Raw genomic sequence first — 57,671 nt, 5'->3', positions numbered from 1 at the left:
ACCCGCCAGGAGTGCAGGTAGTCCTCCTGCTCCGGTGTGAGATCGTCGATGCCGATCCCGGCCGCGGCCAGCTTCAGCTTGGCGACCTCGTGGTCGATCTCCTCCGGGACGTCGTAGACGCCGGGGTCGAGGCGGGAGCGCTCGCCGGCCAGCCAGGACACGGCCAGTGCCTGCGCGGAGAACGACATGTCCATGACGGCCGCGGGATGGCCTTCGGCGGCGGTGAGGTTGACCAGCCGCCCCTCGGCGAGCAGCAGCAGCCGCCGGTTGTCGGGCATCACGTACTCGTCGGTGTTCGGCCGCACCCCGCGGTGCACCTCGGTGGCCAGCTCGTCCAGCGCCCGCACGTCGATCTCCACGTCGAAGTGCCCGGCGTTGGCCAGGATCGCGCCGTCCTTCATGACCGACAGGTGCTCGGCCCTGATCACGTCGCGGTTGCCGGTCACGGTGACGAAGAGCTCGCCGAGCATCGCCGCCTGGGCCATGGGCCGGACCTCATACCCCTGGAGGGTCGCGTCGAGCGCCTTCACGGCGTCGATCTCGGTCACGATCACCCGCGCGCCGAACCCCTTGGCCCGCTCGGCCACGCCCCGCCCGCAGAACCCGAACCCGGCCACGACCACCGTCCGCCCGGCCAGCATGGTGTTGGTGGCGCGCATGATGCCGTCGAGCGTGGACTGCCCCGTGCCGTAGCGGTTGTCGAACATGCGCTTGGTCCGCGTGTCGTTCACGGCCACGACGGGGAACCTCAACGCGCCCTCGGCCGCCATCTGCCGCAGCCGGATGATCCCGGTGGTGGTCTCCTCGCACCCGCCCGTGACGTGTTCGAGCAGGTCGGTACGTTCGGTGTGGAGAATGTTCACCAGGTCGCACCCGTCGTCGAGCACGAGGTCGGGTTCGAGATCGAGCGCCTGGTGGATGTGCCGGTAGTAGGTGGCCCGGTCGACGCCGGCCCGCGCGTGCACGGCGATCCCGTAGGAACGCAGCGCCTCGGCCACGTCGTCCTGTGTGGACAGGGGGTTGGACGCGGCGAGCGCGATCTCGGCCCCGCCCGCCTTCAGCGCCCCCATCAGGACGGCCGTCTCGGCGGTGACGTGCAGGCAGGCGGCGATCTTCAGCCCGTCCAGCGGCCGTTCGAGGCCGAACCGCTCGCCGATCGCGGTCAGCACCGGCATCGAACGTGCAGCCCAGGAGATCTGCCGCTCGCCACTTTCCCAGAGATCCATGCCAGCCCTTTGCGCGAAGAAGACGGCCAAGAATACGCGTCGTCACGGCGAGCGGCCCGTGAGCCTTCACGACCGGCCATGACGGACGGCCACTGGCGTCGGCGCGTGCGGCCCACCGTGCGCAGCCGTAAAAGATGAAGGTCTTGACGGGCGCGCGGCCCACCGTGCGCAGCCGTAAAAGATGGTTGGGGTCGGTAGCAGAAAGCTCCGGGAGGCGGGGAACCCCCTCCCGGAGCTCATGAGAATTTAGTAGCGGTAGTGGTCGGACTTGTAAGGCCCCTCGACGTGCACGCCGATGTAGGAGGCCTGCTCCTTGGTGAGCTCGGTGAGCTTGACGCCCAGCGCGTCGAGGTGCAGGCGGGCGACCTTCTCGTCCAGGTGCTTGGGCAGCGTGTAGACGCCGATCGGGTATTCGGCCGTCTTCGCGAACAGCTCGATCTGCGCGATCACCTGGTTGGTGAACGAGTTGGACATGACGAAGCTCGGGTGGCCGGTGGCGCAGCCGAGGTTCATCAGGCGGCCCTCGGCCAGGACGATGATCGAGTGGCCGTCGGCGAAGACCCACTCGTCGACCTGCGGCTTGATGTTGTTCTTCGTGATGCCGGGCTGCTTGGCGAGGCCGGCCATGTCGATCTCGTTGTCGAAGTGGCCGATGTTGGAGACGATCGCCTGGTGCTTCATCTTCGCCATGTGGTCGGCGGTGATGATGTTGAAGTTGCCGGTGGAGGTCACGAAGATGTCGGCGATGCCGACGACCTCGTCCAGCGTGGTCACCTGGAAGCCGTCCATGGCCGCCTGGAGCGCGCAGATCGGGTCGATCTCGGTGACGATGACGCGGGCGCCCTGGCCGCGCAGCGCGTCGGCGCAGCCCTTGCCGACGTCGCCGTAGCCGCACACCACGGCGACCTTGCCGCCGATGAGCACGTCGGTGGCGCGGTTGAGGCCGTCGATGACGGAGTGGCGGCAGCCGTACTTGTTGTCGAACTTGGACTTGGTGACCGAGTCGTTGACGTTGATGGCCGGGAAGAGGAGCTGGCCGTTCTTGTGCATCTCGTAGAGGCGGTGCACGCCGGTCGTGGTCTCCTCGGTGACACCCTTGATGCTCTCGGCGATCGCGGTCCACCTCTTGTCGTCGCCGACCGTACGGGTGAGCAGGTCGATGATGACGTGCCACTCCTCCGGGTCCTCGGCGGTGGCGGCCGGCACGGCGCCCGCCTTCTCGTACTCGGCGCCCTTGTGCACCAGCAGCGTGGCGTCACCGCCGTCGTCGAGGATCATGTTGGGGGCGTCGCCGCCGGGCCAGGTGAGGGCCTGCTCGGTGCACCACCAGTATTCCTCCAGCGTCTCGCCCTTCCAGGCGAACACCGGCACGCCCTGCGGGTCGTCCGTGGTGCCCTCGGGGCCGACGACCACCGCGGCGGCGGCGTGGTCCTGCGTGGAGAAGATGTTGCAGCTGACCCAGCGGACCTCGGCGCCGAGCGCGACGAGCGTCTCGATGAGGACGGCCGTCTGGATCGTCATGTGCAGAGAGCCCATGATCTTCGCGCCGCGAAGGGGCTGGGAGGCCGCGTACTCCTTGCGAATCGCCATGAGGCCGGGCATCTCGTGCTCGGCGAGCCGGATCTCCTTGCGGCCGAAGTCGGCAAGTGAAAGGTCTGCGACCTTGAAGTCCATCGGGTTTCCCCTCGCGTCACTGATGGTTGTCCCGACGAGTTTAGGTGGCGTTTCGGCGGGCCCGCATCACGGGGCGGCCAAAACTGACGTAAGAATGTAAGAATGCGCATCACGGAGGCCGCGAAGCGGCTCGGCATGTCCCCTCGAATGCTCCGATACCGGGAGGCGCTCGGCCTGCTGCCACCCGTGCGGGAGCAGGGTGCGCACCGGCGGTTCGGGCCCGACGAGCTGGCGGCGGTGGCTCAGGGGGTGGAGCTGGAGAAGCAGTTCGACGTCTCGCCCGCGGAGCTGGCGTTCGCGCTGCGGGTGCTCAGCGAGCCCACGGTGGCGGCGGCCGTCCGCGACCTCGGCGTACGGATCGGGCGGATCCAGGTGCCGCGCCGGGCCCTCGACTTCGAGAAGGAGAAGGCGCTGCGCCTCCTGCGCCCCTCGGGCCGCTGACTCAGGCGGCGGGCGTGACGAGTTGCTGGGCCAGCCATGGGAGGGCCTGCGGGAGCTCGCGGTTCCAGGTGTTGAAGTTGTGCCCGCCGCTGGGCAGGATCAGCGAGGACGCCCGCATCGGCGGCTTCACCGCGCCCAGGAAGCTCATGGTCGCGGGATAGTCGCTCTCCCCCTTCCTGCTGCTGGTGACGAGCACGTTCACGGGGGGCGCGGGCAGGTTGGCCAGCCGCCACATGAGGTCGTTGCGCTGTTCGAGCGACTTGTCCTTGTGGAACAGGTCGCCGGTGGTGTTGTCGACGATCGTCTTGAAGTAGCCCGACAGCGAGACCGCCGCGGAGAACTGGTCGGGATGGCTCATGACGATCTTGAGCGCGCAGTAGCCGCCGGTCGAGCCGCCCAGGATGCCCCACGAGTCCCGGCCCTCCGCCACCCGGTAGTGGGTGGTCATGTCGTGCTTGACGTCGTTCGTGAAGTACGCCTGGATCTGCGGCCCGTTCGGCACGTCCACGCACTCGGTGTCGCGCGGCAGCACCACGCTGGGCCGCATCATGACCAGGATCGTGGGATTGACCTGGTGCTGGGCGATGGCCTTGGCCATCCGGCCGGGCAGGTCCATCCGGGTCATGAGGTTGCGCGGGTCACCCGGGTAGCCGGTGAGCGCGATGATCGCCGGGAAGCGCTCCGTCGTGTGCTTCAGGTACGCCGTGGGCAGGAACACGTACGCCTCCTCGCTCAGGTGCGTGGACGGCCCCGGCATGATCACCTGTTCGATCCGCCCGCCCGGCACCGAGCGGCTGCTCAGCACCTGCAGCCCCGAGGCGGCGACCGTGATCGGCGCCGTCGCCGTGTCGGTGCCCAGTAGATCGCTCCAAGAGCTGTAGAAGGCGAAGTACTGGTTGACCGCCAGACCCAGCGCGGCCAGCGTGAACGCCTGGCAGACGCCCAGCGCGCCCACCCGGCCCAGCACGGCGCCCCAGTGCGCCACGCCCAACTGCGGCCACCACCACACCGTCGCCGCCGACGCGGCCACTGCCAGCACCGAAGCGGTCACCAGCAGCCCGATTGAGTTGAGTCCCATGAGGAATGGGATACAGGGAGGGCCGTAAGCAGGGAGTTAACATGGAGATTACCCGGTCGGGTCTTCAATCTCGGAGTGTGAACCGCTCCTGGATTCCCGCTGTCGCCGCGTACGCGTCGCTGGTGATCGGCCTGCTGGACATCAGCAAGGTGGTGTTCCCCCACTTCGAGCACAGCCGGATGGGCGAGTGGGCGGGCATCCTGCCCGGCATCGTCACGACCGTCGCCAGAGCGTCCTCCCTGGTCGTCGGCATCATGCTGGTCATGCTCGCGCACGCGCTGCGCCGCGGGAAGGTGCGGGCCTGGCGCGCGGTCGTGGTGCTGCTCCCGGTGAGCGCCACCATGAGCTTCATCCATCTGCACCCGGCCTCGGCCGTGATCAGCCTGGCCCTGCTGGCCCTGCTCGTGTGGGGCAGGCGCGAGTTCTCCGCGCTGTCCGACCCGCGCTCGCGCTGGCGCGCGCTGGGCAACCTGCTCGTGCTCAGCGCCATCGACGTGGGCCTCGGCTACCTGATCGTCAGCGCCCGTCCCCATGTGCTCGTGGGCCACCCGAGCGTGTTCGACCGCCTCGAACACGTGGTCCTCGGCCTGGCCGGGATCGAGGGCCCGGTCACGTTCACCGTCGATCGGGTCTCCGACCTGGTCTACTTCTCCCTGCTCGCGCTCGGCACGCTCACCGCCGTCTCGACGCTCTACCTGGCGCTGCGCCCCGAGCGGCCGGCCGCCGAGCTCACCCAGGACGACGAGCGGCGCCTGCGCGCCCTGCTCGCCCAGCACGGCGAACGCGACTCGCTCGGCTACTTCGCGCTGCGGCGGGACAAGAGCGTGCTGTTCTCCCCCTCGGGGAAGGCGGCCATCGCCTACCGCGTCGTGTCCGGAGTCATGCTGGCCAGCGGCGACCCGATCGGCGACCGCGAGGCGTGGCCGGCGGCGATCAAGGTGTTCATGAACGAGGCCAGGCGCCACGCCTGGGTGCCCGCCGTCATCGGCTGCGGCGAGACCGGCGGCGAGGTCTGGACGCGCGAGGCCAAGATGTCCGCGCTGGAGATCGGCGACGAGGCCATCGTCGACGTCGCCGACTTCACGCTGGAGGGCCGCGCCATGCGCAACGTCCGCCAGATGGTCAACAGGACCGAGCGGAACGGCTACACGTGCCACGTGCGCCGCGCCGCGAGCCTGACCGTCCAGGATCGCGAACGCATCCAGCAGGCGGCCGACTCCTGGCGCGGCACCGAGACCGAGCGCGGCTACTCGATGGCGCTCGGCCGCTTCGGCGACCCGGCGGACTCCGAGTGCCTGGTGGCCACCGCCCACAAGGACGGCGAGCTCAAGGCCGTGCTGCACTTCGTGCCGTGGGGGCCGCGCGGGGCCTCGCTCGACCTGATGCGGCGCGACCGCGACGCCGATCCGGGGCTCAACGAGTTCCTGATCGTCAAGACCCTCCAGGCCGCGCCCTCCCTGGGCATCACGCAGGTCTCACTGAACTTCGCCATGTTCCGAGCGGCCCTCGCCCGCGGGGAGCGCCTCGGGGCCGGCCCGGTGCTGCGGGCGTGGCGGGCGTTGCTGATCTTCCTGTCGCACTGGTTCCAGATCGAGTCGCTGTATCGGTTCAACGCCAAGTTCCGGCCGATCTGGGAGCCGCGCTTCGTGGTCTATCCGAACGCCCGCGACCTGCCCCGCATCGGGGTCTCGGCGTTGCAGGCCGAGGCGTTCATCACCCTGGGCCGTCCCCGCCGGCCCCGCCTGCGCCTGCCCCGCCTGCGCGCAGCCCAGCTCACGTCGTGAGCCGGGCCCGGCACGCGTCGGGAATCAGGCCCGGCTCATGTCAGGAGCCAGGCCCGGCTCGCCGTCAGGAGTCAGGCCCGCCTCGCGTCGGGGGTCAGCTCGACGAGGGGGAGGCGCTGCGGAGGCGGTCGAGGTCGGGCTCCAGGTAGATCACGCGGGCGATCGGCACGGCCTCGCGGATGCGGCGCTCGGCGTCGTCGATGCCCTGTGCGACCTCTGCCGCCGTGTCGTTGTACGCCACCGCGATCTTGGCCGCGACCAGCAGCTCCTCGGGGCCCAGGTGCAGCGTGCGCATGTGGATGACCCTGGCGACCTCGGGCGAGCCCTCCAGCGCGGACCGGATCTGGGCCTCCATCTCGGGGGTGGCGCCCTCACCGACCAGCAGCGACTTGGTCTCCATGGCCAGCACCACCGCGATCACGGCCAGCAGCACGCCGATCATCAGGGTGCCGATGCCGTCCCAGACGCCGTCGCCGGTGACGACCGCCATCGTCACGCCGAACAGCGCGAAGATCAGGCCGAGCAGCGCGCCCAGGTCCTCCAGCAGGATGACCGGCAGCTCGGGCGACTTGGACCGGCGGATGAACGCGACCCACGACTGCCTGCCGCGTACGGCGTTCGACTCCTTGATGGCCGTGCGGAACGAGAAGCCCTCGGCGATGATCGCGAAGATCAGCACCGCGAACGCCCAGATCGGCGCCTCCACCGGCTCCGGAGCGGAGAGCTTGTGGATGCCCTCGTAAATCGAGAACGCCGCGCCGATCGTGAACAGCACGACCGCCACCACGAAGGCGTAGAAGTAGCGTTCGCGGCCGTAGCCGAACGGATGCTCCTTCGTGCTGGCCCTGGCCGCCCGTTTGCCGCCCACCAGCAGCAACACCTGGTTGCCCGAGTCGGCGACCGAGTGAATGCCCTCCGCCAGCATCGAGGACGACCCGGTGAAGAACGCGGCCACGAATTTGGCCACGGCGATCGCCAGGTTCGCGGTCAAGGCCGCAATGATCGCTTTAGTACCGCCGCTCGCGCTCACCGGTCTTCTCCACTCATAAAGATCACGTACAAAGGCCTGAAAAGGGATCCTATTGCGAAATTCTGGCCTTCAGCTCAGTGATCGCTGACACAGGGGTCGGATCGATGGCATATCCGAGCGCCAGATACGTGCTCGCGTAGTCGCCGAGCGCGATCAGCGTGGCCATCCGCTCCAGCGGATGTTCCCCCTCCGCCGACAGCTCCGTCACCGGCACGTCGCGCTCTCGCGCCAGCCGTACGGACGTCTCGCGCCGGCGCGCCACCTGCGGATGCTCCTCGAGGTCGCGCAGCACGACGAGCCGGAGCGTGCGCCCGGCGGTGTCGGCGAAGATGTCGCGCTCGGCCAGCGGCCCGTCGAAGACCTCGACCTGGTTGTGGCCCACCTCGGGCAGCTCGCCGTGGACGGCGGGGTATTTCGCGTTGGTGTTGAGCTGGCAGGCCAGCCGGTACGCCGCCACCGACGCGACCGGCGACGACCCCCAGATCATCGGCACGCTCTCGGCCAGATCCATGGCGAGCGACTTGCCGGGGTTGATGAACGACTCGCTGGACGGCCGGCACCGGTGCGCCATGTCCTCCAGCGTCTTGGCCACCCGTTCGAACAGGTCGGCGTCGGCCTGGACGAGCCGCAGCGCGGCGGCGGCCACGATGACCGGGGCGGCCAGCAGCCACAGGCTCGCCCTGGACTGGCCGTTGACCGGCACCGGCACGTAGATCGCCGAGGCCTGGGTGGCGATGGCCGCCAGCGGGGAGCCGGGGGCGCCCACGCCGAGCAGCGTGCTGCCGCGCCGCACGGCCTGGGTGGCGACGGACAGCGTCTCCTCGGCGTCGCCGGAGCCGGACACGACCACGACCAGGTCGGTGGCGCCCACCCAGCCGGGGAGCTGGTAGGAGCGCAGCGACACGATCGGCAGCGGCGCGCCGTTGCCGACGACCGCCGCCAGGATGTCGCCGACGATGCCCGAGCCGCCCATGCCCGCGACCACGATGGCGCGCGGGCGCCCGTGGTCGGCCAGGCGGTCGACGCGGGTCTCGACCGCGGTGCGGTAGCCGGTGCGTACGTGCGCCGCCGAGGAGGCGACCGCCGGCAGCATCCCGCCCGGGTCGGCCTCTCTGAGGTGACGCTGGTCGTCGAGCCGCTCCGGCTCCCAGGTCACGGCTTCCTGGCCTCGTCGACGAGCAGGACGGGGATGTCATCCCGTACCGGGTAGATCAGGCCGCAGCCCGTGCAGACCAGCTCCTCGGCCTCGTTCTCGGCGCGCAGGGGAGCCTTGCACGCCGGGCAGGCCAGGATCTCCAGCAGCCAGTCGTCGATCTTCACTCTGACACCCTTCCCACGATGGCGAGGACCTCGTCCTTGATCGCCTTCATTGTGCTCTCGTCGGCCGCCTCGGCGTTCAGCCTGAGCAGCGGCTCGGTGTTGGACGCCCGTAGGTTGAACCACCAGCCCGGCCCGGTCACGGTCAGCCCGTCGAGCTCGTCGAACTCCCCCCGCGCCGCGAACGCCTCCCGCACCCGCCGCAAGGCGTCGCCCTGGTCGGCCACGGCGCTGTTGACCTCGCCGGAGGCGTGGTAACGCGAGTAGGCCTCCACCACCTCCGACAGCGGACGCCCCTGCTCGCCCAGCGCGGCCAGCACGTGCATCGCCGCCAGCATCCCGGAGTCGGCGAACCAGAAGTCGCGGAAATAGTAGTGGGCCGAGTGCTCGCCGCCGAAGACGGCTCCCGTACGGGCCATCTCGGCCTTGATGAAGGAGTGCCCGACCCGCGTGCGCACGGGCACGCCGCCCTGCTCGCGCACGATCTCGGGAACGGCCAGGGACGTGATCAGGTTGTGGATGATCGTCGACCCGGGGTGCTTGGCCAGCTCGCGCGTCGCGACCAGCGCCGTGACGGCCGACGGTGAGACCGAGCGCCCCTGCTCGTCGATCACCCAGCACCGGTCGGCGTCGCCGTCGAACGCCAGCCCGATGTCCGCCCCGCACTCGACCACGGCCCGCTGGAGGTCGACGAGGTTCTGCGGCTCGATCGGATTGGCCTCGTGGTTGGGGAAATCGCCGTCCAGCTCGAAGTAGAGCGGGGTCAGCTCGATCGGCAGCCCCTCGAACACGGCGGGAACGGTGTGCCCGCCCATGCCGTTGCCGGCGTCCACGACGACCTTGAGCGGCCTGATGCGCGACAGGTCGACGAGTGTGCGCAGGTGGTCGGCATACCCCTGCAGCAGGTCCTTCTCGATCACCGATCCGCCGGGCGCCGCGGTGAAGCCCATCAGCTCCGCGGCCCTGTCGCGGATGTCGACGAGCCCCGTGTCGCCGCCGATCGGGACCGCGCCGGCCCGGCACATCTTCATGCCGTTGTAGCGGGCGGGGTTGTGGCTGGCGGTGAACATCACCCCGGGCAGCCCCAGGCTGCCGCTGGCGTAGTAGAGCAGATCGGTGGAGCCCAGCCCCGCGTGCACCACGTCGGCACCACGCGAACGGGCGCCCCTGACGAACGCGTCGGCCAGCGGAACGGAAGACTCGCGCATGTCGTGCGCGACCACGATCGACTCGGCCCCTGTCACCTCGACGAAGGCCGCTCCCACAGCCTCGGCGGCCGGCTCGTCGAGCTCGTCGGGCACCACTCCGCGAACGTCGTACGCTTTGAAGATCTTGGCGAGGTCGCCCACTCTCCAGCTCCGCCCTTGGGTCGCTTCTCCGGCGTAATCGAGCCTACCGGTCGCGGTGCTGCTGAGCCGACCTCAGAACGCGCAGGTGCCCCCTGCGACCGACCTCCACGCCCTGCCCCACCGGCTCACCGCTGCCGGACGGCGCGGGCCGGGCGGCCTCCCTGACCGCGTTGGCCAGCGCTTCGAGGTCGTCGGAACTCGGGGAGGCGCCGTCCGTCGGCAGCCGTACCACCTCCCAGCCTCGGGGGGCGGTAAGCCGCTCGGCGTGTTCGGCGCACAGGTCGTAACAGTGTGGCTCCGCGTACGTTGCCAGGGGGCCCAGAACAGCGGTCGAGTCGGCGTAGACGTACGTGAGCGTGAAGACGGCAGGCTGACTGCAGGCGGTGCGGGAACAGCGGCGGACGGGGCTCACGGAGGGACCGTATCTGGTAAGTGTGCGAGGCGCCACTATCTGAGCGCTCTTAACGAGCGTGTCGCCACAATTCGGACACCTGTCGCAGCCTTTCCACCCACATGCCCCGAAGGCACCGGCCCTGCGGACCTTGGGGGATCACGCAGAGGTGGTGAGCGGTGACGCCGACACAGAGCCTAAAGGGATCAACGCGCGGTGGGGAGCGGCAACGCCGCACCCGAACCGCCCCGTGCCCCCGCCGCCCCTCGGGCCATCACCCAGAGGCGCGGAGAGGTGACACCATTCCTCAGAATCGGCAGGCCCTCCCCGTACACTTGCTGACGTGACACAGAAGCGCGGTCCCAGACGGCGCGATCGCCATGGTCGCGGCCTGCGCGGCCCGCTCGCCCCCTCCCACGTCCCCATGGCCAAGTCCCGGAGCGAGCGTTTCGACGACCTCGTGCTGGACGCGGTCGACCGCCTCCGCCCCCGCTGGGAACGCCAGCTGTCGGCGGTGGAGTTCGCGGTGGAGGAGGTCCCGCCGCTGAGCGACCTGGGCGACGGGCCGAGCCTGGGCACCGACCCGATCCCCTTCGGCCGCGCCGACGCCGCGACCGGCCAGAGCCCGGCGTCGATCGTGGTCTACCGCCGCCCGCTGGAGGCACGGGCCAGAGACCGCGACACCCTGGGCGCCATGGTCCACGACACGGTGGTGGAGCAGGTCGCCACCCTCCTGGGCCTCTCCCCCGAAACCGTCGACCCCGGCTACGACGACCGCCGCTGACGGCATGGGCCTCCGCTGAACGGGGCGCTTCGCGCGAATCGGCCCCGGGCAGCGCCTCCCAAGGGGCCCGCCCCCTTTCGATCCCCCGACGGCGAGGTCCTCGCACAGGGGCGCGCTTCGCGCGATGGAGCGCTCGGACAGCGCCCTGTGGGGGCAAGCCCCACACCCCCAGGCGAGAGGCCTCCCGGCCCCTCGCGCTCCCCGGCCCCGGTCCATCGCCGCCACGGACCCTTCGCAAGCAGATCGCAAGAAGGTGCAGGAAAGGCGGTCACCGAATCCACAGCCCGTTACTTGAGCCGTTCCAGCAGGCGGATGGTTACGCTGTCCCCGGGCCCCTTCCCGATCAGCTCCCGGACGTCGTTCTTCACCGGCAGCTTGTGCGTGCCGTCCCCCAGCGCCATGAACGAGCTCCGGAACGGGTGACCGTTGATGGTCCCCCGGATCTTCACCAGTCCCCGAGTCCCGAAGAACTCGGCGGACCCCGGCATCACGACATACGTCCACCCGCCCTTGTTCGGGCTCTTCCGCAGTGTCGCGGTGAACTCCTTGTCGAGCTCCTGGATCACGACCTCCGCGCGCGGTGCGGCATTCATGGCAGATTCCCCTCTCCGCTATTCGACGATCTCGAGGCCGTTACCGTCCGGGTCGCGGAGGGCGAACATCGGCGGGACTCCCTCCCACTGCAGCAGCTCATCCACGTCGGCCCCGCGCGCCACCAGCTCCTTGTGCAGGGCCGCCGCGTCCGCCGTGCCGAGCCGGATGCCCGTCTCGACTCCGGCCGCCGTCCCGGGAGCCGCCGGGATGAGCGCGATCGTGGTGGTCGCTCCCGACGGCGCCACCTCGATCCACCGTCCGCCGAGCTGTTCGACGGGCGCGTCCAGCCGCTTCTCCAACCCCAGCGTGCCCACGTAGAACTCGATGGCACGGTCCTGGTCGGCGACGGGGACGCCGACGGTCCTGACGCCGGTGATCCCGGTGCTCACTTGCTCGCCCACTTCGGGCCTCCTGTCGTTCGGTTCACCTGGTTGGACTCGTGAACCGCCCAAGACTCATCGCGGGGCTCGACGGGCTGCATCGACGCCCTCCACCGCACCGGCTCAGCACCATCCAGGGCCCGTCACGCCGCACCGGCTCGGCACCGTCCAGGATCCATCGCGGCGCGCCGCCGTATCGTCCCGATCAAGGAGCTGGCGCGGAGGGGCTCGACCCGCCGTCGCCCGGTCATGCTCGCCGCGCGGTCGACCGGGCCGAGGCGGGCAGCTCGCAGCCCGCCGGGCTCCGATCTCCGGACTCCGGCGAGGGCCGCACCGGGCGGGCGCGGGTGCGATGTTCCAGTGCGTTACTCCGTGATGGTCGGGTGCGCGCCCAGGAACGGGCGCACCTCGAGCCACTCGTGGATCGGCTTCCCACCCGCGCCCGGAGCCGCGGACAACTCGCCGGCCAGTTCGAGCGCCCGCTCGTAGGTCTCGACGTCGATCACCATCCAGCCGGCGATCAGGTCCTTGGTCTCCGCGAACGGGCCGTCGGTGACCGGCGGCCGCCCCTCGCCGTCGTAACGGACGAACGTGCCTTCCGGGGACAGCGCCTGGCCCTCGACGAACTCGCCGGTGCCCTCAAGCCGAGTGGCGAAGTCCTGCATGTACTGCACATGGGCCGTGACCTCCTCCGGCGTCCACTGGTCCATCGGCACGTCGTTGACCGCCGCAGGCGCGCCCCGGTAGTGCTTGAGCAGCAGGTATTTGGCCATCCTTGTTCTCCTTGATGCGGTGCGGCCCGTGGTGGCCGCGTTCACTCCGGGGACGAAGCCACGCGCGGGTTCTCGACATCCCACCGCGACATTTTCTGGCGGATCTTCAGAGAATTTCGCGCACACCGAGGCGCGATCCATCCAACGTAACGCGCGGCGCTCACCTGCGCTGACGCTCGGCCCGCTGCTGGAGCAGCTCCTCGACCGCGCTCGGCAGGGTCGTCTCGAAGTCGATCAGCTTCGCCCACGTCGGGGTCACGACGATCCGGACCATGCCGTCGTGGTAGAGCGAACGTACCTCCGCCTCCCACTCGACCCGCTGCTCGGGCGTCATCTCGTAGGTGCTGGTCTGCTGGAGATACTCGTCCGGGATGCCGTCGACGTAGTCCAGCTCGGCCTGGCCGCGGATGAGCAGGATCTTGGGCGGGTGCACCTCGGTGTCGATCGTCAGGGCGACCGCCGGGTTCTTGCGCAGGCCCGGGAGCTTCGGCGAGTTCTTCGGAGTGCACATGACGATCTCCGCGCCGTTCCAGGCGAAGATGATCGGGACGTTGCGGGGTGTGCCGTCCTTGGCGACATAGGCCAGGCGGGTCACGTCACGGGCCAGCAGTTCCTGGCTGATCGGTCGGTTCAGAATCTCGATGACTTCGTTCGATTCCATGGTTTCGCTCCTGTTGTCGTTCTCCATGCCGAGGTCGTCGACGGCGATGCCGGCGTTGTCCATCCGTTCGGTCATGGTGGGTCTCCTGCTTCGCCGCGCGGCCCGTCGTGGTCGCTGGTATCCCTGGGACGGAGCCGGAGCGACATTCTCGACACCCGGAGGGCGGCCATTTCATGCCGCCTGTGCCGGTGTCATCTCCGGGCGGGCCGGAGGCGGACGGGCCAGGGCCCGGGGAGCGCAGGGGGCTGGGAGCCCGAGCTAGGGCGTCACCACGTCAGGTGTGTCGGTCAAGGGTGGGAGCAGGGTCCACAGGCGGGACGGGGCCAGGGGTTGTGTCGTGATCAGGAGGCCGGTTTTCAGGTGGTCCTCGATCACCCTCGCCCCGTACACCTCCCCCGACACCGGCGTGACCGCCAGGGCGTAGTCCCCCTTCGGCTTCAGGTTGACGTTCTTGGTGCGGCCCGCCGGGATCGACACCTCGAACGGCTCGTCCGGCCGGCCCTTCTCGGGCACCACCTCGACCCGTACCCTGCCGGGGCCGCCGACGGCGGTGAGCACCAGTTTCGAGCCCGGCCCGTTGCGGGCCACCGTGCTGCCCAGGTCCAGGGCGGGCGTGCCGGCGGTGAAGGCCACGTCCGAGCGCCCGCCCGTGCCCGTGATGACGAGGCCGGCCACGATCGGGGTCGGCGAGGTGAGGATCAGGGCCGCGGACGAGCCGCCGACGCCGGTGGTGACGTCCAGGGAGGTCACGCTGCCGGCGGGCACGTCCAGTGACTCCCGGCCCTTCATGGCGTACTCGGCGTCCTCGCTCACCGCCTTGATCCGCACCTGGGCGTCGTTCTCGCCGGGGGCGGCGACGAGAAGTTCGCGGCGGCCGCCGCCACCGGGGAGGCCGGGCACGACGACGCGGGTGGCGGGCGGGGCGGCGGAGGGGAGCCAGTCGACGCCGCCGGTTTCGAGGGTGGTCCTGGCGGCGACGGCGAGGCGGCCGAAGGTGGTGGTGACGCTCACGGCCATGATGTCCGCCGACGGGGCGATGGTCTTGAGGTCGATCTCGCGGTGTTCGCCGGGCGCGATCTCCAGGCCGGTGCCCTTGTCGCCCGAGACGGGGCCTTCGGCCGCGTACACCTGGACGTCCGCCAGGGCCGGCGCCTTGTCGGCGTTCGTGAGGTGCAGGCGGACGTCGGCGTCGGCGGGGCCTGGGCCCACCAGCCAGGTCGTGGGGGCGGGTTCGGTGCAGCGGACGCCCGCGAGGCCGCGGCCGGCGCCCTTGGTGGCGCGGGTGAGGTAGCCGGCCTCCAGCCCGCCGGGGCCCTTCGTCACGTACGGCTCGGCGTCGCGCATCGGCTCGAACGTCAGCGTGCCAGGCAGGTTGACGCTCACCCGCTCGCCCTTGGAGCCGGGGCACGCCGCGGTGACCGACTCGACGGCGACCTTTCGGGGTTGCGGCGTGGCCGCCGCCGGAGGGGCCGGCCTGGTGACGTACGCGACGCCGTACAGGGCCGCGAGTGCTACGACGACCAGCACCGGCAGCCCGAACCGGTTCTCCACGAACGGCTTCATCGCCCACCGGCCACGTTCACGGCCATCCTGGCGGCCACCGCGGGCGGCGCCTCCGCGGCCTCGGGGGCGCCCTGGCGCCGCCCCGGCGCCGCCAGCACCGCCACCACCAGCACCAGCGCCGCCTGGGCCCACAGCCAGGGCGTGTGCAGGGCGCTGACCGGCTGGGCGGGCACGCGGGCGACCGGCTCGGCCAGCCGCCACAGCCCGCCCGCCTCCGACAGGCTCATGCGCGCCAGCGACGGCTGCGAGTCGAGCGTCCTGGCGAGTCCGGCGGAGACGGGCGGCGCCACGGCCACCATGCCCACGCCGAGCCCGGCCAGCGTGGCCGCGTCGCCGCCGCGCCCGCCGACCAGGCCCTGAACCGCCGTTCCCAGGCGGGTGCGGGCCTCCGACGCGACCGGGAGCTCCGATTCGCCGATCAGCGGGGTACGACCGTGCAGCACGGTGAACGAGGAGCCCTTGATCACCAGCGTGCGCTCCCCACGCATGGTGCGTACGGCGGCCAGCACGGGCAGCACGTCAGGCGCGTCGCCCACGAGCGGCCCCCGCACCCCGGCGGCCACCCAGTACCCGGCCGCCAGCAGCGGCGTGCTGAACGCCACCGCGGCCACCGCCATCGCCCCCAGCCGCCGCAGCCCGCCCCCTGCGCGCAGTTCGGCGAGCCGGTGGGCGGTCAGGCCCACGAGGACCACGAGCCCGGTCCCCGCGAACGCCAGCGGGACCCCGGGCCAGGCCCGCGCGCCTTCGACGGTGACGCGGCTGACCAGGATCGCCGCCAGCACCCCGTACAGGGTGATGCCCCAGCCGATGGCGACGACCATCCGCCGACGGCGCATGAGGAGGGCGGCCAGCGCCGCGGCCACCAGGCCCCCGGTCACCCAGAACGGCGGCAGCCCCGGCCCTCCCGGGCTCAGCGCCAGCAGCGACTCGGGGGCCAGCGCGGGGTCGACCAGGGCGGGATCGTGCAGCCCCGCTTCGAGCAGGAGCTTCCCAGGGGAGGTCACCAGCCCCGCCAGCCAGGGGAAGAGCAGCGCCAACGGCACCACCAGCGCGACGGCCATCGAGGTCACCGCGCCGCGGAACGCGACGGCCGCCAGCACCCCCAGCACGGCGAAGAGCGGGTAGACCAGCGGCGCGAATGCCGTCCCCACGGCCAGCAGCAGCCCGAGCGCCCACGCGGCCCGGCGGGCGCGGCGGCGTTCGCCGGACAGCACCACCGTCCCGAGCGAGGCGTAGAGCGGCACCAGCACGAACACCACCGCCGTGCCCAGCCGTCCGGCCGCGATCGCCCCCGTCGCGACGGGCAGCAGCGCGTACGTCCCCGCCGCCCACGCCCGCGCGGGCACCGCCGGGATGACGTGCCGGGTGGCCAGGTACGCCGTCGCGCCCGCCAGCGGCACCGAGCCGAGCAGCAGCACGGACACGGCCAGCCACGTCTTGCCGAACGCGAGCGTGGACAGGGCCGCCAGCACGGCGACGTACGGGGGCGTCCAGGCGTCGGAGCCGAGCCCGATGTCGTGGAAGCCCTCGGTGTAGAAGGCCCACAGGTCGCCCGCGCCGCCCGTGACCGGGACGAGGGCGCCGCCGCCGAGCCGTTCGCCGCCGAGGAGGGAGCGCTCGGCGACCAGCGCGACCGCGGTCAGCGCGAGCATGAGGAGGACGCCCGGGCGGCTGAGGACGCGTTTGACGGCCCCGGTGTCCGCCGGCACGACCTCGTACTCGTCCTCGGGGGAGGCGGAGGCGTGGTGGTGGCGGCCCGCCGAGTCCACGGGCGCCTCGCCGGCGAGGAAGCTCCGCACCATGTCGGTGAGCCGCCGCCAGGCCGCACCCCGAGCGGTCATCAACCGCTTTATGCGGATATATCCCTTCTTGCGGCCGTGACGGCGGGCCCTGCGCGCCCGGAGCAGCCGGAACGGGTGCAGGAGGATCGACGCCATGGCCGCCAGCTCGTCCAGCGCGTTCGCGGGCTGCTTGCTCACCACGAACAGCGCCGTGCGGAAGGCCGAGCCGAGCACGTTCCGCAGCAGCGCCCAAAGCATCGCGCCGAACGGCAGGTTCGCCATCACCACGAAGATCGCGTTACGCCGGTCCAGCCTGCGGGGATGGTCGCCGCTGACCGTGATCCTGCGCCGCCTGCGCGCCGCCGCCTCGGCGTGCCAGGCCACGGCGGAGGTCACGTTCAGGACCTTGTGCCCGGCGTTGCGCACCCGCCAGCACAGGTCGAGGTCGTCGCGGAACAGCGGGAAGAACGGGTCCAGCCCGCCGACCCGCTCCCACACGTCGCGCCGGACGAGCATCCCGGCCGTGGACACCGACAGGACGTCCCGCGTCCCGTCGTGCTGCCCCTGGTCGAACTCGCGCGGTTCGAGCCCCGTCTCCCTGCGCCCGGTGCGGCCCACGGTCACGCCCAGTTCGAGCAGGCGCCGGCGGTCGAGCCAGTCGAGCAGCTTCGGGCCCAGCACGGCCGCCTTCGGATCCTGCGCCGCCGCGGTGAGCAGCGCCTCCAGCGCGCGCCTGTCGGGGGCGCAGTCGTCGTGCAGCAGCCAGATCCACTCGTCGTCCCCGGCGGGCGGCAGCTTGGCGAGGACCTCGGCGACGGACTCGCCGAAGCCGGTGGAGCGCGGCAGGGAGAGCAGGTTTCCGCGGCCGAACGCCTGGGCGAGCAGGTCGGCCGAGCCGTCCCTGCTGCCGTTGTCGACGCCGGCCACGCGGTCCGGCCTGCGGCTCTGGTTCACCAGGGCGCGCAGCGTCTCCCCCAGCCAGCGCGCGCCGTCGTGAGCGACGACGATCGCGGTGACGTAGGGACGTGACATGGGCGGATGCTCCTGAGGGGGGTTGAGCAGGCGCGCCCACCATACCTGTGAAAGGAGGGACGGGAGATGCGAAAAGGGTCACGCGATCGACCGCGTGACCCTTCCGCCCATATACCTAAACGGCCTGGCGCTTGATCCGTCTGCGCTCCCGCTCGGACAGCCCACCCCAGATGCCGAACCGTTCATCGTGTTCGAGTGCGTACTCAAGACACTCGGCACGGACCTCGCACGATCGGCAGACCTTCTTGGCCTCTCTGGTGGAGCCGCCCTTCTCCGGGAAGAACGCCTCCGGATCCGTCTGCGCGCACAACGCGCGCTCCTGCCAGCCGAGTTCTTCAGCGTCAAGCTGATCCTGTGCGATGACCGGATCGGTCACTGCACACCTCCCTGCCGCCCGCCCGCAATGGAGCCCCCCATGGACGCCTTCCTTATTACCCACCCATCGGAAGGCGTAACAACATGGTTGTAATTACACGCGTGTGCTGTAGCTGACGTCAAGCGGCATGCAGCTATCCGGGGAAAGACCAGAGCTCGCCCCGGTGTGCTTGGCATGTGATGTTCACGCCCGGCCGACACCCTTTTGCACGCGGCGTCAGAAGGCTCGTTCAACCTGTCAGCGGTCCGAACCGTACCAGGGCGGGATAGACACCCGCCCAGGGCCCACCTTCTCTCTAGTCGTTCATTACCGGTCCGTTACCTGCGGGGCTCGTTGGGGGTGTATATGGCCGTCGGGTCGATGGGGTCGTCTCCCGGGCGGGCGCCGTGGCCTCCGCCGAAGGGAGCCGAGTCGAGCCGCATCGTCGCGTCGCCGACGACCTCCGCCTGCTGGTGGGGCCAGGGCTGCTGCTGTTGCTGTGGCGCCTGGTGGGTGGGCCGGTACTGGCCTTGCTGGGGCTCGTATCCGCCCGGCTGGGGCGGCTGGGGCGGCAGGGGCTGCTGCGGGTGGCCGAACGGGTCGTCGTACGACCGGGACGGCTGGGACGGCTGGCCGGAGTAGTCGGGCACGCGCAGCTCGGGCTGGGCGCCGGCGCCGGCGCCGGCGCCGGAGTGCTGAGGCATGGAGTGCTGCGGCGTGGAGTACTGAGGCGTGGGGTGCTGGGCCGTGGAGTACGTCTCCGCCTGCTGGTAGGCGTCCATGAGCTGCTGGGACCGCGGGTCCACGGGCGGGTCGGGCTCCTGGTACGCGGCCGGGGTGGCGTACTCGCGGCCCGAGTAACCCGTGAACGGCTGGCCGCCCTGCTGCTGGTCGAAGGCGCTCTGGCCGAAGTACGACTGCTGCTGCTGTTCGGGGGCCGGCGGATAGGGGACGCTCGGGGCGGTCTCGCCCGCCGGCGTCGGGAACGCCTGGTCGGCGAACGCGTTGGGCGCGGCCTCCTGGGGCGCGTACGGGTTCGGGCGGTCCGCGGGCGGGGCGTACGAATTGTGCTGCTGGTCCGCGGGCGGGGCGTACGGGCTGGGCTGGTCGGTGCCGGGGGGCGCGTACGGGCTGGGCTGGTCAATCCCGGGCGGCGCGTACGGGTTGGGGCTGGGCTGGCCGTAGAGGCTCGGCTGGCTGTCGGCGGGGACGTACGGGGCCGGCTGGTACTCGACGGCCGGCGGGGTGGAGTACTCCTGGCCCGAGGGGGCCGTGTCGGCGGGGGCATAGGCCGACGGGGCGAAGCCCTGCGGGGAGTAGGGCTGGTCCGGCTGGCTCTGCTCCGGCGAGCCGAAGCCCGGCGGGGTGTAGGGCTGGTCCCGGTCTCCCGGCCCGAAGTTCTGGGGAGCGTAGGCCTGGTCGGGCTGGCCCTGGTCCGGCAGACCGAAACTCTGCGGGGCGTAGGGCTGGTCCTGCTCCCCCGGCCCGAAGCTCTGCGGGGCATAGGGCTGGTCCTGCTCCCCCGGCCCGAAATTCTGGGGAGCATAAGCCTGATCGGGCTGGCCCTGGTCCCCCAGTCCAAAGCTCTGGGGGGCGTAAGCCTGGTCAGGTTGACCCTGCTCCGGCGAGCCGAAGCCCGGCGGGGAGTAGGGCTGCTCGGGCTGGCTCCGGTCCGAGGGGGCGGCGGGCAGGGCGCCTCTGATCACGGGCTGCTGCGCGGCGGCCTGGTAGTCCGGTTGCGCGGCCTGGGGCTCGGACTGGCCGCCGAAGCTCGGTGGCTGCTGGCCGTACTGGCCCGACGGGGGTTGCTGGCCGTACTGGCCGTAGCCGGGCTGCTGGCCGGACGGCGGCTGCTGGGCGTAGCCCGGCTGCGTGCCGGGCTGCGGGCCGTACGCGCCCGAGGGCGGCTGCTGGCCGTAAGGGGCCTGGCCGAAGCCGGGACCCTGCTCCTGCTGGCCGAAGCCGGAGCCCGGCTGCGACTGCTCGGGCTGGCCGAAGTGCTGGGGCTGGTCAGGCTGGCCGAACTGCTGCGGCTGCTGCTCGGGTTGCCCGAACTGCTGAGGCTGGTCGGGCTGGCCGAACTGCTGCGGCTGTTGCCAGGGCGCCTGCTGGCCGAACTGGGGCTGGTAGACCTGCGCGACGGGCCGCTCCGGCAGGATCTGCGGGAGCAGGTACACCAGCGCCACGGCGGTCAACGCGATGGCGGGCACGCCGAGGAGCACCAGCCGTACCGTCGGCCAGCCCCCGAGCCCGGAGAGCAGGCCGAGGAGCAGCGACAGCATGCCGAACACCGTGGCCAGCACCAGCCCGACCGCCGAGCCGTACATGATCGGCTTGGCCTTGGGCGACGGTTCGCCAACCTTGGTGACCAGCAGCACGGCTCCGAGCAGCAGCGCCGTCACGACGGGGTTCGTCAGGTCCAGGACGTTCGCCGCCGCGCGCCTGGTCAGGGACAGCGCGGGCGAGCCGACCAGGACGTCGCCGATCGTCAGCAGCACGGTCAGCAAGCCGAGGACGAGCATGATCCATGCGCCCGGCTCCTTCAGCCGGGCGACGTCAAATTTGCTCACAAGTACCCCCATCGGACCCTTTGGCCCGAAGGGAGTTTGCCACATGACTGACACGGGTGGCGGGAGTCCCAGGAACCTCCTACGTCCCGATTCGGCCACTACCTGGCACTTCTCTCATAACAAGTGAGGTAAAACCACTCCCGAGACGGGGTTGTCAGGGCCCGGTGGAAGACTGGCGGCATGCACATCGTGTCACTCGCGGGCGGCATCGGCGGCGCCCGTTTCCTGCGCGGACTGCGCGCGACCGCGCCAGACGCCACCATCACCGTCATCGGCAACACGGGTGACGACATCACCCTGTTCGGCCTGCGGGTCTGCCCCGACCTCGACACCGTGATGTACACCCTGGGCAACGGCATCGACGAGGAGCAGGGCTGGGGGCGCGCCAAGGAGTCCCACGTCGTCAAGGAGGAGCTGGCCGCGTACGGCGTGGAGCCGCAGTGGTTCGGGCTCGGCGACCGCGACTTCGCCACCCACATCGTGCGCTCGCAGATGCTGGAGGCCGGCTACCCGCTGTCCCAGATCACCCAGGCGCTGTGCGCGCGGTGGCAGCCCGGCGTGCGGCTGCTGCCGATGACCGACGACCGCTGCGAGACCCACGTGGTGATCGAGGATGAGAGCGGCAAGCGCGCCGTCCACTTCCAGGAGTGGTGGGTGCGCCTGCGCGCCTCGGTCCCGGCACAGTCGTTCGCGCTGGTGGGGGCCGACACGGCCAAGCCCGCGCCGGGCGTGCTCGACGCGATCGAGCAGGCCGACGTGGTGATCCTGCCGCCGTCCAACCCGGTCGTGAGCATCGGCACGATCCTGCAGATCCCCGGCATCCGCGACGCCCTGCTGCCCAAGACGGTGGTCGGGGTCTCGCCCATCATCGGCGGTGCGCCCGTCAGGGGCATGGCCGACGCGTGCCTGACCGCCATCGGGGTGGAGACGACCGCGCAGGCCGTGCTGGACCTGTACGGCCCTGAGCTGATCGACGGGTGGCTGGTGGCGGAGGAGGACGAAGGGGTCGCGCTCGACGGCGTACGCGTGATCGCCCGGCCGATTCTCATGCACGACGCCGACGCCGCCGCCGACATCGCCCGCACCGCGCTCGACCTGGCCCAGGAGCTCGCCCGATGACCGCCGCTCCGCCGCGCTTCGAGGTGATCGCCGTCGAGGGCATCGGCGAGGTACGGCCCGGGGACGACGTCGCGGCGCTGCTCAAGGACGCGGACCTGCGCGACGGCGACATCGTGGTCGTCACGTCCAAGATCGTGAGCAAGGCCGAGGGCCGCGTCCGCCGGGCGCCCGACCGCACCCAGGCCATCCAGGACGAGACCGAGCGCGTGGTGGCCAGGCGGGGCGACACCGTGATCTCCCAGACCCGCCACGGCTTCGTCATGGCCGCCGCCGGGGTCGACGCCTCCAACACCGAGCCGGGCACCGTGCTCCTGCTCCCCGAAGACTCCGACGCCTCGGCCAGGCGCATCAGGAAAGGCCTGGCCGTGCGCGCGGGCGTGATCGTCTCCGACACGTTCGGCCGCCCGTGGCGCAACGGGCTCACCGACGTGGCCATCGGGGTGGCGGGCGTGCGTCCGCTCGACGACTTCCGCGGCACCTCCGACGGCTACGGCAACGAGCTCGGCGTCACCGTCACCGCGCTGGCCGACGAGATCGCGGGCGCGGCCGAGCTGGTCAAGGGCAAGCTCGGCGGAGTCCCGGTGGCTATCGTGCGGGGGCTGTCCCACCTGGTGACCGAGGACGACGGGCCCGGGGTCAGGCCGCTGGTGCGGGGGGCCGACGACGACCTGTTCCGCTACGGGTCGCGGGACGTCGTGTTCGCCCGCCGTACCATCAGGGAGTTCTCGGACCGGCCGGTCGACCCGGAGAAGGTCCGCAGGGCGGTGGCGGCGGGCATCGCCGCGCCCGCGCCGCACCACACGACTCCGTGGCGGTTCGTGCTGGTCGAGTCGGCGGGGACGCGCACCAAGCTGCTCGACGCCATGCGTGACGCGTGGATCGAGGACCTGCGCGGCGACGGGTTCACCGAGCAGTCGGTCGCCAAGCGGATCAAGCGGGGCGATGTGCTGCGCAACGCGCCCTATCTGATCGTGCCGTGCCTGGTGATGGAGGGCTCCCACACCTACCGGGACGATCGGCGCAACGCGTCGGAGCGGGAGATGTTCGTCGTGGCGACCGGCGCCGGGGTGGAGAACCTCCTCATCCAGCTCGCCGTCGAGGGGCTGGGCTCGGCGTGGGTGTCGTCCACGATGTTCTGCCGCCCGGTCGTCCGCGAGGTGCTCGACCTGCCCGGTTCCTGGGACCCGATGGGCTGTGTGGCCGTCGGGCACGCGGCCGCCCCGCCGCGCGACCGTGCGCCCCGTGACCCGGACGACTTCATCGTCACCCGCTGACCACCTGACCGCGACCGGAACCGCTGGTCAGGCAGGCGTTTACCGTTAGGAAAGTTTCCTTTACATTTGGAGCATCCCCCCATGTAAAGGAGCCCACTTCATGAGAAGGATGCTCACGTTAGTCGCCGTGGTGGTGATCGCGGTCGCCACCACGGTGTTCAACACGGCGCCGGCGTTCGCGCACGGCTACGTCAACTCCCCGCCCAGCCGCCAGGCCAACTGCGCCCAGGGCAAGGTGCCCAACTGCGGCAACATCATCTACGAGCCGCAGAGCGTCGAAGGTCCGAAGGGCCTGCGCAACTGCCACGCCAACCTGTCGCAGTTCGCGCAGCTCAGCGACGAGAGCAAGCCGTGGCCGGTCGCCCAGGTGGGCACCACGGTGACCTTCAACTGGACGTTCACCGCCAGGCACGCCACGCTCAACTACGAGTACTACATCGGCAACACGCGGGTGGCCGTCTTCAACGGCAACGGCCAGCAGCCGCCCGCGACGGTCTCGCACACGGTCAACCTGTCCGGTTACTCGGGCCGGCAGAAGGTCCTGGCGATCTGGAACATCTCCGACACCGTCAACGCCTTCTACTCCTGCATCGACCTGCAGATCGGCGGTGGCGGCGGCAACCCGACGCCCACGCCCACCCCGACCGTGACGCCGACCCCCACCCCGACGCCGACGCCGACCCCCACGACGCCTTCGGGCACGTGGAAGGCCGGCACCGCGTACGCGGTCGGCAACACCGTCACGTACAACGGCGTGACGTACCGCTGCATCCAGGCCCACACGGCGCTGGCCGGCTGGGAGCCGCCCAACGTCCCGGCGCTCTGGCAGCGCGTCTAACCAGAAAGGGGGCGCCCGAAGCGCCCCCTTTCTCATGGGTTCGGCTTGCAGGTGGGGTGGCAGAGGCGGCGGGCCAGGGCGGCGAGGAAGACGTCGATGATCTCCCCCGGCTCCTGGGCCTCGTGCAGCGAGCCGTTGGTGGCGGACGTGATCTGCGACAGGCTGTCGTGATCGACGCCCTTGCCGAAGGCGATGATGACTATCTGTACGGGCTTGTCGGGATTCCACTCGTGTCGCAGCTTGTCGAGGAGCTCCGGCAGCTTCGTGCCCTTGCCGTCGTCCCGGCCGGCCGTGATCACCAGGAGTGAGTTGTTCATCTCCTCGCGGTACTCGCTGGTGAGCTTGCGGAAGCCGCCGAGTATCGCGTCGTAGAGCGAGCTGTCCAGGCGGGGATGGGCGGTGATCGTGCCGGTCAGCTCGGCGAGGCGGCTCTTGCGGACCACCTGCCCGGTCTCGGGCTCGTTGATCGGACCGAGCCCGACCCGCTCCTTGTACGGCTTGACGCCGCCCAGCTTCTCGGCGAACTCCCACAGGCCCATGTGCGTCGACTCGGGGAAGAGCTGCAGCCCGATCTTGGCCGCGTCCAGCGCGATCCTGATCCTGGTGCTGCCGTTCAGCGGCTCGGCCATGTGCTTGGAGGTGTCGGCCAGGACGAGGATGTTCGTCGGCGGGGCCAGCCGGCTCCAGGCCCGCAGCGCCTCGTCGATGTCCTGCGGCGACACCGACGACCTGGTCTTCGGGGCCGACGAGGGGATCTGCGGCCCCGGCGAGATCGGGCCCTGGGTGCCGTCGCCCGACCTGAACCCCGCCCGCCGGACGATCTCCTGCGCCTGCGGGCCCTTCAGCCAGTCGGCGAAGACCGTGGACGCCTCGGCCACCGTGGGGTCGCCGGCGGTGACGACGTACGGGTAGTCGAGGTTGATCGTGCCCTCGCGCGGGTGCAGCGCGACGACCGGGTCGGAGGATGGCCGCAGGTTGTGGTTCCAGACCGACTGCTCGGGGACGATGACGACCGGACGCCGCCAGAACGTGTGGTCGTCGACCGCCGCCAGCATGCTGCGGTAGTCGGGGGCGGAGCCGGCCTGCGCCCACCGTACGAACGCGGTCAGCGCCTTGTCCGCCGCCGGTCCCGTGCCGACGACGTCCCTGGCGGCGGCCACCGTCGCGATGCCCGCCCCGGCCAGCGACGGGTCGGGTACGCGTACGACGTCCGGTTCGTTCGCGTTGGGCGTCAGCCGCCCGCGCACGGTCGCGGGGAAGACCATCCGCCAGTTCATCTCGGTCTTGCCCACGGAGAAGCGCTGGGCCAGCGACGAGCGGGTCGCGAACACCAGCGGCGACGTCGCCACCACGCTCTCACCGGCGGGCAGCGCGTTCGCGCCCTGCTGGCGGGCCAGCCTGATCCAGGCCGACGAGTCCGCGATCCACCCGTCGGGCCGCTCGCGCAGGACGCCCGCGCGGTCGCCGATCAGCGTGCGCAGGACGGTGGCCGGCGGCTGCTCGGTCACCTGGACCAGCACGCACCGGCCGCCCACGGACGTCTTCGTCTCGTTGAAGCGCCCGGCGGCCTCCATGACCGCCGGCGCCACATCGACCGCGGCCGCGACGCTGACCAGAACAGGCTCTCGTGTGCTGCACAGCACGCCGCCGCTGCCGAACACCACGACGAGGCCGGCGGCCACGATGGCCACGGCGGTGAGGCCCGCCAGCATGCCGCGCTGGAAAGCCTTCCTGCGTCGCTGCTCGGCAGGCAGCGCAGCGCGGTGTCGACCCAACCGCACGGTGAACCTCTCTCCCAGGGGAGTGACGATTCTCCCAGCGCCTCCCATAGCGGGCGCAAGCCTTGTTAGAACATGTTATAACTACGCCATCGGCAGGACCCGCCTGACGCTCTTGCACACGCCGTCGCTGGCCGCGGACGCCGCGAGCCGCTCGTCCGTGGGGACGCCGTACTCGGTGGTGCGCTGCCTGACCGGCCTGCCGCTCACCTCGACCATCTCGCGCAGCTCGCTGATCGTCTTGTACGAGCCGTTCTCCGAGCCCGCCATGCGGCTGATGGTCTCCTCCATGAGGGTGCCGCCGAGGTCGTTCACGCCGCCCTGGAGCACCTGGCGGCACAGGTCGTCGCGGAGCTTGACCCAGGAGCACTGGATGTTCTTGATCGCGCCGTGCAGGAGGATCCTGGCGAGCGCGTGCACGGCCCTGTTCTCCTGCGCCGTGGGGCCAGGACGGGCGATCCCCGCCAGGTAGATGGGGGCGCTGGTGTGCACGAACGGCAGCAGCACGAACTCGGAGAACCCGCCGGTCCGCTCCTGGAGGTCGCGGATCAGCTTGATGTGCCTGACCCAGTGCAGGTGGTTGTCGACGTGCCCGTACATCATGGTGGAGGTCGTCGGGATGCCCACCTCGTGAGCCGTCGTGATGACCTCGACCCACTCGCGCGCGGGCAGCTTCCCCTTCGTCAGCACCCACCTGACGTCGTCGTCCAGGATCTCGGCCGCCGTCCCGGGCAGCGAGTCGACCCCGGCCTCCTTGGCCGCCTCCAGCCACGCCCTGATGGACAGGTCGGTGCGGCTCGCCCCGTTGATGACCTCCATGGGGGAGAACGCGTGCACGTGCATCCCTGGCGTCCGCTCCTTGACCGCCCTGGCCAGGTCGAAGTACGCGGTGCCTGGGAGGTCGGGGTGGATGCCGCCCTGCATGCACACCTCGGTCGCGCCCGCGTCCCACGCCTCCTGCGCCCGGTCGGCCACCTGGTCGAGGCTCAGGGTGTACGCGTCGGCGTCCGTCCTGCGCTGGGCGAAGGCGCAGAAGCGGCAGCCGGTGTAACAGACGTTGGTGAAGTTGATGTTCCTGTTGACGACGTAGGTGACCTCGTCGCCCACGGCCTGGCGCCGGAGGTCGTCGGCGATGGCGGCCAGTTCGTCGAGCGCCTCCCCTTCGGCTGCCAGCAACGCCACGGCCTCGGCGTCGCTCAGACCCGCCGGATCGGCCGCCGCCCGCCGCAGGGCCTGACGCACCTCACTCGACGTCCCCACCCCGGACACCACAGCACTCACCGCCCCAGCCCCAGACGACACCGCACTGGCCGTCGCACCGTCCGCTGGCGCGGCGTCCGAAGCACCCCCGCCCTCCGCAACGCCCGCTCCAGGCGGTGCGGCGGGCAGGGGGGTGCCGTCGGGGGTGGTGGGGGTGAGGCGGTCGCGGAGGGCGGTCCAGTCGCCGTAGACGTTGTCGAAGTCGTCCCGCCGATCGTGCGTACGCCCCGACGTGTCCACCTCCACGTGCAGGTCCACCCGCCCAGACGACGCGAACCCGCCGTCCGGCTCCTGCCACGGCGACCCGCGCAGGACCGCGTCCGGCCGGGCGAGCCCCGTGGCGGGGTCCGCCAGGGCGGCCACGTGCGCGAACAGCCGGGGGTCCAGCCACGGCTCCCCGGCCACCACGTACTCGGGATAGATCGTCAGCCGCTCCCGGAGCTCGAACCCGGACTCGGCGGTGCGGGCCTCCAGGAGGGAGATCTGCGGCCAGGGGCGCTCGGGGTTCACGTGGTCGGGGGTGAGCGGCGAGACCCCGCCCCAGTCGTCGATGCCCGCCCGGATCATCAGCGCGTACTCGGAGTCCACCAGGTTGGGCGGCGCCTGGATGCGTACCCGGGGCCCCAGCACGAGGCGCGCGACCGCGATCGTGGCCGCCAGCTCCTCCAGGGAGGCGTCAGGCAGCCCGCGCATCGCCGTGTCGGGCTTGGCGCGGAAGTTCTGGACGATGACCTCCTGGATCCCGCCGTACTCGCGCGCCACCCGCCGGATGGCGAAGATCGACTCGGCCCGGTCCTCGACGGTCTCGCCGATGCCGATCAGGATGCCGGTGGTGAAGGGCACGTTCGTCCGCCCGGCGTCCTCCAGGACGCGCAGGCGTACGGCCGGGTCCTTGTCCGGCGAGCCGTAATGGGCCTGCCCCTTCTCCTCGAAGAGCCGCCGCGACGTCGTCTCCAGCATCATCCCCATGGACGGCGCGACAGGCTTGAGTCGCTGCAGGTCACGCCAGGTCAGCACCCCCGGGTTGAGGTGCGGCAGCAGCCCGGTCTCCTCCAGCACCCTGATCGCCATGGCCCGCACATAAGACAAGGTGTCGTCGTAGCCGTGCGCGTCGAGCCAGGAGCGCGCCTGGTGCCAGCGGTCCTCCGGCCGGTCCCCCAGCGTGAACAGCGCCTCCTTGCACCCCATGGCCGCCCCCTGCCGGGCGATCTCCAGCACCTCGTCAGGGCTCAGGAACGGCGCGGGCAGCTTGTTCGGCGCGGTCGCAAAGGTGCAGTAACCACAGCGGTCCCGGCAGAGCCGGGTCAACGGGATGAACACTTTCCTGCTGTAGGTGATGATCCCCTCACGGCCGACCGCCCGCAGCCCGGCGTCACGTACGCGGGAGGCGTGTTCGAGCAGGGTGTCGAGGTGCTCGCCCCGGGCGTGCAGGAGGACGGTCACCTCCGTGACGTCGAGGGCCTTGCCGTCCCGGGCACGCGCGAGTGCCCGGCGGAGCGCGGAATCACTGACGAGACTCATACGGGCACAGTACCGACGGCTGAGTTCACCGCCCGCACCCAGGGGGCGGCCCGCAGGTCAGAAGGCCCGGTAGTCGCGTACGGACATCCGGGGCCCGCGGGCGGGCGGGCGCAGGCCGGTGAGCCAGACCAGCACCGTGGCGCGGTGCCGATGCCCCTGGTACGGCTCCAGCAGCCGCAACATCCCAGGATCGTCGGTCTTCTCCCCGGTCAGGGCGTATCCGACGAGCTTGGCCAGATGGAAGTCGCCGACGCTCACGGCGTCCGGGTCGCCCAGCGCGCGCTGGCGCACCTCGGCCGACGTCCACACCCCGATCCCGGGCAACGCCCGCAGCAGCCGGTCGAGCTCCTCGGTGGTCGCGGCGGCCTCCAGCTTGTCGGCGTGCCAGGCGGCGTTCGCGATCGTCCGGGCGCGTACGGCCTCCGCGCCCGCGCGGTGCCAGTGCCAGCTGGGGATCTGCCGCCACACCGCGGTCTCGGGCACGACCCGCATCCCCTCGGGCGCGGGCCCGGGCGCGGGCTCGCCGTACCGGTTGAGCAGCCACCGCCAGGCCCGCCACGCCTCCTGCCCGACCACCTTCTGCTCCAGCACGGCCGGTACGAGGGCCTCCATGACCCGCCCGGTACGCCCGATCCGCAAGCCCGGATTTTTCCGGACGACCTCCGCCAAAACCTCATGCTTGGCGACAAAGTCGGAGGTGTCGTCGAAGGCCCCCAACAGCCCCGGCAGCGCCTCCAGGGCCCAGTCCGCCCCCGGCCCCCACGCCTGCCCGTGCACGCAGCCGGCCTTGACGCCCACCCGCAGCGTGCACGGCCCGTCGGGGGTCCTGGTCGTGCGCCACACGGCCCCGTCACCGCCCTGACGCCAGGTGGGATCCCCGCCGCCGCGCTTGTGCGGCTGCAACGCCAGCCCCACGTCCAGCGGCCCCTCGGGCACCCACCTGCGCTCCCTCACCCGTCCAGTCTGCCCCCACCGCCCGGCTGCCCGGGACGACGAGGGCAGAGGCTCAGACGTCGCTGGAATAGCGCACCGCGCGCTCGGGCAGCTCCACCCCCGGCCAGATGCGCACGCCGTTCTGCAGCTCGTTGCCCGGCCCCACGATGGCTCCGTCGCCGATCACCGCGTCGCCCACCACCGTGCCCGCGCAGACGCGCGCGCCCCGGCCCACCACGGAGTCCGTCACGACGGCGCCCGCCTCGATGACGCAGTCGTCCGTCAGCACCGAGCCGACCACCGTCGCCCCGGCCTCGACCACGACCCGCGCGCCGACCGCCGTGCCGCCCTGCACCTTGGCCTCGGACGAGACCTGGGCGCCCTCCAGCGCGAGGAACTCCCCGGTCGGGCCGGGCAGCGCGGGCGACGACAGCCGCCCCAGCACCAGGTCGCGCGACCCTCGCACGTAAGCCGTGGGCGTGCCGACGTCGAGCCAGTAGGTGCGGTCGGCATAGCCCAGCACCAGCTCGCCGGCCTCGATCAGCCCGGGGAACGTCTCTCGCTCCACGGACACGACCTCGTCGCGGGGGATCGAGTCGATCACCGATCGGGTGAACACGTAGCAGCCGGCGTTGATCCGGTTGGTGACCGGGTTGGGCGTCTTCTCCAGGAAGGCCGTCACCCGCCCGGTCTCGTCGGTCGGCACGCACCCGAAGCGGGAGGGATCGTCGACTTCTGTCAAATGGAGCGTTACAGCGGCATGTCGTGCCAGGTGAGCGCGTACCTGATCGCCGATGTCGTGGCCGGAGAGGATGTCCCCGTTGAGGATGAGCACCGGGTCGGAGGGGCCTACCGTGAGCGCTTCGGCGGCGTTGCGGATCGCGCCGCCGGTGCCCAGCGGCGTCTCCTCGGTGATGTATTCGAGTGAGAGCCCGAACGCCGCCCCGTCACCGAAGGCGGGCTCGAACATCGAGGCCTTGTAGGAGGTGGCGAACACGATCCGGCGGACGCCGAATGATCGCGCACGGGCGAGTTGGTGGGCCAGGAACGGCACTCCAGCGGTCGGCAGCAGCGGTTTCGGCGTGCCCAGTGTCAGCGGACGCAGGCGCGTGCCCTGCCCCCCGACCAGGAGGATCGCCTCGAGGTCTGGCAAAGAGCTCTCCATCACTCCGTGAGGTTACCGAACTATTCGATCGCGCGTTGATAAGAGCTGAGATGCGCCTCGGCCGAGGCGTCCCAGGTGAACTCGCGTGCTCTCGCCAGCCCCGCCTCCTGCAACTGCCGCCTCCTGGCGGAGGAGCCCAGGAGGTGCCCGAGCGCCGCGGCGATGCTGTCGGCGTCGGGCTCAGTGTAGGCCACGGCGTCGCCGCCGACCTCTGGCAGAGACGTGCGATGCGTCGTCAGGACCGGCGCGCCGCAGGCCATGGCCTCCAGCACCGGCAGCCCGAACCCCTCGCCGCGCGACGGGAAGGCCACCACCAGCGCGCCGCCCAGGAATCCGGGCAGGTCGGGCACGCGAAGGTAGCCGGGCCGGATGACCCTGACCGTGGCCTCGACCTCCCGGCAGGCGGCGTCGACGTCGTCCTCGTGGACGCCGCCGCCGATCACCAGCGCGGGCGGGTCCTCCAGGCTCTTGGTGGCGGCGGCGAAGCCGCGGATGAGGTTGGGAACGTTCTTACGGGGGTCGAGGGCGCCCAGGAACGCCACATAGGGCTGGCCGTGCAGCCCGCACCGCAGGGCGGCCCGGCGGATCTCGTCCTCGGTCGGCGGGTGGAACTGCCCCAGGTCGACCCCGTGGTAGGCGACGTCGATGCGGGTGGGGTCGGCGGCGAGCACGCGGACGAGCTCGTCCCTGGTCGCCTTGGAGGGCACGATCACCCGTTTGGCGTGGCGCACCGCCGTACGGGTGGCGGAGCGGAAGAACGAGGCCCGCGAACCGTGCTGGTCGGGCTCGGTGAACCAGGTGGCGTCGTGGACCGTCACCACGGTCGGCAGGCCCGAGCCGAGCGGGATGGAGTAGTAGGGGGCGTGGATGACGTCCGCCCCCGCCTGACGGGCGAGCAGCGGGAGGCCGGTCTGCTCCCAGGCGAGCCGGGCGGCCCTGTTGGAGATCGCAACGGGCCCCGGGAGGACCAGTGCCGAGGGCGCGAGGCGCCGGTATCGCTCGGCTTCGGAGCGCTGGCAGACCACCGCGAGGTCCGCGCCGGCCCGGTCGAGCGCGGCCACGAGCCCGTCCACATATCTGATCAACGCACCGCGGTCCGCGGGGACCGCCGCCGCGTCGACGAGCACTCGAGGCATTACGTGATCTTCTCCCCTCAAGATCAACGTGGGACCTGTCGTCCCCCTCTGAAGTTCAGCTTATGACCAGCCTCCCCTAAATCGTGGGCCAAATCACTCCGAGTCGCGACGCGCTGCGATTCCCGCCAAACCCGCGCAGATCAGATCCCCCAGAATGATGACAATGCGGGACGAAAGCGCCACCGCGATCGCCGCGCCGCCGTCCACGTGAGGCGCCAGCACCGCGACCATCGCGACCTCCCGCACGCCCGCGCCCGCCGGGACGACGAAGGTCAGGATGCCCAGGCACCACGACAGCGCGAAGGCCCCGACGGCGAAGAGCAGGCCGCCCTCGGGGGCGATGAAGTAGAGGTGCACGCCGTAGCAGAGCCAGCCGGCCAGCGCCCAGCCGAGGGCGGTGAGCATGCCGCGCCGGGTGAGCGGGCGATCGAGCGGCTCCCGCTTGAGCTTGCGCAGGGCGTACCCGATCACGGCATTGATGACCTTGGGCTCCAGCAGGACCAGCAGCAGCGGGACGAACAGCAGCAGCCACCCGTAGCGGTCCCAGCCGAGCGTGACCAGCGTGACGAGCAGGCCGGTGGCCAGTTGGACGGGCATCATCAGGAAGAACGCCGCCGCGCTGCGCGAGCGCGGCACGCCGAGGTCGCGGCCCATCTCCATCTGGGCCAGCACCGGCCAGACCGCGCCCGGGATGTACTTGCCGAGCTGGCCCACGAAGAAGACCTTGGCCGCGGGCCGCAGCGGCAGCGGGGAGCCGAGGTCGGCCAGGAGGGTGCGCCAGGTGAGCATGGCGCCGAGCAGCGCGGCGACCACGGCGACCAGCGACCCGGCCAGCGCGGCCCACGACAGCCTGGCGAACCCGGCCACCACGGTGTCCCACTGCTTCGCCACGGCGTAGGCGCCGAACCCCAGCGCGACGGCCAGGAAGCCGTACCGGACGAGCCTGCGGACCGCTGACCGCCGCGGCGCGGCCTCCGAGCTCTCACGCTGCTCCACGGTGGTGCCCCGGCTCACAGCGGGCGGACCCGCTCGGGCGGCTGCGGCAGCGCCGCGCCCGCGGGCCGCCGCGGCGTCTTGGTGGCCACCCACAGGTAGGTGGGCACCAGGGGCAGCAGCAGCCTGAGCACCTCGCGGGGAGTGCGGGCCAGCACGCCCTGCGCGATCCGCCCCAGAGCACCCGGGAACAGCTCGCCCCCCGCGAACCGGCCCGGCGTGGCCAGCACGGGGAAGGTGTAGTCCCACACGTGGAAGGCCCGCAACATCCTGCGCAGCCCGCGCCGCGTCCTGAACCGCTCGTAGTAGTGGTCGGCCCGCCCGGACGCCCGCACGTAGCGGTCGGCCAGCGCGGGCGGCAGGTAGGACAGGAACGGCAGCTTGTAGTGGGGCTCCATGACGCCGAGCCGGTTGCCCAGCCCCAGGTAGAGGACGCCGTCGTCGGACAGGACCCGGTGCATCTCGGCCACCACGGCGTCGGGGTCGACCACGTGCTCGTAGATGTGGTTGAAGACCAGCACGTCGATCGACCCGTCGGGGAACGGCAGCGCGGTGCCGTCGCCGCACACGAACGCCACCCGCTCGCCGAACCTGTCGGCGGCCTTGCGCAACCCCGGCACGTCGATGTCGATGCCCAGCGTGTGCTCCGCCCCGGCCCGCGCGAGCTCGTCGGCGATGAACCCCGCGGAGCAGCCCACGTCACCCACCGTCAGCCCGCCGAGCGGCCCGCGGAAGTGCTCGAGCACCGCGATGATCTTCGCAGCCTTCCGCCGCCGTTTGCCCTCGTCGAGCATGGCGGACTGGAACTCCGAGTATTCGAGCTGCGCGACTCGTTGCTTACCCACGAGGACCCACAGTACCCAAATGGGCTTTGGTACGTAGCCGACCTGGCAGGACCCACCCGGACGGGGACCAAGCGGCGCTATTCGGCAAGATCCGCGGCGAGTTCGCCGTCTGGCCTTACCTGGCGGACCCCGCGTAGCCTGAGCGAATGCTCCGTCGCCTGCTGCGCGTGCTCCTCGCCCTGCTCGCCATCGGCTTCCTGGGATACGGGCTGGCCACGAACTGGGACGAGACCACCGGCGCGGTGGCGGCGATGTCGCCGTGGGCGGTGCTCGGGGCGTTCGCGGCGGTGCTGCTCGGCCAGTTCTTCATGCTGGTGGCCTGGCGGGAGATCCTGGCGGGGCTCGGCACGCGGGTGCCGCTGCGGATCGCCGGGCGGATCATGTTCGTGGGCCAGCTGGGCAAGTACATCCCGGGCGCCGTGTGGGCGTACGCGGCGATGATGGACCTCGGGCGCGACCACGGCAGCCCGCCGCGGCGCACGTTCGCGACGATCTCGCTGGGACTGGTCATCAACCTCGGGGTCGGCATCTCGATCGCCGCCGCGACGCTGGGCTCGCTGGACGCGGTGCGCAAGGCGTGGTACCTCGTGCTGCTCGTGCCGGTGATCATCGTGTGCCTGCACCCCAAGGTGCTCACCTGGGGTCTCAACCTGGCGCTGCGGATCGCGCGCAAGGAGCCGCTGGAGAGCGTGCTGCCCGGCCGCACCGTGGTCGTGGCGGTGGCGTGGACCGCGCTCGGCTGGTTCGTGTACGGCCTGCACACGTGGCTGCTCTCCGGCCGCGCCGACCTCTACCTCATCGCCACCGGGGCGTACGCGTTCGCGTGGGCCACCGGGATCCTCACCGTCGTCGTGCCCGCGGGGGTCGGCGTCAGGGAGGGCGCGCTGGTGCTGGTGCTCGGGCCGATCATCGGCACCCCGGCGGCGCTCGCGGTGGCGATCGTGTCGCGGCTGGCGTTCACGCTGGCGGACGCGGCGGCCGCGGGCATCTCGTTCGTGCTCGGCCGTCAGGCGGCGAGCAGGGCCCCCGCGTACGCCGACCAGAACGGCTCGGGATCGACGGCCTTGACGCCGGACCGCAACCTCTCGGGCTCGCCCGAGGCGTAGAAGCGCTCGATCGCCGCGCGCAGCGCCCCGGCGTCGCCCGGCTCGACCAGCAGCCCGTCCACGCCGTCGGTGACGTGGTCGGCGAGCGCGCCCACGCGGGTGGCGATCACCGGCACGCCGTGCTCGTGGCCCAGCCAGACGTTCTGGCTGGCGGTCGCGCTCCGGTACGGCAGCACGAGCGCGTCGGCCCGCGCGAACAGCCCCGGCACGTCCTCGGCGGCCACGTAGCCGGGGCGCAGCTCGACCCGGTCGCCGAGCCCCAGCTCGTCGATCAGCGCCCGCGTCTCCTCGATCCCGCCCCAGAACTCCCCCGCGACCGTCAGCGAGATCCCGCCGGGCAGCGCCCTGAGCAGCAGATCCAGCCCCTTGTACGGCCGCACGATGCCGAAGAACAGCAGCCGGCGATGGACCTCGGTGGACTTCTCGGCGGTCGTGGAGGGCAGGTGCGGCGGCAGCGCCGCCACGCTGACCGGACTGCCCGTCAGTCCCCTGGCCAGCCCGGCCTGCTGCTCGGAGTGGGTCAGCACGCCGTCGACCCGCTTGAGCAGCGCCTTCATGAGCGGCTCGTCGTACGGCTTGCGCTCGTGGGGCAGCACGTTGTGGCAGAGGGCAATAGTCCTGACTTTTCGCCTTATCCCGTACAAAATCCCCAAATATGCAGGAACCTGCACCGGGCTCAGCACGGCCAGCACCACCAGGTCAGCCGACCTCAACCGCCTCCCGGCGGAGACCCACCCGTCGGGCCGCCGCCAGTCGAGCTCGCGCAGGGTCTTCGGGAAAGGCGTGCCCTCGGGCGCGGAGATCGTCTGCTGCCCCGGATAGAGGAACGACGGATACTGCGCCCGCCATGACTCGATCACCACGTCGTGGCCCTGGGCCGCGAGGCGATGCGCCAGCTCGGTGGTGTGCTGGGCCCCGCCCCCCTTGTACGGGTAGGTCGGGCCGACGATCGCGATCCGCACCGGCTATTCCCCCCGCGACCGCACGATCAGGTCGGCGAGCAGCGCCACCGACCCGATCAGCAGTCCGGAAAGGAAGATCATCACGGTGTTGGCCGGGAAGTAGAACGGGTGCATGACCATGTCCCACAGACCCTTCACGAACCCGATGCCCACCAGCCACAGCGCGGGCGGCATGAGCACCTTGAGCGGGTTGAAGTACATGATCATCCGCAGCACCTGCAGGATGTAGCGGTAGGCGTCGGACACGAAGCTGAACTTCGACTTCCCGGCCCGCTTGGCGTAGTCGATCGGCAGGTAGTAGATGTCGTGCTGGTTGGACAGGAACGACAGCGTGATCGTCGTCACACACGAGAACCCGGGCGGGAGCAGCCGCAGGTAGGGCTTGGCCACCGTCCTGCGGAAGGCCCGCAGCCCCGAGTTGAGGTCGGGGATCTTCTGCCCGGCCAGCTGCTCCGCCACCTTGCGGATCACCCACTTGGCGGGGACCCGCAGCAGCTTGTGCGAGCCCTCCTCGCTGGTGCGCGCGCCGACCACCTGGTCGATCATCGGATCCTTCTCCAGGATCTGCACCAGCTCGGGGATGCGGTCGTTGGGGTAGGTCATGTCGGCGTCGGTCCAGACGACGATCTCGCCCCTGGCCTCCTGCGTCCCGATGCGCCGCACCGTGCCCGCGCCGCCGTTGCGGTGGAAGGCGCGGACGCGCAGGTGGGGATATTCGGGAGCGGCCTGCTTCAGCTTGGCCAGCGTGCCGTCGGTCGAGCAGTCGTCCACGGCCACGAGCTCGTAGGTGTAGCCGCTTGAGTCCATGGCCCTCGTGATGCGCTCGATTTCATCGATGACGTGATTCTGCTCGTTGTAGCAGGGCAGGACGATGGTGACGTACGGCGCTTCTTCCACGGCAGGTCCACTCTTCGGGGTCTCTAGCGTGCTCACGGGCCTTGAGGGTACTCTGCCCAACTCAAAGCCGAGTCCACGCGCACCCAGTGGGAGCCTCCACTTCCAAGATCACTTATCCTCTTGGGGAAGGGTCATCCAGGCGCTGATCCGCAGGGACCAGGTGCCGTTCGGGGCGTCCACGAGTGAGCGTTCGTCCTGGCGGGAGACCAGGGCCAGGGCCTGAGACGGACGTCCGTACGGCGCGACCTGCGCGGCGTCGGCGGCCAGCACGACGGGGACACGGCCCGCGGCCCGCACCCGCGCGATCAGGCGGCGCACCTGCGCCTCGGGGGCGGTGTCCCCCTGCTCCTCGCGATCCACCACCGCCGCCGGACGGTCGCACATGCCGCGCACGAGCTGGGTGAGGCGATCGGCGGTGACCCGCTCCACGATCAGCACCGACGCGTCGGGCGGGAACTTCGCGCACATCGCCGCCACCGCCGCCGCCTCGCCCCGCTCGACCGGCGTGAACGCCGTCCCGATCGAGGTGACGGCCGGCGGGACGAGGACGATCAGGACGGCGAGCGCCGTCCCCCACCGCCCCGCCCGGGGCCCTCGCGGCCAGGACGGCGGGTGGGCCCGGATCAGGTCGCGCAGCCGGGCCAGGCCGTACATGGCGAGCAGGATCAGGCCCGGGATCACGATGGGGACCAGGCGGCGGGCGGCCCACGGGTGGTCGGGGGTGATCTCGGGCCGCAGGAGCGTGGTGACCGTGGTCCAGCCGACGACCGCCAGGGGCAGCAGCCACTCGAACGGCCGGCCGTCCCGCAGCAGCCGCCGCACCAGGACCGCCGCCGCGACCGTGGCCAGCACCACCACGGGGAGCCCGACGTACCAGATCACCCAGTGCAGGGAGTTCTCGAAGTAGAGCCGGGTGTCGTCCACGGGCAGGCCGTTGGCCTGCTGGGTCTGCGCGATCATCAGGGCCGTGCGCCGGTCGTCCTCCGTCACGGGCGTCCGGGTCACGGTCTGGAACCACGGGCGCGCGTACAGGCCGGCCATGAGCAGCACGACCAGCCCGGCCCCGGCCGCGGGGACCCACTTGGGCGGCCGGATCCTGGCCAGCAGCGGGGCGGCGGCCGTGCCCAGCGCGGTGAGCACGAGGACGGCGGCGCAGATGAGCAGCAGCGGCTTGACCGAGCCCGACAGATACGACAGGTAGGGCCGCGACAGCAGGTACGCCGCGAGCATCCCGGCCCCGGCCCCCGCCACCAGCCCGGCCAGCAGCGGCACGCCCAGCGCACCCTGCGGCCTGGCGAAGCGGCGCATCGCGATCAGCAGCCCCGCGAACGCCAGCACCGGCAGCACGTCGCGCAGCCCGTCCACCCTGACCAGCACGGCCAGCCCGAACGCCAGCCCGGCCAGCAGCCCACGCGGCCATCCCGGCCGGGCGAGCGCGTCGTGCGCCAGCGCCAGCCCGCCGAACAGCAGGATCAGCGACGGGATCTCGCTGAACGTGCTGCGCGAGGTGTAGAGGATCGGCAGGCTCACCGCGAACACCGCGGCCCCCAGCACCGCCCACCGCGCCCCGGCCAGCCGCGCCACCACCCCGGCCACCGTGAGCACGGCCAGCCCGCCCAGCACAGCCGGGATCGCGAAGGGAATCCCCAGCCAGTCGCCGACCGCGAAGAGGATCGGCGGCCCCGGCATGAACTGCGGCACCACCGCCCCGTTCACCTCGTAGAACCCGACGCTCTTGAAGATCAGCGACGGGTCCGGGCCGCCGAACGCCGCGGCCTGCGTGGCGACGGGCAGCGAGCCGTGGCCCGCGATCCAGGCCGCGTACTGCGCGTACGTGGCCGGGTCGCGCCTGACGACGATCTGCTCGGTGTGCATGACCACGTTGAACCCGGTGGACGCCACGGCCACCGCCACGACGCCCGCGACCTGCCGGGACGTGGCCTCGACCACCTTGCCCAGCCGCCGCGTGCCGGCCCGGCAGAGCAGGGCGGCGGCGGGCAGCCCGAGCAGCGCCGCGGGCAGCGGCGCGAAGTGGCCGAGCAGCAGCAGCGGCAGCCCCGCCAGCAGCCAGCCCGCCACGGCGAGCGCGGGCGCCACCGAGAGCACGGCGAGCATCCGCCCGGGTCGGTCGAGTCCCATCGGTTTGCGAGCGTATCCAACCCGGCGGTCCCGGTGGGCGCCGCCACACGGCGAGCGATCTTGACGTGCGTTTCACTCAACCGTGGAGACCCGGCGTGCGTACCCTCTATCGGCCGTTGCACGGGCTTCACTGAATGGCGGGTAGCGTACGTGGGCACTACGGGACATGCCGGGAAGACAGCGGGAGGACGTGCGGGTGATGGCGGAGACTCGCGCCGACGAGCCCGCGAAGGCCGCGCGCGGCCGCCTGGCGTGGGTCGCGGATCCGTCCCGGTGGAGACGGCACGGGTGGTTCCTGGCGGTCCTCGCCCTCGGCACGGCCCTGCGCGCCCTGGCGATGCTGGGCTACCGGCCGGCCCTGTGGTTCCCCGACTCCTACACCTACATCGTCACCGTCTTCAAACCCCGGCCCGACCTGGTCCGCCCGGCGGGCTACTCGATGTTCCTGAAGCTGCTGGAGCCGTTCCACGGCTTCTGGGCGGTCACGGCCGCGCAGCACCTGCTCGGCCTGGCCACCGGCGTGCTGATCTACCGGGTCGCGAGAAGGGCGCCGCGGTGGGTGGCGACGCTGGCCGCGGTGCCGGTGCTGCTCGACGCGTACCAGATCGAGCTGGAGCACCTGCTCGTCTCGGACACGCTCTTCACGTTCCTGGTCGTGGCGGCGGTGGCGCTGTGCGCGTCGGAGCGGCGGGCGCCGGCGGCGGGCGCGGTCGCCGCCATCGGCCTGCTGCTGGCCGCCGCCACCCTCACCAGGACCGTCGGCCAGCCCCTCATCGTGCTGCTGGCCGGCTGGTACGTGCTGCGCGGACGGGTGCGGCTCGCCGGGCTGCTGCTGGCCACCGCCCTCGTGCCGATCCTCGCGTACGGCGCCTGGTTCTACGCCACGTACCAGCGGGTCGGGCTCGTGGGCGCGAACGGCGTCTTCCTGTACGCCCGGACGATGTCGTTCGCCGACTGCGCCCGCATGGACCCGCCGGCGGACCTGCGCGTCCTGTGCGACCCGCGTCCGCCGGAGCGGCGCCCGCCGTCGCAGGAGTACATCTGGGCGCGCGACTCCCCCCTCGTGCGGCTGCCCGGGATCACGTTCACCAAGGAAACGGACGATCTGGCGGGCAGGTTCGCGATGCTGGCGATCACCAGGCAGCCGCTCGACTACGCCGCCTCGGTGCTGACCGAACTGGGCCGCACGTTCACCTGGGGCCGCCCGGTATATCCGGATCCGGAGATCTATGCCTACTACCAGTTCCCGGTGACCGCGCCGGGCCCACCTGGCCGCTATCCCGCGCAGGTCGGTGCCGATTATGCCAAGCTCTACGAGCGAGGTCCGATCGGCACGGAGATCGCCGAGCCCTACGCCGGCTGGCTGAGGGCCTACCAGAGCATGGTGCGGCTGCCCGGCCCGGTGCTCCTGGGGGTGCTGCTGGTGCCCCCGGCAGTGGCCCTCACGCGCCGGCGCGGGCGTCCCGCGGCCTGGCTGGTGCCCTGGTCGGCGGCCGTGGTGCTGCTGGTCACACCGGCCGCGGCGGCGGAGTTCGACTACCGATACGTGTTGCCGGCCGTCCCCCTGGCCTGTCTGGCTGCGGCTCTGAGCATCAGGCCTGACGTGCGAAGACGGGGTGGAGGCAAGAAAGAGTTTGGCAATGATATTCCACGTAATGTCCAGCTCTGAGTATGCTTTGCCGCGGAAACATCACGCCCGGGTCACGGTCGTTCCCCACGGTCATGGCACCTGGCACGCCGTACGTGACCTCGTCTCGTGGCGCGAGGCGACGAAGCCAGCGCGTCAGGCGCGAGAAGTGAGGCTAGGGGACGTATGACTGACTACAGGAGCGTGCCCGTAGTCACCTCCGGGCAGGACTACCGGGCTGCACCCACCCAGCCCGGCAGCAGGATGGCGCGCAGAGCGGCGGCCGCGGCGCCGCCGCCCCCGCCCGACGACCGGCCGCCGCGCGGCCACCGCGGCGGCGGTGGTGGCGGTGGCCAGAACAAGATGCGCGTGCTGGCCTGGGTCAGCATCGGCGTCACCACGCTCATGGTTGCGGGCGCGCTGACCGGCTACACCGTCTACCGCGACGCCTTCGGCAACATCAAGAAGAAGAGCGTCAACAGCGACATCATCAACCCCCGGCCGGTGGACACCGGCGCCCTCAACGTGCTGCTCGTCGGCTCCGACACCCGCGCGGGCAAGGGCAACGCGAGATACGGCCAGCAGCTCGCCAGGACGGCCGACGCGGGCGGCAAGCGCACCGACACGATCATCCTCATGCACATCTCGCCCAACCGGGACAAGGCGCGGCTGATCAGCTTCCCGCGTGACTCGATGGTGGAGATCCCCAAGTGCAAGAACGAGACCACCAAGCAGGAGATGGCGCCGCGCCGAGACATGATCAACTCGGCGTACAACTCCGGCGGCATCGCCTGCACGATCTCCACGATCGAGACCCTCACCGGCATCCGCGTCAACCACTTCGTCGAGGTCGACTTCAGCGGCTTCAAGAACATCGTGGACGCGCTCGGCGGCATCGAGATCTGCCTGAAGTCCGGCGTCAACGACAAGAACTCCAAGCTGGTCCTGCCGCCGGGCAAGAGCCTGCTCAACGGCGAGAAGGCCCTGGGCTACGTGCGCCTGCGCCACTACGGCGACGGCAGCGACATCCAGCGCATCAGGCGGCAGCAGATCTTCCTGAGCAAGGTCGTCGCCAAGGCCACCAGCAGCGAGCTGCTCACCGACGTCGGCAAGCTCAGGGACTTCATCGCGGCCGCGGCCGGGTCGGTCACCATGGACCCGGAGCTGGCCAACGACACCGAGCAGCTCATCAACATCGCGATGAGCGCCAAGGAGATGACGGCCGGCGGCGTCAAGTTCACGACGATCCCGTGGGGGCCCGACCCCGAGGACAAGAACCGCGTGGTCTGGAAGCAGCCCGACGCCAGCGAGCTGTTCACCTCGATCAAGACCGACACCGAGGTCGCCACGCCGTCGCCGTCCGCGAGCACCGGCACGAGCACCGGCGCCAAGCCCAAGGTCACGCTCAAGCCCGAGCAGGTGAAGGTCCAGGTGCTCAACGGCACCAAGACCGTGGGCAAGGCCCGCGAGGTCGCCGACCAGCTCGCCAAGGAGGGCTTCAACGTCGTCGGCCTGGGCAACTACGAGGCACCCGACGGCAAGAGCCTGCCGAAGACCGAGGTCCACTACGCCAAGGCCGTCGAGTCGGCGCCCGACCACGCCGGCACGCTGGCCGGGGCCGTCGTGCCCAAGCCCGCCCCGGCCGAGGGCAAGGTCGCGGTCACCAACCCGGCGACGTACACGCCGGTGACGCCCCCCAAGAGCACCCCCGCCAAGGGCACGCCGATAATGCAGCTGGTCGTGGGCGAGGACTTCGAGTCGGTCAAGGTGACGAAGCTGCCCGACAGCGTCAACAACAGCACGATCACCGCGTCCGAGCAGAAGAACGCCTGCACCTGACGACGCTCCAAGTTCCCTGTGGAATCGGGCATTCTCGCCTCGCTCGAAGGACAGGAGGCGCGTGAGCGGGATAGTCTGTTGCGGGTCGGCGACGCAGCGCGACCCGGAGCCGAGAGGCCATCCGTTGGTCGTGCTGCCGTCGTGTTCCCCGGCCCCGAGCGAAGCTGAGCGACTCCCCTGTGTCTGACACCAGATTCTCCCTACCGGCCACGCCTCCGCGGAGTTCCGAGGAGGAGACCGGCGGCCCCGCCCAGACGGGAGCCCGCTGGCCGCTGCCGGAGGAGGCGTTCTGGAGCGAGGAGGCCGATCCGCACTGGATGGCGCCGGGAGAGCTGACCCAGCCGCAGCCCGCCGTGCGGGACGGCGAGCCCCCGGCCGAGCCGGCCAAGCCGGGCAAGGCATCCAAACCGTCCAAGCCGTCCAAGCCGGACGAGGGCGCGCCGGACGCCGCCCAGCCGCAGCCGAAGGCGGCGGAGGAGCGCAAGCCCCGGAAGCGGGCGAAGGCCACGGCGGACGACACGGCCCAGCAGCAGCCGGAGCCGAAGCAGGAGCCCCAGCCGCCCAAGCGCAAGCGTGACCCGTATCTCGACAACGTCAAGTTCGTGCTGATCGCGCTGGTGGTCGTCGGCCACTCGCTGGTGCCGACGCTGTCCGCGGACTCCGCCAGGGCCCTGTACATCTTCATCTACACGTTCCACATGCCGCTGTTCGTGCTGATCAGTGGCTATTTGTCCAGAAATTTCTGGAACTCGAACGCCAAGACCAACAAACTGGTCGACACGTTCCTGGTCCCGTACGTGATCGTCGAGGTCGGCTACGCCCTGCTCCGCGTCGCGGTGGGCCAGAAGTGGAGCCTGACGATCATCGACCCGTCGTGGCTCAACTGGTACCTGCTGGCGCTGCTGTTCTGGCGGCTGTCCACGCCGGTGTGGAAGCGGATGAAATATCCGGTGCCGGTGGCGATCGCCGCCTACCTGCTCGCCGGCTTCTCCCAGATCTCCGGCGACTTCAGCATGGACCGCTTCTTCGGCCTCATGCCGTTCTTCGTGATCGGCCTGGTGATGCAGCCCGAGCACTTCGAGCTGCTCAACCGGCGGTGGATCAAGATCCTGGCGGTGCTCACGGTCCTCGGTGCGGCGGCGGTCGCGATCTACGTCGCGCCGATGGCGAAGCTCTCCCCGTTCTACTTCAAGGCCAGCTTCCAGGACCTCCACCTGTCGTGGTACATGGGCCTCGGCCTGCGCGTCGGGCTGCTGGTGTGCTCCCTGGCCCTGTGCTTCGCCGTCCTGGCGCTGGTGCCCCGGGGCGAGACGTGGTTCTCCGACCTCGGCACCCGCACGCTCTACTGCTACCTGCTCCACGGCATCCCCGTCCTGATCGCCAAGGAGATGGGCTGGCTGGAGTTCCCGTGGCTGTACGGGCCGCTCGGCGTGCTCGCGATCGCCTGCAGCGCCTTCGCGCTGGCCATCGTGCTGTGCCTGCCGGAGACCCGCACGGTCTTCAAGTGGGTGCTCGAGCCTCGCCTGACCTGGCTCTATCGCCGCCCCTCACGAAGTTAAGCGACCGTTCTACTCACATTTACGCCTTTGACCTGGTAGGCGCGGAGCATCGACACATGCGCGCATGTGTCGCCACGACCGTCCATCATCCCGAGGACGCCCGGATCATGCACCGGCAGATCAGGGCGCTGCTCGACGCGGGCCACGAGGTCACGTACGTCGCGCCGTTCACGTACTTCAACGTGACCCCCGCCATGGGGATCACCGCGATCGACGTGGCGCGGCACGCGACGTTCGGCAGGGCGCGCGCGGCGCTGAGACGCGGCGTGAGGGACGCGGACCTGTTGATCGTGCACGAGCACCGGCTGCTGCGCGCGCTTCCCTACAGGCGTCCTCCGGTCGTCTGGGACATACGCGAAGAGGTCTCCCCCAGGCGGCTCGCCCGCGCGGGGAGACGCCACCGCGTGATCTCGCCCGCGGTGGTTCCCGAGGCGACCCTGGTGTCGCCCAGCCCGCCTCCTCCCGGCGACACCAGGGTCGTGCACATCGGCCGCCTCTCGTCCGAGCGCGGCGTGTCGGAGCTGATCGGGCTGGCCGAGCGGCTGGTCCCGCACGGCGTCCGGCTCGACCTCATCGGCGCTGCGGCCCGGGACGTGCGCCCGCTCCTGCGTGACGCGCAGCGGGTCGGGCTGCTCGACTGGTTCGGGTACGTGCCCAACCGGCACGCGCTGCGCATGGCCGAGGGCGCGCTGGCCGGTCTCTCGCTGGCCGACGACACGGTGCGGACGGTGCCGACGAAGATCATGGACTACATGGGGCGCGGGCTGCCCGTCATCACGACGCCCCAGGGCTCCGCGCTGGTCGAGCGGACCGGGTGCGGGCTCGTGGTGCCGCTGGACGTGGACGCCGTGCTGAACGCCGTACTGGACCTGAAGGAGGACCCGGTGCGGCGGGTCCGGCTGGGCGCCCTGGGGCACGCGGAGGCGCGCCTGCACCACCACTGGCCCGACCACGCGGCGGCCTTCGTCAACCGCGCCGAGTCCTGGGCCGGCCTCCCCACCCACGCCCTCGCCGTCTAGCCCCCGGCCCCCGCACCGGACGCACGGCCCCGGCGGCGGTGGGCGCGGCACGACGGAAGGACATCCGGGGCGGGAATGGCGGCACGACCGAGTGGTTGATGTACTGGGACCATGGCATCGCATCTGATCCAGGGCCGGACGGTGGTCATGCCGGTGCGGGTGCGGGACGCGGAGGTGTGCAGCGCCTTCTACGCGGTGCGCGCCGACGCCGCCAGGGCGGTGATCGCGTACTCCGGACTCGACGTGGCCGAAATCCTGCCGGGCAAGGCCGTCTGCATGCTGCTGTTCGTGGACTACCGCGACGGCGACCTCGATCCCTACCACGAGTTCGGCATGGCGTTCCTGGTGCGTCCCCCGGGCGTGTCCGGGGCCGGAGGGCTGTGGGACCTGCGCCAGGCCGGGGTGTTCGTGCACTGGCTGCCGGTGGACCAGCCGTTCACGCTGGAGGCCGGGCGCACGCTGTGGGGTTTCCCGAAGGAACTGGCGGACATCGAGCTGCGGCTCGGCACGCCGTACAAACGGTGCGTCCTGCGCAAGGACGGCAGGCTCGTGCTGGACATCCTGATCAAACCGGGGGCGCCCGCGCCGGGCGCGACGGTGATGGCGCCGCTCGACGCCTACACGCACCGGGACGGGATCACGCGGCGCGTGCCCTGGTCCGTACGCGCCCGCGGCGCCCGGATCCGCCCCGGCGGCGCGCTGATCCGCCTGGGCAACCATCCCATCGCCAAGGAGCTGAGCGAGTTGGGGCTGCCCAAGCGGGCGATGTTCACCAGCACGATCTCGCGGGCCGCGATGTCCTTCGGCGAGGCCGTCGAGGTCTGAGCGCCCGCGCGGGTCAGACGATCGGCGGGCGGCCCAGCTTGACCATGCGCCACGCCGTACGCCAGGCCATGGGCCGCCGCTCCCCGGCCGGGGTGCGCAGCCCCTCGAAGAACCCGCTGAACCACGCCTTGAGCGCCGGCCCGGCGCTGCGCTCCCGCAGGAGCGTGAGCACGACCCAGTTGGTGAGGTAGAGGAACGCCAGCGGCCACGGCAGGTTGCGCCGCGCCAGCCAGACCCGGTTGCGCGCGTTGAGCCGGTAGAACTCCGTGTGCCGCGTCGGCGGGACCTGCGGGTGGTACATCACCGTCTCGGCGTCGTACTCGATCCGGTAGCCCTCGCCCAGCAGCCGCCAGGCCAGGTCGGTCTCCTCGTGGGCGTAGAAGAACCGCTCGGGCAGCCCGCCCACCTGGAGGAAGGCCGAGCGCCTGATGGCCGAGGCGCCGCCGAGGAACGTCGTGACCGGCGAGGAGCGCTGCGGGTCGCCGGCGCGCAGCCGGGGCACGTGTCGCCGCTGGCCGATGCCGCCGTCGGGGTCCATGACGCGGAAGGAGATCACCGCGAGGTCCGGCTCGGTGGCGAACCGGTCGCGTACGTGCGCCACGACCTTCTGGTTGGCATACCAGCCGTCGTCGTCGAGGAACAGCACGACATCTCCCGAGCACTCCTCCACGCCGCGGTTACGGCCTGCGGGGATGCCGGTGTTCTGGTCGAGCCGGATCGCTTTCACGACCGCGGCCGACCCTTCGGGTGGCGTCGCCGACAATTCGGGCACATCTGCGCCGTTGCCGACGATCACCACCTCGACGTCGCCGTCGACCTGGTTGAGCGCGGACTCGACCGCCCGGTTCAGCTCCGCGACCCGGTTTCCCATGGTGAGGATGACGCACGAGATCTTCAACGAATCACTGTCCTGACGCGTTGAGAACACGGGCGGAGCATTCTTTCATGATCACCGAGTCTGCTGGTCTGCATGTTTTGGAAAGGCTGGGGCTAAGCGTATCGGAACCGAGGATGAACCCCCACCGAACGGCGGACGTCCGATCAATACGACGGACGGGGAGCTTCTCCGGTTCCGACATCAGATCACGCCAGTCTCTTCGAGGCGATGATGCTTACCAAATGCAGGACAACCTGTAGGCAGGCCGCTACGAAACACGCCACGATCAGGACCCGCGAGGCCGTCAGGTCACCGAGGAGCAGATCGACGACGGCGGCCGCCAGCGCGAGCAGCGACAGCTCGATCGGCTGCACGATCCGGTGGAACTTCGTCGCCGAGAGCACCCGCCGGCCCAGGCCCAGCAGCCCGGAGCGGAACTGCACCGCGGCCGCCTCCGTCGCCGCAGCCAGGCCGCCCTTGGCCCGCGCCACCTCCACCAGGTCCGTCTCGGCCTTGATGAGGATCGCGCCGAGCGCGGCGGCGAAGCCCAGCACGGTGTACCAGTCGGGCAGCACGGCCGACGCCCGCCAGCCCAGCCCGGCCAGCACCGCGGCCTCGCAGAAGTAGGCCCCCACCCGGTCGAGGTAGACCCCGACCGGCGAGGTCTTGCCCGTCCAGCGGGCCAGCTCACCGTCGGAGCAGTCGAGCAGCAGGTAGACCTGCACCAGCAGGGCAGCGGCCACGGCGGCCCACAGGCCCGGCAGGGCGAGCACGACCCCCGCCAGGACCCCGGCCACCGTCATCACCCAGGTCAGCTGGTTGGGCGTGACAGACGTCCTGGCGAACAGCCACGTGACGTAGATGGACAACTGGCGCATGTAGAGCACGCCGGCCCAGTGTTCGCCGTTCCTGCGCTCGAGGTGGCCGGCGGGCTGGGCGACCCGCCGGATCTCAGCTACCGAAGGCCCGGACATAGTCCCCCACCCGATCGTGGATCTCGGAGTCCTGCATGCGCAGGTGCTCCAGGATCGTGTAGCGGCCGGGACGGGTGGCCGGCGCCAGGGCGACGGCCTCGGCGAACTGCCGGCCGGTCAGCCCGATGTCGGCGGGCACGACGGGCAGCTTGTGCCGGCGCAGGCAGTCGACCACCTGCGTGACCCTGGCCTCGTCCTCCCTCAGGAAGAAGCAGAAGGCGGCACCGATCCCGGCGAGCTCGCCGTGGTTGGAGGTGCCGGGGAAGAGCTGATCCACGGCATGAAGGATCTCATGATCCCCACCGCTCGCGGGCCGGGACGACCCCGCGATCACCATGGACATGCCCGACAGGATGAGGGACTCGGCCAGCACGGTCAGGAACGCGTCGGACTCGATGGAGTCGCCGCGGCCGATGAGCGCCTCGGCGGCCGTGCGGGCCATCGAACAGGCCAGCCCGTCGATGGGCTCGCCGCGCTCGACGTTGCCGAGCTGCCAGTCCTCGATGGCCGACAGGTTGCTCACCACGTCGCCCACACCCGCCCTGACCAGCGACTCCGGCGCGTTGTGCACGAAGTCGAGGTCGACCAGGATGGCCAGCGGCATCGGCACCCCGAACGTGCCCTTGCCGCCCTCGTAGACCAGGGAGGCCGTGGGCGAGCAGATGCCGTCGTGGGAGAGGTTGGTGGCCACCGCGACCATCGGGATGCCGGCGAGCGAGGCGGCGTACTTGGTGGCGTCGATGGTCTTGCCGCCGCCGACGCCCACCACCACCTCGTAGGCGCCCTTGCGCAGGTCGGCGCCGAGGGAGACGGCCGCGTCGACCGAGCCGTCGGCGACCCTGAACACCTCGGCCTCGTCGAGCTGGGGTGTGATCAAGCTTTCGATGTGGTCGCCCTGCCCTCGGCCGACGGCCACCGCGACCCTGCCGGAGGTGGCCACGCGGCTGTCGGCCAGCAGGGCGCCGAGCTCCGCCACCGCGCCCCGCCTGACCTGCATGGTCAGCGGCGCCGGCAGCATCCTCGCTAGAAGCGGCATGCGCGCCCCCTCAGTAGCGGACGGCTATGGTACGAGCCTTCGCCAGGTCGTCGTGGTTGTCCACCTCGACCCAGTCGACCTCGCCGATGGGCGCGGCGTGGATGACCTCGCCGCGCTCGACCATCTCCTGGTAGCCGTCCTCGTAGTAGAGCTGCGGGTCGCGCTCGAAGGTGGTCTTGAGCGCGTCGGCCAGCAGGTCGGCCGCGCCGGGCCGGATGAGGGTGGCGCCGATGTACTCGCCGTACGCCTCGGCCGGGTCCATCAGCTTGGTGATGCGCCGCAGCGAGCCCTCAGGGGAGAGCGTGACCTTCATCTCCTCGTCGGCGAGCTTCTTGACGTCGTCGACGGCCAGCAGGATGTCGCTCGTCTCAGGAGCGGCCAGCAGCGTCTTCTCGACCGAGACCGGGTGCACGGTGTCGCCGTTGACCAGCAGCACGCCCTGGGAGAAGTAGTCGCGGGCGCACCAGAGGGAGTAGGCGTTGTTCCACTCCTCGGCCTTGTCGTTGTGGACGAGGGTGAGCTTGACGCCGTGCCGTTGCTCCAGGGCCTCCTTGCGGTCGTGGACGGCCTGCGCCGCGTAGCCGACGACGACCACGACCTCCCGCAGGTCCACCTCGGCGAGGTTGCGCAGCGAGATGTCCATGATCGTGGTTTCGCCGTCGACCGGCACGAGCGCCTTCGGCAGCGTGTCGGTGTACGGCCGCAGACGTCGTCCGGCTCCAGCGGCCAGAACCATTCCCAGCAACGTGCACTCCTCAGTCGAGCATGTCTTCGTGAGCCCAAAGAGTATTCGTCTTTGGGCCCTGCGCGGGTAATCCGGCGTTAGTCTTGCGTTCCCATATCGGCTGCTTCCACCCCGGAGCGAGGCGCGGCGAGCCAGCACGTGAGGCTCTCCCACCCGAAGAACGCCCACAGGTAGAGCGCGAGCAGCAGATAGCCGCCGGTCAGCCAGCCCGTGAGGGCGACCAGCGAGACCACCATCATCCGGCCGTCCCAGCCGAGGCCGAACGTGGACAGCCACGCCGGCGCGTAAACGCGCTGCCGCAGCCGGTAAACAAGATCATAGTGGTGGAACGCCAGCGCGCCGAGCAGCAGGAAGATCAGCACCGGGTGCACCTGGTGCGCGAACCCGCACGCCGCGACGAAGCTGTACTCGATGAGCCGCAGGATCGGCGGGACGAGCCAGTCGAACCTGCCGTCGTGCGCGTGCGTGCTGCCCGGCCCGGCCAGCAGCAGCGTCACGGCGGGCGCGAACACCGCGAGCCCGTCCGTGCCCGCCACGCCGAGCACCAGCAGCACGCCCGTGACGAACGTGCCCGCGATCACCGGCGGCAGGGGCGGGAGCTGCCCCGCCACGAGCAGACCCATCACGCGCGAGAGCGGGCCGTCGTCGCGGTAGGCCACGACCGTGCTGCGGGGAACGGGAGTCATGTGGATGGAAATCACCGTGCCGACCTCACGATCCGTCCGGCGAGCTGATAGATGGCCGCCACGCCGCCCCAGCAGAGCAGGGACAGGAACGTCACCCTGGCGTTCCAGCCCGCGGCGGTGATGGCGATCAACGCGGTGCGCTCCCCGATGGGCAGCACGACGATCTTCTTGATCCAGCGGGCGATCGCGTCGCGCTCCAGGCGCTGGGCGAGCCCGAGCACGCCCCGGGGCCGGGTGCCGTCCGCCGACTCCAGGAGGGAGCGCGCCGGGCGCCCCCACTGCGCGCCGACGCGGGCGGCGTCGGTGAGAGCCCCCGCGTACGTCTGGTCGATGGCGTGCCGGACGACCTGCAGGACCATGGCGGCCACGGCCAGGTGCCAGACGTCGCCGGCGAAGCCCAGGGCCAGGCCGACGTAGACGGCGTACTCCTTCAGCCGGTCGGCCATGCCGTCGGCCCACGCCCCCAGCGGCGAGAACGTGCGCGTGTAGCGGGCCAGCTGCCCGTCGAGGCAGTCGAGCGCGAAGGACAGGCAGAACAGCAGCGCCCCCGCCAGCCGCCCGCCCTGGGTGCTCGCCGAGAACCACACGGCCGCCAGCGCGGCCAGCCCGATCGAGGCGCCGGTGACGGTGTTGGGGGCGAGCCTGAGCCGGACCGCCGGTTTGATCAGGTGGCGCGTCCAGGTGGAGACGAAGAAGGTGGCGAAGAAGCCGTCGTCCGCCTTGATGGACAGGTCGAGCCGGACCTTGGCCTCGTCCACCTCGGCCAGCCTGGTGACGGCGGTGTCGGCGGCGTGCTGGCCGGTCACCCGGTCGGCGTGCAGCGGCCCGATCCCGGCCGCCCGCACCGAGACCCCGGATCTGACCAGCCCGACCAGCAGCAGGTCGACGGCCTCGACGGGGGTGACCGGGCCCAGCTTGCCGGTGTCGGCCAGCTCGGCCAGCTCCTCCGCGATGTCCGCCAGCGCGCCCAGGTCGGCCTCGCCCGCCTTCAGCACACCCCTGAAGGTGGCGTTGGCCTCGGGGACCACGTGGAACGAGCTGCCGGCGGCGACGATCTTGCCGCCTTCGACGCGTACGGGCGGCCGCATGGGCGCCGCGGCGGCCTCGTAGGAGACCAGGGCCCCGCTGCCGCGCGCGGGGTGGTCGAGCAGCAGCGCCAGCGCCTCGGTGTGGGCCACCAGATCGGCGGGCAGCACGGCTACCGCGCCCGACGAGATCCGGGCGATCTTGGCGACGCCTCTGAGGTCGGCTCCGAGCCCGCCGCCCGGACTCACCACCTGGATCTCGCGCACGGGCAACGTGGCGAGCTGGTCGGTGACGCGGTCGAGCAAGGTGCCGTCGGAGCTGGGGAGCTTGCATGCCGGGGTCGTGGCGAGAAGGACCACCGAGGTGGCCGTGGTCTCGCGGGTCAGTGAATCGGGCAAAGCGCAGGTCTCCTCCCGGTCGCGCGGGAGCCGCGTGGCTTGGGGGTGCGTAGGCACAGCGTAGCGACAGGTCAAGGCGTAATCACGGAACAGGACCGTTACGCTGCCGATATGGATTCACGGTTGCGGTCGGTCGGGGTGCTGCTCGCGGGTGGCGTGGGGCAGCGGATCGGGATGAACACCCCCAAGCAGCTCATCGAGGTCGCCGGAAAGACGATCATCGAGCACTCGCTGGCGGTGTTCCAGAACGCGCCGGAGATCGACGAGATCGTGGTGCTGATGACCCCCGGTTACACCGACCAGGTCCGCGAGATCGTGGACAAGGGCGGCTACGACAAGGTCAGCAAGGTCGTGGAGGGCGGCGCGAGCCGCACCGAGAGCACGTGGCTGGCCCTGCAGGCGCTGGGCACCGAGGAGTGCGACGTGCTGCTGCACGACGCCGTACGCCCGCTCGTGGAGCCCCGCATCATCACCGAGTGCGTCAAGGCGCTGGAGACCCATTCGGCCGTCGACGTGGCGATCCCGAGCTCTGACACGGTCTTCGTGGCCGTGCCGGGCCCCGGCGGCGAGGTGATCGGCGAGGTGCTCGACAGGTCGGTGCTGCGGCGCAGCCAGACGCCGCAGTGCTTCCGGCTCTCGGTGATCCGCGAGGCGTACGAGCGGGCTCTGGCCGACCCCGGGTTCGCCGGCCGCCCGGCCACCGACGACTGCGGCGTGGTGCTGCGCTATCTGCCCGACGTGCCGATCCATCTCGTGCCGGGCAGCGAGCACAACATCAAGGTCACCCACCCCACCGATCTGCGGATCGCCGAGCTGCTCTTCCAGCTCGCCGCAACCCCGGTGATCTCCGACTTGCCCAGATAGGTCACAGACGTTTGACCTGAGAGTTGTTACTGTGCGATTACATGAGGAGACTCATCGTGATCGCCGCCCTGCTCAGCTGCTACCCCGTGCTGCTGTGGTCGGCTCTCTGGCCCGCGCCGGCGGTGTTCGGGGCGGTCGCCGTGCTCTCCTACGCGGTGGAGTACGCGGCCTCACGCGCCGCCAGACCGCTGCCCGAGCTGCTCGGCAGGGTGCACCTCGGGGTCACGCTGCGCTTCGCCGCCAGGGAGACCATGGCGCTGCTGCTGGTGGCGCGGATGGCGGGGGTGGACTCGCCGTGGTTCGTGGCGCTGGCGTCGGGGATCTTCGCGATCCACGTGGTGCGGGCCGGGCACACGGCGCTGGCGCTGCGCCTCAAGGGGACGCTCAGCCGCATGCCGGTGACCACCCGCAACCTCGACGTCTCGGCGCTGCGCATCCCGAAGCTGCCGCCCGTGTTCCTGCGTGACAGCCGCAGCATGCGCTTCCTCTACCTGGACGCGCTGCCGGTGGCCGGCGCGGCCGTCGGCGCCGTGCCCGCCGCGGTGGGCGCCGGTCTGGCGGTCCTGCTGGGCGTCGCCGGGGCGCTCGCGCTCATCCCGTACGTGCGCCGCGCCACGCCGCTCACCGACAAGGCCAGGGTGCTGGCGGTCGTGGGCGAGCAGGTCGAGAAGTACCGGCCCGAGGTCATCCTGTACTTCTCCGGCGCCACCGCGGCCGCCTACCAGGCCAGGATGTGGCTGCCCACGCTGGAGCGCATCGGCCGGCGCGCCATCGTCGTGCTGCGCGAGCGCGGCATGGCCAACCACCTCGACTCGACCACGCTGCCGATGTTGTGCATCCCGTCGTCGGCCGACCTGATGAGCTTCCGCGCCCTGTCCGGCGCCAAGCTCTGCCTGTACGTCTCCAACGTCGGCAGGAACGTCCACATGCTGCGCATCCCGACCCTGCGCAGCGCGTTCCTCAACCACGGCGACAGCGACAAGGAGGCGTCGTTCAACCCGTTCTCCCGGGTGTACGACGAGGTGTGGGTGGCCGGTCCGGCCGGCCGCGACCGCTACCGCCGGGCCAGGGTGGGCGTCAGGGACGAGAACATCCACGAGGTCGGCCGGCCGCAGCTCGAAGGCATCTCGACGGAGGGGCCGGGGCTGCCGTACCGCACCGTCCTGTACGCCCCCACCTGGGAGGGCTGGAACGACGACCTGTTCCACACCTCGCTGATCACCATGGGCCCGCGCATCGTGCGGGCGCTGCTCGACCACCGGCCGCGGTTGCGCGTGATCTACAAGCCGCACCCGCTGACCGGCCACCGCGACCGCACCGCCACCCGCGCGCACCGGAAGATCGTGGCCATGATCGAGGCGGCCGAGCTGGCCAAGTCGAAGGCCCGGCACCCGTCGCAGGCGACCGGGGAGACGCCGCGGATCGAGCATCAGATCGTCACCGGCCCCGAGCCGCACCTCTACGAGTGCTTCAACCAGTGCGACCTGCTGATCAGCGACATCTCAAGCGTCGTGGCCGACTTCCTGGCCAGCGAGAAGCCGTACGCGGTGACGAACGTCTCGGGCCTGCCCGAGCGCGCCTTCCACGAGCGCTATCCGAGCGCCGAGGCGGGCGTGCTGATCGGGCGTGACCTGGCCGGGCTCGCGGAGTTCCTCGACGGGGAGGACACGCTGGCCCGGGCCAGGATCAAGCTGAGGAGTCACTTGTTCGGGGCGGAGTATCCGGACGCGCTGACCCGCTTCGACGCCGCCGTCGAGCGGGTCTTCGCCGAGTCATGACCCGGGCGGCCTGGCCAGCTTCTTCGGGCTGGTGAGGAAGCCCCAGCCCCAGGAGCAGTGCATGGTGGCGTACACGAGCGGCAGCCGCAGCAGCGCCGCCGCGGGCAGCCCGCCGCCCGTCAGCACGGAGCCCGCCGCGATGGCGACCGCGTAGCCGCCGGGGACGATGAGCGTCCACGGCAGGAACGGCGAGAGGACCAGCCCCAGCACCATGGCCAGCACCGCGGCGGGCGGCGCCAGATAGCGCAGGTTGATCGTGCCCTCGTGGGTGCGCGCGACCACGCGCCGCCACCTGCCGTAGTGGAAGTACTGCTTGCCCAGGGCCTTGACGTTGGGGCGGGGGCGGTAGGAGACCCGCATGCGCGGCTGGAACCAGACCAGGCCGCCGCTCTCGCGGATGCGGTGGTTCATCTCCCAGTCCTGTGCCCGCTGGAAGTGCTCGTCGTAGCCGCCCACCCGGTCGAGCGCCGAGCGGCGGAAGACGCCCAGGTAGACGGTGTCGGCGGGGCCCGCGGTGCCGCCCACGTGGAAGGCGGCGGCGCCTACGCCGATCTTGGACGTCATGGCGCAGGCGACGGCCTGTTCGAAGGGCGTGACGCCCTCGGCCGCCATGATGCCGCCCACGTTGTCGGCGCCGGTCTCGGCCAGCGTCTCGACGGCTACGCGCAGGTAGTCGGGGGGCAGCATGGCGTGCCCGTCGACCCGGGCGATGATGCCGTTGCGCGAGGCGGCGATGGCGGCGTTGAGCGCGTTGGGGGTGCGGCCCGTCGGATTGGGCACGACCGTCACCCGCGGGTCGGCCGCCGCTATGGCGTCGGCGACCTCCTGGGTGCGGTCCTGGGACGGACCCACGGCGAGAACGACTTCGATCTCACCTGGATAGCTCTGGGCGAGGACCTGGTCGACGGCCTCGCGAAGGTGCCGCTCCTCGTTGAGGACCGGCATGATGACGGAGATGGGGGGCCAGGCGCGCGTCTCCGCGGGGGCCTGCGGCGAGTCGGGGAACTGCTTCATGGCGGGGCTCACGCTACTGTACGAGCAGGGGAGGAGAGCAATCGAAAGCCTGATCCTCCGGGTGACAAAAGGGGGACGGGATGCGCGACCCGGGCGAGGAGGACGGCGGTGTGCTCGTGGGCGGCGACGCCTACGGCGGCGTCAAGCTCACGCCGACGCGCCCCCGCAAACCGCTCAGGAGCGCCAAGGCCCGCCGTCGCAACGTGTTCGTCGCCGGATTCCTGTCCACCGGGGTCCTGGTCGCCACAGGCGTGGTGTGGGCGACCCCCCGGCAGATCGGCACCGTCGACGCCGGGGTGACCGTGCCCGCCGCCCGCGGCGCCGAGAACATCCTGCTGGTCGGCGTCGACAAGCGCGACGACCTCACCCGCCAGCAGCAGAACCGGCTCAAGCTGGGCCGCGAGGCCGGCCAGCGCACCGACACCATGATGGTCATCCACCTGTCGGAGGACCACCGCCGGGTCACAGTGGTGAGCCTGCCGCGCGACACCTGGACGACGATCCCCGGCAAGGGCGAGCACAAGATCAATTCGGCGTACCAGTTCGGCGGGCCCAGGCTCACCAAGGAGGCCGTCGAGGCCACCACCGGGCTGCAGATCAACCGCTACATCGAGGTGAACATCCTCGGCTTCATCGACGTCGTCGACTCCCTCGGCGGCGTCACCGTCTGCACGCCCGTGCCGATCAACGACCCCAAGACCGGGCTCAACCTGCCCGCGGGCACCCACCAGCTCCAGGGCGTGCAGGCGCTCGGCTACGCCCGCACCCGCGCCACCGCGCGCTCCGACCTCGACCGCATCGACCGGCAGCAGCAGGTCATCTCGGCCCTGCTCAACCGGGCGCTCAGTGCCGACACGCTGGCCAACCCGGCCAAGCTGGCCTCGTTCGTCAACTCCACGCTGAGCACGGTCAAGGTCGATCCCGACGACGGGCTGCTCGGCCTGGCCACCCAGCTGCGGGACGTCTCGCTCGACGACGTGCGCTTCGCCGAGGTGCCCCTGTCCAACGTCAACTTCAAGGCGCCCACGGGCGAGTCGGCGGTCCTGTGGGACAAGCCGGCGGCCCGCGACATGTTCGCGCGGATCAACGCGGACCAGGACCTGACCAAGCCCGTCGCCTCCCCGACGCCCACCCCTTCTGTGAAGCCGTCGGCGATCCCGCCCGGCAGCATCACGGTCAAGGTCAAGAACGGCACGCTCATCACGGGTCTCGGCGCCCGCACCAAGACGGGGCTGGTCGAGTACGGCTTCAAGGTCCCCGGCCAGCCCGGCAACACGACCAAGAAGGACTACAAGAAGACGGTCGTCCGCTACGCCGCCGGCCGCGAGGACGAGGCGAAGATCGTGGCCGCCGCCATCCAGGGGGCCGAGCTCGACAAGGCGGACGTCGAGGGCATCGAGGTGATCGTCGGCAGCGACCAGCCGAAGATCGCGAAGTCCAAGTCGACTTCCATGCCGTCGGCGAAACCCGGTGTTACTCCGACCACCAAAACGGCAATGCAGAATATATGTAAGAAACAGTAATAACGGTCGGCTGTTCGGCAGGTGAAGCCCCCATGGTGGTCAGGTCGTGGCGAGAGGACCCCTGTACGGTGCTGCACGTCGTGGGCGACCTCGACGTGGCAGGCGCGCCCCGGCTGCGGGCCGAGCTCGAACAGGCCATCGCCGCCGCCGACCCGCTCAACCTCGTCGTCGACCTGACCGAGGTCCCGTTCTGCGACTCGGTGGGCCTCGGCGTGCTGGTGGCGACCCTGAACCACGTACGGCGGGTGAAAGGCCGCCTGATCCTGGTGCTCGCCCCCGGCATGATCCGCCACCTGCTGACGATCACCAACCTCGACCGGCACTTCGAGACGCGCGAATCCCTCGGCGAGGCGCGCTCGGCCTTCGGCAGCGCCGCCTGACCCCGGGCGGCACGTCCTGAGTGATCGCTTCCGTGCGAGAACATGGTCATGTCATCACGGGCGCACCTGGAGGCCTGCACGTTGTTCGACCAGTTCCCCGAGCCGGGGCGCTCCCAGCTCGTGGCCGCCTTCGACGAGGGCAGGACCCGGCCCGAGTGGTGCTTCGCGGAGGGGCAGGCCCGCCTGGCGTTCTGGGCGCCCTTCCCCGGCTCGGAGCCGGTGACCATCTGGCCGTTCGACCCCGGCCCCGACCCGGTCGCCGCCGCCGAGCTGCTGCGCGGCAGCCTGCGCACGATGGGGCTGGGCAAGATGATCCACGACATCTCGCTCAAACCGGGCCTCGACCCCGCGGTCGACCGCGCCGTCGAGCACCAGGCCCTGACCCTCGCGGGGTTCGTCATGGAGGTCGAGCGGCTGGTGCTCGAATGGGTGGCCGGCAACGACCTCCCGGCCGACCCCGGCCGCCTGACGTACCGGCCCGCGTGCCGCATGGACGGCGAGGAGGTCGTCGACCTCCTCGTGCGCATCTCGGAGGGCTCGCTCGACTACGACACGCGGATCGAGGTGGCCACGGCCGGGGCCGAGCACGAGGCCCGATGGATGTACGACGACCTGGTCAACCGCAAGGGCAAGCCCGACTGGTTCGTGATCGGCTACCTGGGCGACTCCCCCGTCGGCCTGGTGGCGCCCGACGACCACTCGATCGCGTACATCGGCGTGGTGCCCGAGCACCGCGGCCGCGGCTACGTCGA

General features: G+C 71.0%; 50 protein-coding genes (2 of these 50 only partly in view). 17 read left to right on the top strand and 33 right to left on the bottom strand.

Features of this window, described 5'->3' with window-relative positions:
• Both ABZS69_RS14055 and ahcY read right to left on the bottom strand, forming a co-directional pair.
• Window positions 1–1,226: the 5' portion of an adenosylhomocysteinase gene (locus ABZS69_RS14055; RefSeq protein WP_355371009.1), read on the bottom strand. The gene continues 10 nt to the left of window position 1, outside the view; the window shows 1,226 of its 1,236 coding nt (coding positions 1–1,226); its start codon is at window positions 1,224–1,226; its stop codon lies off the left edge, out of view.
• Between the two features lie 246 nt (window positions 1,227–1,472).
• Window positions 1,473–2,900 carry an adenosylhomocysteinase gene (gene ahcY / locus ABZS69_RS14050; protein WP_355371006.1) on the bottom strand — a complete coding sequence of 476 codons (1,428 nt, stop codon included), beginning with the start codon at window positions 2,898–2,900 and terminating at the stop codon, window positions 1,473–1,475.
• Window positions 2,901–3,002: 102 nt separating this feature from the next.
• Between ahcY and ABZS69_RS14045 the strand changes: the two genes are divergently transcribed.
• Window positions 3,003–3,341 (top strand): MerR family DNA-binding transcriptional regulator, encoded by a 339-nt coding sequence (locus ABZS69_RS14045; protein WP_185070981.1) that lies wholly within the window; start codon window positions 3,003–3,005, stop codon window positions 3,339–3,341.
• Between the two features lies 1 nt (window position 3,342).
• On the opposite strand, the gene ABZS69_RS14040 is transcribed toward ABZS69_RS14045, so the two are convergent.
• Complete coding sequence (locus ABZS69_RS14040; RefSeq protein ID WP_355371003.1) at window positions 3,343–4,419, bottom strand: alpha/beta hydrolase-fold protein; 1,077 nt, start codon at window positions 4,417–4,419, stop codon at window positions 3,343–3,345.
• A gap of 77 nt (window positions 4,420–4,496) precedes the next feature.
• Here ABZS69_RS14040 and ABZS69_RS14035 point away from each other — a divergent pair, with 77 nt between their 5' ends.
• The gene (locus ABZS69_RS14035) at window positions 4,497–6,203 is read left to right on the top strand and encodes a phosphatidylglycerol lysyltransferase domain-containing protein (protein ID WP_355371000.1); all 1,707 of its coding nucleotides are present in this window, start codon (window positions 4,497–4,499) and stop codon (window positions 6,201–6,203) included.
• A 94-nt stretch (window positions 6,204–6,297) separates the two neighbouring features.
• Here the strand turns inward: ABZS69_RS14035 and ABZS69_RS14030 are convergent, their stop codons facing one another.
• The 5 genes from ABZS69_RS14030 to ABZS69_RS14010 are packed head-to-tail and all read right to left on the bottom strand — an operon-like array spanning window position 6,298 to window position 10,311.
• Entirely contained in the window at window positions 6,298–7,233 is a 936-nt protein-coding gene (locus ABZS69_RS14030) for a cation diffusion facilitator family transporter (protein ID WP_355370997.1), read from the bottom strand.
• Between the two features lie 49 nt (window positions 7,234–7,282).
• Window positions 7,283–8,389, bottom strand: coding sequence for an SIS domain-containing protein (locus ABZS69_RS14025; RefSeq protein WP_355370994.1), 1,107 nt, complete (start codon window positions 8,387–8,389; stop codon window positions 7,283–7,285).
• Complete coding sequence (locus ABZS69_RS14020) at window positions 8,386–8,553, bottom strand: Trm112 family protein (protein ID WP_080042874.1); 168 nt, start codon at window positions 8,551–8,553, stop codon at window positions 8,386–8,388. The genes ABZS69_RS14025 and ABZS69_RS14020 overlap by 4 nt, the downstream gene beginning before the upstream one ends.
• Entirely contained in the window at window positions 8,550–9,899 is a 1,350-nt protein-coding gene (locus ABZS69_RS14015) for a phosphomannomutase/phosphoglucomutase (protein ID WP_355370991.1), read from the bottom strand. The genes ABZS69_RS14020 and ABZS69_RS14015 overlap by 4 nt, the downstream gene beginning before the upstream one ends.
• A 43-nt stretch (window positions 9,900–9,942) precedes the next feature.
• Window positions 9,943–10,311, bottom strand: coding sequence for a DUF3499 domain-containing protein (locus tag ABZS69_RS14010; RefSeq protein WP_355370988.1), 369 nt, complete (start codon window positions 10,309–10,311; stop codon window positions 9,943–9,945).
• A gap of 322 nt (window positions 10,312–10,633) precedes the next feature.
• Here ABZS69_RS14010 and ABZS69_RS14005 point away from each other — a divergent pair, with 322 nt between their 5' ends.
• A complete protein-coding gene (locus ABZS69_RS14005) occupies window positions 10,634–11,074 on the top strand; it encodes a metallopeptidase family protein (protein ID WP_355370985.1) in 441 nt (146 codons plus the stop codon).
• Window positions 11,075–11,361: 287 nt separating this feature from the next.
• On the opposite strand, the gene ABZS69_RS14000 is transcribed toward ABZS69_RS14005, so the two are convergent.
• From ABZS69_RS14000 to ABZS69_RS13965, 8 genes are all read right to left on the bottom strand, one after another.
• Window positions 11,362–11,667, bottom strand: a complete 306-nt coding sequence (locus ABZS69_RS14000; RefSeq protein WP_355370982.1) for a DUF1905 domain-containing protein — start codon at window positions 11,665–11,667, stop codon at window positions 11,362–11,364.
• 18 nt (window positions 11,668–11,685) lie between these two features.
• Entirely contained in the window at window positions 11,686–12,069 is a 384-nt protein-coding gene (locus ABZS69_RS13995; protein ID WP_355370979.1) for a VOC family protein, read from the bottom strand.
• A gap of 344 nt (window positions 12,070–12,413) precedes the next feature.
• Entirely contained in the window at window positions 12,414–12,821 is a 408-nt protein-coding gene (locus ABZS69_RS13990; RefSeq protein ID WP_355370976.1) for a YciI family protein, read from the bottom strand.
• 160 nt (window positions 12,822–12,981) lie between these two features.
• The gene (locus tag ABZS69_RS13985; protein ID WP_355370973.1) at window positions 12,982–13,557 is read right to left on the bottom strand and encodes a pyridoxamine 5'-phosphate oxidase family protein; all 576 of its coding nucleotides are present in this window, start codon (window positions 13,555–13,557) and stop codon (window positions 12,982–12,984) included.
• A gap of 183 nt (window positions 13,558–13,740) precedes the next feature.
• Complete coding sequence (locus ABZS69_RS13980) at window positions 13,741–15,045, bottom strand: DUF5719 family protein (RefSeq protein ID WP_355370971.1); 1,305 nt, start codon at window positions 15,043–15,045, stop codon at window positions 13,741–13,743.
• A complete protein-coding gene (locus tag ABZS69_RS13975; RefSeq protein ID WP_355370968.1) occupies window positions 15,042–17,858 on the bottom strand; it encodes a glycosyltransferase family 2 protein in 2,817 nt (938 codons plus the stop codon). The genes ABZS69_RS13980 and ABZS69_RS13975 overlap by 4 nt, the downstream gene beginning before the upstream one ends.
• 115 nt (window positions 17,859–17,973) lie before the next feature.
• Window positions 17,974–18,234, bottom strand: a complete 261-nt coding sequence (locus ABZS69_RS13970) for a WhiB family transcriptional regulator (protein ID WP_020546325.1) — start codon at window positions 18,232–18,234, stop codon at window positions 17,974–17,976.
• A 317-nt stretch (window positions 18,235–18,551) separates the two neighbouring features.
• Window positions 18,552–20,783 carry a hypothetical protein gene (locus tag ABZS69_RS13965; protein WP_355370964.1) on the bottom strand — a complete coding sequence of 744 codons (2,232 nt, stop codon included), beginning with the start codon at window positions 20,781–20,783 and terminating at the stop codon, window positions 18,552–18,554.
• A gap of 180 nt (window positions 20,784–20,963) precedes the next feature.
• On the opposite strand from ABZS69_RS13965, the gene cofD reads away from it, so the two are divergent.
• The 3 genes from cofD (at window position 20,964) to ABZS69_RS13950 (ending at window position 24,014) form a co-directional block, all read left to right on the top strand.
• Window positions 20,964–21,902: a 2-phospho-L-lactate transferase gene (cofD, locus tag ABZS69_RS13960; RefSeq protein WP_355370961.1), complete on the top strand. Its 939-nt coding sequence runs from the start codon at window positions 20,964–20,966 to the stop codon at window positions 21,900–21,902.
• Window positions 21,899–23,176, top strand: a complete 1,278-nt coding sequence (locus ABZS69_RS13955) for a coenzyme F420-0:L-glutamate ligase (RefSeq protein ID WP_355370958.1) — start codon at window positions 21,899–21,901, stop codon at window positions 23,174–23,176. The genes cofD and ABZS69_RS13955 overlap by 4 nt, the downstream gene beginning before the upstream one ends.
• Before the next feature lie 100 nt (window positions 23,177–23,276).
• Window positions 23,277–24,014, top strand: coding sequence for a lytic polysaccharide monooxygenase (locus ABZS69_RS13950; protein ID WP_355370955.1), 738 nt, complete (start codon window positions 23,277–23,279; stop codon window positions 24,012–24,014).
• Between the two features lie 32 nt (window positions 24,015–24,046).
• Here the strand turns inward: ABZS69_RS13950 and ABZS69_RS13945 are convergent, their stop codons facing one another.
• The 7 genes from ABZS69_RS13945 to ABZS69_RS13915 form a co-directional block, all read right to left on the bottom strand.
• Complete coding sequence (locus ABZS69_RS13945) at window positions 24,047–25,795, bottom strand: substrate-binding and VWA domain-containing protein (protein WP_355370952.1); 1,749 nt, start codon at window positions 25,793–25,795, stop codon at window positions 24,047–24,049.
• An 81-nt stretch (window positions 25,796–25,876) separates the two neighbouring features.
• Window positions 25,877–28,573 carry a bifunctional FO biosynthesis protein CofGH gene (locus ABZS69_RS13940; protein ID WP_355370949.1) on the bottom strand — a complete coding sequence of 899 codons (2,697 nt, stop codon included), beginning with the start codon at window positions 28,571–28,573 and terminating at the stop codon, window positions 25,877–25,879.
• 57 nt (window positions 28,574–28,630) lie between these two features.
• Entirely contained in the window at window positions 28,631–29,527 is an 897-nt protein-coding gene (locus tag ABZS69_RS13935; RefSeq protein WP_355370946.1) for a DNA-3-methyladenine glycosylase 2 family protein, read from the bottom strand.
• A gap of 52 nt (window positions 29,528–29,579) precedes the next feature.
• Window positions 29,580–30,671 carry an NDP-sugar synthase gene (locus ABZS69_RS13930; RefSeq protein WP_355370943.1) on the bottom strand — a complete coding sequence of 364 codons (1,092 nt, stop codon included), beginning with the start codon at window positions 30,669–30,671 and terminating at the stop codon, window positions 29,580–29,582.
• Between the two features lie 20 nt (window positions 30,672–30,691).
• A complete protein-coding gene (locus ABZS69_RS13925) occupies window positions 30,692–31,807 on the bottom strand; it encodes a glycosyltransferase family 1 protein (protein WP_355370940.1) in 1,116 nt (371 codons plus the stop codon).
• A 93-nt stretch (window positions 31,808–31,900) separates the two neighbouring features.
• A complete protein-coding gene (locus ABZS69_RS13920; protein WP_355370938.1) occupies window positions 31,901–32,821 on the bottom strand; it encodes a lysylphosphatidylglycerol synthase transmembrane domain-containing protein in 921 nt (306 codons plus the stop codon).
• Window positions 32,818–33,645, bottom strand: a complete 828-nt coding sequence (locus tag ABZS69_RS13915; RefSeq protein ID WP_355370935.1) for a class I SAM-dependent methyltransferase — start codon at window positions 33,643–33,645, stop codon at window positions 32,818–32,820. Before ABZS69_RS13915 ends, ABZS69_RS13920 begins: the two co-directional genes overlap by 4 nt.
• Window positions 33,646–33,791: 146 nt before the next feature.
• Between ABZS69_RS13915 and ABZS69_RS13910 the strand changes: the two genes are divergently transcribed.
• The gene (locus tag ABZS69_RS13910; RefSeq protein ID WP_355370933.1) at window positions 33,792–34,751 is read left to right on the top strand and encodes a lysylphosphatidylglycerol synthase domain-containing protein; all 960 of its coding nucleotides are present in this window, start codon (window positions 33,792–33,794) and stop codon (window positions 34,749–34,751) included.
• Here ABZS69_RS13910 and ABZS69_RS13905 read toward each other — a convergent pair.
• The 3 genes from ABZS69_RS13905 to ABZS69_RS13895 all read right to left on the bottom strand — a co-directional run bounded on the left by ABZS69_RS13905 (window position 34,652) and on the right by ABZS69_RS13895 (window position 38,749).
• Window positions 34,652–35,713 carry a glycosyltransferase family 4 protein gene (locus ABZS69_RS13905; RefSeq protein WP_355370931.1) on the bottom strand — a complete coding sequence of 354 codons (1,062 nt, stop codon included), beginning with the start codon at window positions 35,711–35,713 and terminating at the stop codon, window positions 34,652–34,654. The two genes, ABZS69_RS13910 and ABZS69_RS13905, sit on opposite strands and share 100 nt — an antisense overlap.
• Before the next feature lie 3 nt (window positions 35,714–35,716).
• A complete protein-coding gene (locus ABZS69_RS13900) occupies window positions 35,717–36,646 on the bottom strand; it encodes a glycosyltransferase family 2 protein (protein ID WP_355370929.1) in 930 nt (309 codons plus the stop codon).
• Between the two features lie 72 nt (window positions 36,647–36,718).
• Entirely contained in the window at window positions 36,719–38,749 is a 2,031-nt protein-coding gene (locus tag ABZS69_RS13895) for a hypothetical protein (RefSeq protein WP_355370926.1), read from the bottom strand.
• Window positions 38,750–38,915: 166 nt separating this feature from the next.
• On the opposite strand from ABZS69_RS13895, the gene ABZS69_RS13890 reads away from it, so the two are divergent.
• The 5 genes from ABZS69_RS13890 to ABZS69_RS13870 all read left to right on the top strand — a co-directional run bounded on the left by ABZS69_RS13890 (window position 38,916) and on the right by ABZS69_RS13870 (window position 45,618).
• Window positions 38,916–40,418, top strand: coding sequence for a hypothetical protein (locus tag ABZS69_RS13890; RefSeq protein ID WP_355370923.1), 1,503 nt, complete (start codon window positions 38,916–38,918; stop codon window positions 40,416–40,418).
• A gap of 144 nt (window positions 40,419–40,562) precedes the next feature.
• Window positions 40,563–42,215 (top strand): LCP family protein, encoded by a 1,653-nt coding sequence (locus ABZS69_RS13885; RefSeq protein ID WP_355370920.1) that lies wholly within the window; start codon window positions 40,563–40,565, stop codon window positions 42,213–42,215.
• Between the two features lie 179 nt (window positions 42,216–42,394).
• Window positions 42,395–43,774 (top strand): acyltransferase family protein, encoded by a 1,380-nt coding sequence (locus ABZS69_RS13880; protein WP_355370917.1) that lies wholly within the window; start codon window positions 42,395–42,397, stop codon window positions 43,772–43,774.
• Window positions 43,775–43,830: 56 nt separating this feature from the next.
• The gene (locus ABZS69_RS13875) at window positions 43,831–44,793 is read left to right on the top strand and encodes a glycosyltransferase (RefSeq protein WP_355370915.1); all 963 of its coding nucleotides are present in this window, start codon (window positions 43,831–43,833) and stop codon (window positions 44,791–44,793) included.
• 111 nt (window positions 44,794–44,904) lie between these two features.
• Window positions 44,905–45,618, top strand: a complete 714-nt coding sequence (locus ABZS69_RS13870; protein WP_355370912.1) for an acetoacetate decarboxylase family protein — start codon at window positions 44,905–44,907, stop codon at window positions 45,616–45,618.
• 13 nt (window positions 45,619–45,631) lie between these two features.
• On the opposite strand, the gene ABZS69_RS13865 is transcribed toward ABZS69_RS13870, so the two are convergent.
• From ABZS69_RS13865 to ABZS69_RS13840, 6 genes are all read right to left on the bottom strand, one after another.
• Window positions 45,632–46,516, bottom strand: coding sequence for a glycosyltransferase (locus tag ABZS69_RS13865; protein WP_355370909.1), 885 nt, complete (start codon window positions 46,514–46,516; stop codon window positions 45,632–45,634).
• 185 nt (window positions 46,517–46,701) lie between these two features.
• Entirely contained in the window at window positions 46,702–47,469 is a 768-nt protein-coding gene (locus ABZS69_RS13860) for a CDP-alcohol phosphatidyltransferase family protein (RefSeq protein WP_355370906.1), read from the bottom strand.
• A complete protein-coding gene (locus tag ABZS69_RS13855) occupies window positions 47,447–48,487 on the bottom strand; it encodes an iron-containing alcohol dehydrogenase family protein (RefSeq protein WP_355371631.1) in 1,041 nt (346 codons plus the stop codon). The genes ABZS69_RS13860 and ABZS69_RS13855 overlap by 23 nt, the downstream gene beginning before the upstream one ends.
• A 28-nt stretch (window positions 48,488–48,515) precedes the next feature.
• Window positions 48,516–49,250, bottom strand: a complete 735-nt coding sequence (locus ABZS69_RS13850) for a phosphocholine cytidylyltransferase family protein (RefSeq protein ID WP_355370903.1) — start codon at window positions 49,248–49,250, stop codon at window positions 48,516–48,518.
• A 77-nt stretch (window positions 49,251–49,327) separates the two neighbouring features.
• Window positions 49,328–49,936, bottom strand: coding sequence for a DUF5941 domain-containing protein (locus ABZS69_RS13845; protein ID WP_355370900.1), 609 nt, complete (start codon window positions 49,934–49,936; stop codon window positions 49,328–49,330).
• 11 nt (window positions 49,937–49,947) lie between these two features.
• Window positions 49,948–51,360 carry a CDP-alcohol phosphatidyltransferase family protein gene (locus ABZS69_RS13840; protein ID WP_355370897.1) on the bottom strand — a complete coding sequence of 471 codons (1,413 nt, stop codon included), beginning with the start codon at window positions 51,358–51,360 and terminating at the stop codon, window positions 49,948–49,950.
• 111 nt (window positions 51,361–51,471) lie between these two features.
• Between ABZS69_RS13840 and ABZS69_RS13835 the strand changes: the two genes are divergently transcribed.
• Window positions 51,472–52,224, top strand: coding sequence for an IspD/TarI family cytidylyltransferase (locus ABZS69_RS13835; protein ID WP_355370894.1), 753 nt, complete (start codon window positions 51,472–51,474; stop codon window positions 52,222–52,224).
• A gap of 41 nt (window positions 52,225–52,265) precedes the next feature.
• Complete coding sequence (locus tag ABZS69_RS13830) at window positions 52,266–54,002, top strand: CDP-glycerol glycerophosphotransferase family protein (protein ID WP_355370891.1); 1,737 nt, start codon at window positions 52,266–52,268, stop codon at window positions 54,000–54,002.
• Here ABZS69_RS13830 and ABZS69_RS13825 read toward each other — a convergent pair.
• Complete coding sequence (locus ABZS69_RS13825; RefSeq protein WP_355370889.1) at window positions 53,997–55,016, bottom strand: glycosyltransferase family 2 protein; 1,020 nt, start codon at window positions 55,014–55,016, stop codon at window positions 53,997–53,999. The genes ABZS69_RS13830 and ABZS69_RS13825 overlap by 6 nt on opposite strands.
• 80 nt (window positions 55,017–55,096) lie before the next feature.
• Here ABZS69_RS13825 and ABZS69_RS13820 point away from each other — a divergent pair, with 80 nt between their 5' ends.
• The 3 genes in view from ABZS69_RS13820 to ABZS69_RS13810 are tightly spaced (at most 48 nt apart) and all read left to right on the top strand, a layout consistent with a single transcriptional unit that may run on beyond the window.
• Window positions 55,097–56,539 carry an LCP family protein gene (locus ABZS69_RS13820; protein WP_355370886.1) on the top strand — a complete coding sequence of 481 codons (1,443 nt, stop codon included), beginning with the start codon at window positions 55,097–55,099 and terminating at the stop codon, window positions 56,537–56,539.
• A gap of 32 nt (window positions 56,540–56,571) precedes the next feature.
• The gene (locus tag ABZS69_RS13815) at window positions 56,572–56,919 is read left to right on the top strand and encodes an STAS domain-containing protein (RefSeq protein WP_355370883.1); all 348 of its coding nucleotides are present in this window, start codon (window positions 56,572–56,574) and stop codon (window positions 56,917–56,919) included.
• A gap of 48 nt (window positions 56,920–56,967) precedes the next feature.
• Window positions 56,968–57,671 carry the 5' portion of a GNAT family N-acetyltransferase gene (locus ABZS69_RS13810; RefSeq protein ID WP_355370880.1) on the top strand. 160 nt of this gene lie beyond the right edge of the window, so only the first 704 of its 864 coding nucleotides appear in the window; the start codon lies at window positions 56,968–56,970; its stop codon lies off the right edge, out of view.

It is taken from the genome of Nonomuraea sp. NPDC005650 (assembly GCF_040605375.1).
Taxonomy (GTDB): Bacteria; Actinomycetota; Actinomycetes; order Streptosporangiales; family Streptosporangiaceae; genus Nonomuraea.
Note: the sequence above shows the minus strand (reverse complement) of the source record. Positions and strands in the feature narration are given on the sequence as shown.

Excerpts from the sequence above, each read along its gene's own strand:
- ahcY (WP_355371006.1), bottom strand. The coding sequence starts at position 2,900 with ATGGACTTCAAGGTCGCAGACCTTTCACTTGCCGACTTCGGCCGCAAG.
- ABZS69_RS14045 (WP_185070981.1), top strand. The coding sequence starts at position 3,003 with ATGCGCATCACGGAGGCCGCGAAGCGGCTCGGCATGTCCCCTCGAATG.
- ABZS69_RS14040 (WP_355371003.1), bottom strand. The coding sequence starts at position 4,419 with ATGGGACTCAACTCAATCGGGCTGCTGGTGACCGCTTCGGTGCTGGCA.
- ABZS69_RS14000 (WP_355370982.1), bottom strand. The coding sequence starts at position 11,667 with ATGAATGCCGCACCGCGCGCGGAGGTCGTGATCCAGGAGCTCGACAAG.
- ABZS69_RS13990 (WP_355370976.1), bottom strand. The coding sequence starts at position 12,821 with ATGGCCAAATACCTGCTGCTCAAGCACTACCGGGGCGCGCCTGCGGCG.
- ABZS69_RS13985 (WP_355370973.1), bottom strand. The coding sequence starts at position 13,557 with ATGACCGAACGGATGGACAACGCCGGCATCGCCGTCGACGACCTCGGC.
- ABZS69_RS13980 (WP_355370971.1), bottom strand. The coding sequence starts at position 15,045 with ATGAAGCCGTTCGTGGAGAACCGGTTCGGGCTGCCGGTGCTGGTCGTC.
- ABZS69_RS13975 (WP_355370968.1), bottom strand. The coding sequence starts at position 17,858 with ATGTCACGTCCCTACGTCACCGCGATCGTCGTCGCTCACGACGGCGCG.
- cofD (WP_355370961.1), top strand. The coding sequence starts at position 20,964 with ATGCACATCGTGTCACTCGCGGGCGGCATCGGCGGCGCCCGTTTCCTG.
- ABZS69_RS13955 (WP_355370958.1), top strand. The coding sequence starts at position 21,899 with ATGACCGCCGCTCCGCCGCGCTTCGAGGTGATCGCCGTCGAGGGCATC.
- ABZS69_RS13950 (WP_355370955.1), top strand. The coding sequence starts at position 23,277 with ATGAGAAGGATGCTCACGTTAGTCGCCGTGGTGGTGATCGCGGTCGCC.
- ABZS69_RS13940 (WP_355370949.1), bottom strand. The coding sequence starts at position 28,573 with ATGAGTCTCGTCAGTGATTCCGCGCTCCGCCGGGCACTCGCGCGTGCC.
- ABZS69_RS13930 (WP_355370943.1), bottom strand. The coding sequence starts at position 30,671 with ATGGAGAGCTCTTTGCCAGACCTCGAGGCGATCCTCCTGGTCGGGGGG.
- ABZS69_RS13925 (WP_355370940.1), bottom strand. The coding sequence starts at position 31,807 with ATGCCTCGAGTGCTCGTCGACGCGGCGGCGGTCCCCGCGGACCGCGGT.
- ABZS69_RS13910 (WP_355370933.1), top strand. The coding sequence starts at position 33,792 with ATGCTCCGTCGCCTGCTGCGCGTGCTCCTCGCCCTGCTCGCCATCGGC.
- ABZS69_RS13895 (WP_355370926.1), bottom strand. The coding sequence starts at position 38,749 with ATGGGACTCGACCGACCCGGGCGGATGCTCGCCGTGCTCTCGGTGGCG.
- ABZS69_RS13890 (WP_355370923.1), top strand. The coding sequence starts at position 38,916 with ATGCCGGGAAGACAGCGGGAGGACGTGCGGGTGATGGCGGAGACTCGC.
- ABZS69_RS13885 (WP_355370920.1), top strand. The coding sequence starts at position 40,563 with ATGACTGACTACAGGAGCGTGCCCGTAGTCACCTCCGGGCAGGACTAC.
- ABZS69_RS13875 (WP_355370915.1), top strand. The coding sequence starts at position 43,831 with ATGCGCGCATGTGTCGCCACGACCGTCCATCATCCCGAGGACGCCCGG.
- ABZS69_RS13870 (WP_355370912.1), top strand. The coding sequence starts at position 44,905 with ATGGCATCGCATCTGATCCAGGGCCGGACGGTGGTCATGCCGGTGCGG.
- ABZS69_RS13860 (WP_355370906.1), bottom strand. The coding sequence starts at position 47,469 with ATGTCCGGGCCTTCGGTAGCTGAGATCCGGCGGGTCGCCCAGCCCGCC.
- ABZS69_RS13855 (WP_355371631.1), bottom strand. The coding sequence starts at position 48,487 with ATGCTGCCGGCGCCGCTGACCATGCAGGTCAGGCGGGGCGCGGTGGCG.
- ABZS69_RS13845 (WP_355370900.1), bottom strand. The coding sequence starts at position 49,936 with ATGACTCCCGTTCCCCGCAGCACGGTCGTGGCCTACCGCGACGACGGC.
- ABZS69_RS13835 (WP_355370894.1), top strand. The coding sequence starts at position 51,472 with ATGGATTCACGGTTGCGGTCGGTCGGGGTGCTGCTCGCGGGTGGCGTG.
- ABZS69_RS13830 (WP_355370891.1), top strand. The coding sequence starts at position 52,266 with ATGAGGAGACTCATCGTGATCGCCGCCCTGCTCAGCTGCTACCCCGTG.
- ABZS69_RS13825 (WP_355370889.1), bottom strand. The coding sequence starts at position 55,016 with ATGAAGCAGTTCCCCGACTCGCCGCAGGCCCCCGCGGAGACGCGCGCC.
- ABZS69_RS13820 (WP_355370886.1), top strand. The coding sequence starts at position 55,097 with ATGCGCGACCCGGGCGAGGAGGACGGCGGTGTGCTCGTGGGCGGCGAC.
- ABZS69_RS13815 (WP_355370883.1), top strand. The coding sequence starts at position 56,572 with ATGGTGGTCAGGTCGTGGCGAGAGGACCCCTGTACGGTGCTGCACGTC.